This is a genomic window from Streptomyces sp. NPDC001508 (genome assembly GCF_040298665.1).
GTDB lineage: Bacteria > Actinomycetota > Actinomycetes > Streptomycetales > Streptomycetaceae > Streptomyces.
Window position 1 is genome coordinate 1 of sequence record NZ_JBEPAP010000032.1, and the last position, 57671, is coordinate 57671.

Sequence of the window (57671 nt, forward strand, 5' to 3'; positions counted from 1 at the left end):
CACCCGTCGAGTACGAAGCCAATCACTACATGGAATCCGCAAAACCCCAGGTCACAACCATAATCTGAGATCTCTATCGAACCCGGGGCGGTTCAGTACGGGCAGCACCGGGATGGGTGCCAGATGCTCGTTCACCTCGGCGAGTGCTCGGGCTGCCTTGGCTCCGAGCCACGGTACGGGTTCGGGTGTCGGCAGTTCGGCCTGTGTCCTGGAGTGGTGGGCGTTGATTTCGTCGCCGCCGCTGCCGGTGAACATGACCTCGCACCGCCGGGCGGCTGCCTGCTCGCGCACGGCATCGAACGCCTCCTGGTAGAAGGCTCCCGCCGGGTCGTGCGGCTTGCACAGATCGCGCACGCCTCCGGCGCAGAAGGGCGGGTGCTGCATGGCGGGGGTGACCGTGTCTCGGAAGTCGCAGTGCTCCACAAGGGCCCGACGCCGCTCGCTCTGTTGCCTGCCGGTGCTTCCTCCCACCAGCAGGCCGAAGCTGTACACCTCGGGGAAGCGGGCTGCTTTCACGGCCAGGGCGACGTTCCCGGAGTCCGCGCCGCCGGACAGCTCAACACCCACACATCCGGTTGCCGTCGGCGCCTGGCGGATCACGTCGGTCAGCAACTCGTCCAGAGCAGCGAGTGGATCAACGCTGTGCCGCAGCGTACGTGGCTCAAGTACGTGTTCGGCGGGGTCGGGGTAGTGGATGCTGAGTCCCGAAGGGGTGAACGTGGCCGATGCCCGTTCGGTGAGGCGGTAGACGCCTTCGAAGAGCGTCTCCGACGTGTAGCGGTGCTGCCTCGTCAGCGTGCGGGCGACAACGCGCGGCACCAGGTGGTCGGCCTGCATATACGGTCGCAGCAGTGTCAGGTCCCAAGAGGCGCGCAGCTCGCCGGCCTTCTTTGCCAGGTAGAGCGGGGCTGTGCCGAAGACGCCCGCCGCCAGGCGGGCTTGTCCGGGCTCCATGGTGAGTTCGACGAAGTCGGCCTCGTCCCTCTTGCACTCCTTCACGCGGACCCGTACGCGCGGCGCTTGGTCGTCGTTGACCTCCATGACCAGAGTGGACACGTTCGCGGGCTCGATCCAGCTCTCGCCGTTGGTCCAACGGCCGCCGTGTGGTCTCCACTTGGGCTCCTGGAGATCGGCCAGGCGCAGACACATCGACAACATGTAGTCTCCTTCCGATGTCGTGCGGCGGGGCAGGGCCGCGAACGGCCCCGCCCCGCCTGGCGTCAGCCCTGGATCACTTGCTGCAGTGGTCGCCGTTGTTGTCGCCGCCGCCCGGCATCTTGTCGAGCAGCGCGGCCTCGACGGCCGGGACGCCCGTGATCAGGTCGCCGGTGAACAGCTCGTCCACGTTCATCGTTTTCTCCCTTACGGTTTTCAGTGGACTCCGCGGCGGATGCTGCGGAGTTGGGCCCGTCCGGCTGCCGGACCCTTGCGAAGAAGGCAGCCGGACGGGGTGCCCACCGCTTCCGACGGCGGGCCCTCCCTCATCACAGGTGGGGAGCCTGGATGCGTGACGGGGAGGAGTCAGGTGGGTGTAGATGCGGCGGCGGCGCCCAGGACGAAGCCGACCGAGCCCGCGATGGTGATGACCAGGAGTGGTCCGGCGTGGGGGCCTACGGCTGCGGCTAACCAGTTCACAGCCGCTCTCCGCGGCTGCGCTCGTTGGCCTCGCGTACTGCGACGCTCAGCTTCTCCGCGCCGTACTCGGTGGCACTGCCGTGCTGCGGGCAGAGACACGGCGAGAACCGATTCGAACCCGGCGACAGGTCCGCGCCCTCATAGGTGTCGATCCTCAACACCCCGTCCATGCCCCGCTCCTCGGTCATCCGATCCAGACGGGCCCGTGCTTCGCTTCTCATCCCTCAGCCCCTCAGACGACGGCTGCGGCGAGGACTCGCCGTTGCCTGCTGCCTCTACGCAACCGCACGACCACGCTCAGCGGTACCGTTGCCGCAGCACCAGGACTTGAAAGCCTTGAAAGTTCGCAAGATCACGGGGAGTTGAGGGCATGGCCAAGCGTGAACCGAACTTGGCGCTCGGGCGCCTGCTCGCCGAGAGCCGCTGGACTCACCGCCAGTTCACACGGGCGGTGAACCGCGTCGGTACGGAGAGCGGAATCCCTCTGCGTTACGACGAGTCGGCAGTGAGCCACTGGCTCGGAGGCACCCGTCCCTCGCGGCGCGGTGCGCGCATGCATCCTCGAAGCTCTCTCCCGCCGCCTCGGCCGCCCCGTCACCCATACCGAGGCCGGGCTGCCCGTTCCACACGATCGCTCCTCCGCCGCTGCGGATACCGTGGAAGGGGTGATCGACCTGGGGAGGCTGGATATGGACCCGTCCCGCCGCAGCGTCCTGGGTGCCGGCCTGTTCTCCGTGGCCGTCACCATTCCCGGCTGGCCTGATGTAGTCGGGCGTGCCGATGCCGTCCAGTCCGGCCGCACAGCACGCATCGGCATGAACGAAGTGGACATGGTCATCGCCATGACCGAGCGTGTCTCGGAACTGGACGACGAGTTCGGCGGCCGTCACGCACGCCCCATGGCGGCCTCGTTCATGGTCAACACCGTGGCCTCCTACCTGCGCGCCGACGCACCCGAGGACGTACGCAAGGCGATGCTGTCCGCCGCCTCGGACCTGCTCTACCTGACCGGCTACATGGCCGTGGACGAAGGGCTGCACGGTCTCGCACAGCGCTACTACGTCAAGGCGCTGGAGCTGGCGGGCGCTGCCGAGGACCACCTGACGTACTGCACCACCTTGCGGGGCATGAGCGTCCAGGCGGTCGACCTCCGCCACGGGGCGAAGGCCATGGAACTGGCCGACGCCGCTGCCGCCGCCTCCCCGAAAGCCGGACCCCGGATGCTGGCCTTCCTCGTCGGCCAGCAGGCACACGCCGCCGCGCAGACCGGCGACCGTACGGGCGCGCTGCGCCACATCCGGGAGGCCGAGGCGGCCATGGACCGTGCCGAGTCACGCGGAAAGGCGTTCGGCTCGTATGACCCCTCTTCACTCAACTACCACGTCAGCCAGGTCCGTTACGAACTCGGCGACAAGGCCGGAGCCGTCGACGCCATGCAGCAAGCGGACCGGCTCCGCCCCAGCGTGTACCAGCGCACACGAGTACACCGTCGCGGACTGTTGGCAGAGCGGCAGTTGGAACTCGGCCACCTGGAAGCGGCCTGCGCCACCTGGCACCAGGCCCTCGACGACTACCCCAAGGTGCAGTCCGGCCGCGCCGACGAGCGCGTGAAGGCGATGTTCGGTCTCCTGCGCCCTCATCTGAAGAACGCGACGGCCCGCGACCTCTACGACCGAGCACGGACGATCACACCACCGTCGCTGGCCACCTGATCCCGTCACACCTTAAAACTCAGCCACAAAAAGTCAGCCACGCCTCTTCGTTCCGTCACGCCATCCGCCCTGCTCCGGCCTGACCGTTTGGCAGCAGGATGAACTGCTCGATCGGTGGCTTCGCCTGCCACCCGCCCGGCAGCGACGATCGCTGCTTTCGGCTGCCGCCGCCTAACGTGACGCTACGCGGCGTTCAGCGGAGTCTGCCTGGCAGCGCTGCAGTGGGTGGTGAGTTGCTTCCTGGATCGGTTCGGCTCGCTTGCCTGACGGCTGCACGCTGAGCGGGCGGGGGCGTCGCCAGCGGGCGGCAGCAATCGGCTGAGCTGGCTGAACCCCTCAGGGCCAAGTCGCGCGAATCAGCAGCAGCCGATCTCGATGCCGTTCCTTCGGGCGATCTCGCGGATTCCCGCCACGGCGCCCAGCAATGCGCGCTCAAGCGTCTCCGATTTCGGAACCCTCTGCTCGAACCGCGGTTCATAGGCGACGGATTCCCATGCGAGGCGATAGGAATCCTCCAACTCGATAACCGCTTCGACTATGTCGGCGCGCTGGTCGAACGAGAGGCCAGCAACCCCCTGCATCCCCATGCTCAACTGCGCTCGAACCGAAATAAGATCGCCGACATGTCGAATATGAGCGACTCCAACGTCGCGCCGATCCAACTCAATCTCCTACTTCAGAGTTCTCCGGAGAGCGATCATTGCACGCGCACCTTCTGGAATGTCCACCCCGCCAGCCCTGAGGATGGCGACACAATAATTTACACAACTATTGTGAATCCCATCGTAACCACCCAGGTCGGCCCCAATGGTCTCCTGCTGCGCTCTCATTGCAGTACTCGCATCGGGAACTTCAAAGGTCCGTTCGATCGCGTTCGACCCAAGGGGCTCGGCGCGCGCTCCGGTCGTCGGGAGGCTGTGGGGGTTGCCGTCAAACGACTCGGGGCCCTGCTGGAAGTCAGCAGGGCCCCGAGCTTCTTTCACCGCCAGAATGAAAGCGCTCCTTGCGCTCTGGCGCACCGCAAGACGAATTCAGCGGCGCTTCAGAAGTTCGTGTGCGCCTCGTTCCATGCGCGCTCGAACTCTTCCGGAGTAATCGCTTGGGCAGTGAATTCCGGTTGACTGGAAATTTCCTCCAAAGACGGGAAAGGAATTTCCGAGAGGCCGACAGTTGCAGTTTCGAAACTCTCGTCTGCCCATTCGGATCGACCATCCCGATAGAACTGCACCTTCCGAGTTTCATATCCGTCGTCGCCGAGCTCGCTGAGGTAGAGCACAGGATCATCAGCGAAGTCGTGCACCCATGCGACCTTGACGTACCTCACCTCTAGTTCCTTCCGGAGCTAAGGATGCGGCCGGTTAGATCGAGTGGCCCGCTGTTTGGGATCACGAACACTCCTGGTCTTCCTTCCACTACGTCTAACCCTCTGACGTCGATTTCGACGTAGTGAGTGAACTTACGTCCAGCCCATGGGACCCGCAAGAAAGCTGCTGAGAGCTGTCCGAGCGTCTTCGTCCCGGGCTTGATGTCCGTCAGGTACTGGCCATCTCCATAGCGAGCATCCTTCGGATTGTTCGCCTTCAGGGAAGGCCTCATCTCACCACTCGAAATGATTCCGTCGTGCCCCGCTTCATTCGTGTAGTGGTAGAGACTTTGCGGCCCCTCAGAGGCAGCCTCCGCGGCCTCACCACAGTTATGCACAAGTACCGGCGCAGCCCCCGCCAGCACATAGTACGTGTGTGCGCTGCTGACGGTCAGGTTGTGGACCGTCGCAGACAGCGTCGTCCAGCGCTGGAGCGCTGTGATCTGGACCAGGGTTCCGGCCCCCGTGCGGAGCCACTGTCCCGTCTTCAGGTTTGTCGCGTCGATCCACTCGCCGAGTTCCGGGACCCAGAACGGGTGACCGGCCGTTGCCGTCACCTCGGCTGTCCTCGTGCCCTTCGTGCCCTTCTTGTTCGTCTTGGTCTTCTTGCCGGCGGTGTCGATGGTGACCTTGACCAGGTGCTTCACGCCCTGGCCCTTGATCTCCGCGGTGACCGTCTCCGCCCGGGTCTCGCCCGTTTCCGGGTCCGTCGCCAGGACCCGGTCGCCGGCCTTGACGTCCTTGATCGGCTTGGTGGAACCGTCGGCCATCAGAACAAGGGTCTGCGGGACGAAACTGTTCGCCGTGCAGGCATCGGCGCCACCTCCACCACCGTCGCCGCCACCACCGCCGTCGCCGTCGCCTCCGCCGCCCGAGTCCTCCTTGCCCGAACGGCTCCTCGATCCCCCGGACTTGCTCTCCGCCTTGCCGCCGCCGCTGGAACCCTTGTGCTGGGCCTGGGTCCGGGCCTTCACCTGGACCGGGTTGCCCCGGGCCCCCTGGAACCGGCATGGGGGGTCTTCGAAGTTGAGCGGGGTGTGACTGGGGTGGCCTGTCGCATCGTCACGGGCGGTGAGAATCAGGTGAGTTGGGTCCGAGGCCCTGGATGCAGGAAGCCCGTGGTCGGGTGATCATGACTGTTCTCTACGCAGCTTGATCACCTGGACAAACGGGCTTGGACAACAGTACGACGTTGCTGCTCGGCCTGGACGGCCTGGCCGTTGAGAAGGTCGAGCGGCTCGTGGACGGCACCCGGCGGGTGCACCTGACCACCGCGGACGAGTCCGCGCGGGCCTGCCCCTCCTGCGGGGTGTTCACCGTGCACGTCAAGGGCTTCGTCCAGACCCGCCCACGGGATCTGCCCTGCGGCGAGCGGAGGCTTCAGCGGGTGTGGCACAAGCGGCGCTGGTACTGCACCGGGCCGGCCTGCCCGCGCCGGACCTTCACCGAGCAGGTGCGCCAGGTCCCGGCCGGAGCCCGGATCACCGGACGGCTGCGGGACGCGGCCGGGCGGCGGGTGCGCGACGCGGGTTCCACGGTCGTCCAGGCGGCCCGGGACCTGGGCCTGCCCTGGCCCACGGTGATGGATGCCTTCCGCACCGCTGGGCAGGAGGTGACGGCCGCGGCCCTCGAACCGGTCGAGGCACTCGGGATCGACGAGACCCGCCGGGGGCGCATGCAGTGGCGGCAGAACCCGGAAACCGGCCGGTGGGAACCCGTGGCAGACCGCTGGCACACCGGCTTCGTGGACGCCTTCGGCATCCAGGGCCTGCTCGGCCAGGCCGGGGGCCGCGCTCCCCCGGACGTGCTGGTCTGGCCGGCCACCACCCCGCTGCAACGGCGTCGGCAGATCCGCTACGCCGCGATCGACATGTCCCCCGGCTACCGGGCCGCGATCCGCACCGGGCTGCCCCATGCCACCGTGGTCGTCGGCCACTTCCACGTAGTCCAGCTCGCCAACAAGATGATCAACACCGTCCGCAGACGGACCACCGCCGCCCTGCGGGGCCGACGCGGACGCGCCCGCGACCCGGAGTGGAAGGCCAGACGCCGGCTCCTGCCGGGCCGCGAGGATCTCACCGACGCGCAGTTCAGCACGATGTGGAACGCACTGACCGACGCCAAAGCGATCGGGACGACGCTGCTGACCGCCTGGACCGCCAGGGAACGGCTGCGGGACCAGCTCGCCTGCGCCCGCACTGACGCCGACCGCCACCGCATCGGCCACCTGCACTGGAAGCTCCTGACCTGGTGCGCCGACTCCGGGATCCCCGAAGTCCGCACCCTCGTGCGCACCATCGACCGGTGGTGGACCGAGATCGCCGCGTTCATCGCCGCCGGCCACAGCAACGCCAGGAGTGAAGGCATCAACCGCGTGATCAAGCTCGTCGCCCGCGCCGCCCACGGCTTCCGCAACCCCGCCAGTCAACGCCTACGCACACGCTGCGTCACCACCCGCCGAGCCCGCGGACACCCCCACCCCGCCTAAATTCGAAGACCCGCCTAAACGCTTCGCCTCCGCCGCCGCAGGCCCACAAGTCGCCCTGGGAGAAACAGCCGACGACATCGTTCCAGCCGACGAACTCCCTGCAAGGCGGCCAGCCGGTCGCCTTGCAGGACCCCGCCCATGTCGGTGTCACAGTGATGGCGATGCAGGGCCGCCCCGGCTTCACCCCCATCCGCACCCCGTACGTGTCCGACGCCGACGCCGCCCACATCGCGGAAGCCACCTCCCACCTGACCGCCGACCCGGACCTGTGCCTGGATGCCCTTCTCCGCTCAACCGGCCGGACGACATCGCCCCTGCTCCCGCTCACCAAGTAGCCGTGAACGACCAGTACGCCCTGCGACTCGGCGTCCCCCACCCCATCGCGCCGCTGATCGCCCCCATGGTGGACCTGTCCGTCGTCGGACTCCTGGTCGCCCTGCGGTACCTGGCCCTGCGCGGCGTCCCCAAGGCCGAGTTGAAGGCCGGCACCCGGCTGCTGCACCTGTGCGGGCTGCTCACCCTCGCGCTGAACACCGCCGAACCGCGCATCTGGCGGGGCTTCCTTTTCGCTGACGCTATGGGAACTCCTTGGATCTCAACAGCGCCCGGGGCTCCGGCTACCCCAGCATTTGATCTTCGTCAAACCCGAGCTCGTCCTCGACCCCGAGTTCGACAGCCGCATGCCATCGGACAACGTCGGGCCACAACTGGGTCGTCATCCGGCGAAGGCGTTCAAGGGCCTCCGGCGTGCCGATCTCCCCCAGAGAGGAGATGACCTTCTGGCACAGCCAGTACGCCGGAGCGTCCTCGTCCACCGAACCTTCCGCTACCCTGAACAGGCAGGCGACCGCGTCCGTTTCTCGGATCTCGCCGAGGATCTCCACGAGATCCTCTTTGTTGAACCCCACGGCATCCGAATCAAGGATCTCCTGAAGAGCCCCGCCCAGGCCCTGCGCCCGCAAGGGGGCAGCCAGGTTGGCGAACTTGTCGACCCTTGTCCAGTTTCCCGCGTGCGCGGCTTCCCGGATCCAGGAGGCGATGAGCTGAGTGACCTCGGGATGCCTGGCCGCGATGGACCTGGCATCCCGCCCCGTGCCGTCGGCGAGTGCTTCAACCAGATCAGCCTGAGATCTTTCCTCTCCGGGGAACGTCACCAGTCCGCCACTCTTCCGAATCCGACGATTCTCGAATTGAACACTCCGACCGATCCGAGTCTGAGGCCGTACGTGTCGAAGCCACGCTCCGACTTCAGGTGCACGGCATTCACATCCTGACCGATTTCACCCGGCCTTTTACCGGCCGCGATCAATGCGTCGCGGATACCCGGGGACATCTCGAAGCGAACCAGAACAGTGTACTTCTCGGCATTTCTGCCTCCCCTGCGGTGGGTCTGATGCCGCAGACCTTCGAGATACTCACGGTCCTGCGTAACGAAATTCTCGGTACCTCGGACAGTGATCTCGCCGTTGGTTCCCAGCTGGTCGAATTCTTTCTCGCTCATCGCGCGATAGAAGACTTCGTTGCAGTTGTGTACGAGTACCGGCGTGGCGCCCGCCAGCACATAGTACGCGTGCTACGCGGTACTCCTCTACCTGCTTCTTCGCAGGTCAGCACGTGATTTGCGTTCCGCTGGTGTCCGTGGTTGTGCGGGGAAATCCGTGGGTGTTGCCGTCGCTACTGCCGTCAACAGCTCGGGGCATACGATTGCGCTGCCGCTGCCTGGTGTCGGTGCAGCGGGACTCTACTGCCACGCGCCAGGCTCGGCACGGACGAGAGCGCGGACCGTCTGCTCGTAGAGCTCGTGGCCGCTCTGGGCGCAGTGTCCGGCGATCCAACGGGTCAGCTCGTCCGAGGTGTGCAGCGTGCCTGACGTGGCGCCGCAGTTGTGCTCTTCGCCGGTGGCGCAGACCGCCTCGAACGTTGGCAGCGCCACGGAGTCGGGGACGGTGGTCACGTGGTACTCGCGGAAGCGGCAGCGCCCCCGAGAGGAGTTGCGCACTGGTGCGCCGGCGTTCGAAGAGTCAGGCATCCTCGGCCGCCTCTTCCTGATCCGGGATGCGCTGTCCGCGCGAGTCCGCGACCCTGAGCAGCGTCCGCCAGGGCTTCTGCCAACCGGCAGGCCAACCAGCGATATTCGCTCGCCGACAGGGCTTTCGCGCCGGGTGCCGTGGCGTCGCGGGCGTACTCCAACAGTTCCTGGCCCATGCTGAGCTGTACCGTCTCGATGCTGTCGGCAAGGGTGGAGAGGTAACCCCGGCCGTCGCTGCTCAGGTAGCAGGGCTTCCCCTTCGGGCTGGTCCACGGCAGTAAGCGGGGACCTCCCCCGCCCGACGCGACGTCGTACAGCTCTCTGCGACGCATGCGGTCGGCATCGCTCCTGGGCTGGCTCACTGGGCACCCCCGGCCTGGGTCGCTGACGGTGCAGGCACTGACCGTCGGCGCTGACTAACCGTCACCCCGGATGAGGCTCCTGACAGTTCGCGACTCTTGGTTCACGAACTGCCACGCTGTGTGGCAGCTACCCGACAACGCCCAGGTAGTCGGCCATTTCGCGCATCTCGGTCGTGAGGGTGCGCTTGCGCTTGCCCAGGATCTCCTGCATGGTCTCAGCGGCCCCGTTCTGGTGCCGCAGCCACTGCGGGGCGGCTTCCCTGGCACGGGTCAACTCGTCCATGGCGGCCGACAGGTCGCCGGTCCGGGTGTGGGCGCGAGCCACGTCGAGGGTGAAGCGGTTCCCGTCGTTGGTGCTGGGCCTGCCCAGGCGCTTCCATGCCTTGGGCGACAGCTCCTCCTGCTCGCTGGCCTTGCGCACCACTGTGCGGGCGTCGCCAATGACCAGGGAGTCTTCAAGTGCCTTGACCGCGACGGTGACCGGCCCGAAGACGGACCAGTGCCGGGAGACGTTGCGATGCGCTGTCCCGACCGCGGTTGCCGCGACCCGGGCGGCCTGACGGTACTCCTTCGCCTCGTCGGGACGGTTGTTCCTCGCGGCTGCGGCGGCGGCCTCCATCGCCAGGCCGCCCCACACCGCGTAGTGGTCCGGCTCAGCCCCCGTGATCTTCGGCTCCACCGCGTCCATGCTCCGGGCCGCGACCTGTTCCGCCTCGTCCAGCCTTCCCTGCCTCACCAGCAGCCAGCACATGCAGCCGACACCCGAGCCCGCCGCAAGCATGTCTCCGGCCTGACGGGCATCCATGATGGCGCCACGTACAGCGGCATACGCGATGTCGTACTGCCGCACCTGGGTGAGGTAGGTGCCGGCCAGACGCAGCGCCTCGGCGCGGGCCAACAGTGCCTGCCGGTGCTCGTCCCCGCTGTCGTAGTAGGCGACGGGCTGTGCGGCATCACGCAGCAGTCCCGGCAGTTGACCGGCGACGCTCTTGTAGCTGTCGGAGAAGTACAGCACCCGTGCGTCTTGCAGCGTCCGCCGGAAGATGCGCAGGTTCGGTTCCTCGGCCACGGCTTCGGCGTCCTGGTCCACGAGCCCGACGGCCGGGGTGAGGGCGGCGCGGAGCTGGATCAGGTTGACCCGGTTCGGCTCCTCGGCCCGCCCTACGGGCTCCGGTGCATCCGAGGCCATCAGGGCGGCCGTGGTCACCCCCAGCGCGCGGGCAAGCGTGTGCAAGGTCTCCATGCGGATGGTGCCGCCCTGCTCGGCCTTGCGCACGGTGCCCGGCGATACGCCTGCGGCGTGGGCCAGTTCCTCCTGGCTCATCCCCGCGCGACGTCGGTACTTGCGGACGTTGTCAGCCAGCTCCGTGGTCATCAACTCACCACCTCCCACTCCACGGTACGCCCGGCCGACACATCAACCGGGGCGCTCCGGCAGACACCCGCCCACAAAGGTGCCCCACCCCGCGACGGGCCGGGCTCCGGCAGGACCGGGGCCTGAGCGGGAGGGGTCCCTCGTCGGTCGGGCACCTTCGCCGGACCAGGGTTCCCCGGGGGCCGCCAAGGCTCACCCCGTGACGCGTGCGCTCGGCCTTGGCGGCCCCCGGGGGTTCCTGGTACGCCTCCGGTGACCCGACGGCGAGGGACCCCTCCCGCGACCCGCGAACACTCACCCCGACGAAGCCACACCCGAGATTCGGCCCCCTGCCCCTCGAAGGGAGGGCCGGGGTCTGGGGCAGAGACCCAGAAGGCTTCGCTGTGCCGGCTGTTGCGCGCCCGGACCGGCGGGGCCGTCGGCAAGCAGGGCGGAGACAGGAGCGGGCGGCGGCCCCGCAGGGCCGGGGGCGCGCGGGCCGCGCCAGCGGGCCGCCTTGATCAAGTAAAGAAACTCTGAACAGCTCACCCACTGGTCAAGCTGCCCGGCCGATGGTCAGGGTCGCCGCTGCCGACGCTTCTTCGATTCGGCCAGTGCGGTCTTCAGCTTCTCGCTCGGCGATACGTCCGGCTCGGCGTCGTCGTGGAGGGGTGGCAGGAACAGGCCGCGTCGGCTCTTCTCCCGCTTGACCTTCCGGCGCTCACTGTAGAGCCGCTGATGCATCGCAGGGAGCTGGAACGCCGGTTCATCGCCGAAGGGGGCTGCTGATGGCCTCGCCCCCGCCCACTGCCCTCCGCCCGGAGACAGAGCCAGCGCTGGACCTGCTGACGGTCCCCCAAGTCATGGCCCGACTCCAACTCGGCCGCTCCGCCGTCTACGACCTGCTCCGCACCCGCCAGCTCGCCTCGATAACCCTCGGCCGCGCCCGACGCATCCCCGCCGACGCCCTGACCGACTTCATCCGCACCCGCCTCGAACAGGAAGCCGCCCAATGACCACGCCCCGCGACAACTCCGCCTCCCGCCGCGTGCGCGCCAACGGTGACGGGACCGTCTACCAGCGCAAGGACGGCCGCTGGGAAGCCGCCGGATACGTCCTCGCCCCCGGCAACACCCGCAAGCGCATCCGCGTCTACGGCACCACCCGCAAAGACGCCCTGGCCAAGCTCACCGAGAAGATCGCCAACAGCAACCGCGGCCTCCTCGTCCCCTCCGCGCAGGGCAGCGTGGCCGCGTACCTGACCTATTGGCTGGAGAACGTCGCCGTCCACCACCTCCGCGAGAACACCCACACCCGCTACACCGCCTGCATCGACCGGTACCTCATCCCCGGCCTCGGCAAGAAGAAGCTGGCCAAGCTCACTGCCAAGGACGTCCGCACCTGGCTCAACCAGCTCCGCACCACCTGCCAGTGCTGCACGCGCGGCCTCGACGCCCGCCGGGGCCAGCCCCGCTGCTGCGCAGCCGACCAGTGCTGCCACAAGCTGCTCTCCCCGCTGACGCTCACCTACATCCACTCCGTACTCAAGTCCGCCCTGGAACACGCAGTCCGGGAGGAAGAGATCCCGCGCAACGTCGCCCGCAACGTCCGCACCGGCACCCCACGACCCCGGCGCTTCGAACCCCTCACCGCCGACGAAGCCCGCCAGCTCCTCGCGGCCACGCGCGGACACCGGTTGCACGCGCTGTTCAAACTCGCCCTCCACACCGGACTCCGCAAGGGCGAACTTCTCGGCCTGCGCTGGGAAGACCTCGACCTCGACGCGGGCACCGCCGCCATCCGCCGCACACTTCAGCGCACCAGCGCAGGCGGGCTCACCACGCTGCCCACCAAGATTCGGGCCTCCGAGCGCTGCATCGCCCTTTCCAGCCGTTGTCTCCACTCGCTGAAGCTTCACCGCGAGCAGCAGCAGCGCGAACGCGAGGCCGCAGGCACCACCTGGCAGCACGACGGGCACGTGTTCACTACAGTGCAGGGCAAACCGATCGACCCGACCAACATCACCCGCGCCTTCACCACGCTCCTCCGCAAGGCCGGCCTCCGTCGCATCCGCTTCCACGACCTCAGGCACTCGACTGCGACCCTGCTCCTGGAACAGGGCGTCGAACTCGTCGTGATCAAGGAACTCCTCGGCCACGCCCACATCGGCGTCACCGCCACCGTCTACGCCCACGTCCGACTCCGTCTCCAGCGCGACGCCATCGACACACTCAGCACCGCGCTCGTCGGCCGGGAGACCACCGAGACGGCACGCGCCGACAGCGACGAACGGCCACCCTGCGCCTCGCTCGTCCGCTGACGTTGCCGTCAACTACTGCCGTCACCCCACGCAGACGCCTCGCCAGACACCGCCTGACGGGGCGTCAAATTCGCTTGCACACATCGACAAGCAAATGGAAGTTCAACAAACAGCGACATCAACGCGAAATTCGCGCATAACCTCCATGATCGAGTAATAAATACCGTCTCACCGAAAGGGAGATTCCATCTTTCACGAAGCGCCACCGAGAACCTTCATCAGTGCAATGGGTGCCGTGTACCCGAATCTCTGCACCACGGATCCTGACAGTAGGAAGGTGTCACATCCGCCTGTCCATTCAGAGAGTGGTACGCGCCAAAGTCACCACGATCCCAGCAAATCGCCGTAGGCCTCTGACCGCTTTTTAGTTCGCAAAATTCCTCGACGGCCGCACGAATATCAGATACCGGCAGCGTATTGCGGGGCTCGAACAGCCTCCAATCGCCCAAATCAGCAACAACGTTTTGATCCAACACCGGCGGTTCCGGATTCCTAGAGGTCCATACACTCCTCGCAATCTCCCGATCCACTCGAACTACGGAATCCTCGGGAACTTGCCACCTCAATGCGCCATATCCTGTAAGCGGATTTGTCGAGACCTGAAGATAGCTGTCAAAATACCGATCTGATTTCATCGGATCCCTATGTGGCGCCAAGAGCACAAACGTTGCAAGAATGCCACCCTTTGGCTGTCCAACCACATCTGGCCCTCGGTCGGGCCCGCCGGTCACCAACTCGCCAATCAAGCGCCTAAGAATACCTCCCGATGCTGCATGATATGTCGTACCGCCAGTGAAAATAGTCAGAATCATTAATATCCTCCAACGTTCGCAGGTGAGGCGATGCGGAATACCTGAAATTAGACCGGCCCCACCCCGGAGGATTCTACCCCAGGGCAGGGCCGGCCAGATATTACACCTCTTGAGATTAACCGCCGCCCAGCATAGTTACCCCGTGCCAGCCCTCTTCAGTGCGCCAAACGGATGTCAGGCTAGACCCTCTTGGTAGAATTGCAGACACCCCAGTCATGCATGAATAGGGACCAGAACAAACCCCGTCAGAATTGTTGATTACGACTGTCGCCCTCTGAACGCCATTGCTTCTCATAGCCAAAGCGATCTTGGTTTCTACATGAGATGCGGCCGCGAACCCACCTGCAGCGTCGTGAGGCACGCCAGATTTTCTGAGCGCGTCCCTCACTTGCACGAATGAACCATTCTCACCGCTTGATACAGGAGCTCCGACTTTATTTCCAGCATCATCAACGACCTGACCAGTCGTAATCTTGCTGCCTGCCAACTCGTCCGCGATGCCGTCGAGCGGATTGCAGTTGTGTACCAGGACCGGCGTGGCCCCCGCCAGCACATAGTACGTGTGTGCGCTGCTGACGGTCAGGTTGTGGACCGTTGCGGTCAGCGTCGTCCAGCGCTGGAGCGCTGTGATCTGGACCAGGGTTCCGGCCCCCGTGCGGAGCCACTGTCCCGTCTTCAGGTTTGTCGCGTCGATCCACTCGCCGAGTTCCGGGACCCAGAACGGGTGACCGGCCGTTGCCGTGACCTCGGCTGTCCTCGTGCCCTTCGTGCCCTTCTTGTTCGTCTTGGTCTTCTTGCCGGCGGTGTCGATGGTGACCTTGACCAGGTGCTTCACGCCCTGGCCCTTGATCTCCGCGGTGACCGTCTCCGCCCGGGTCTCGCCCGTTTCCGGGTCCGTCGCCAGGACCCGGTCGCCGGCCTTGACGTCCTTGATCGGCTTGGTGGAACCATCGGCCATCAGAACAAGGGTCTGCGGGACGAAACTGTTCACCGTGCAGGCATCGGCGCCACCTCCACCACCGTCGCCGCCACCACCGCCGTCGCCGCCACCACCGCCGTCGCCGTCGCCTCCGCCGCCCGAGTCCTCCTTGCCCGAACGGCTCCTCGATCCCCCGGACTTGCTCTCCGCCTTGCCGCCGCCGCTGGAGCCCTTGTGCTGGGCCTGGGTCCGGGCCTTCACCTGGACCGGGTTGCCCCGGGCCCCCGTGGAGCCGGTATGGGCCTTCTTCCGGGCCGCCGCGGCCGCGGCCTTGGCCGCTTCACGTGCCTTACGCTTCGCCTCCGCCGCGGCCGCTTCCGCCGCCTTCTTCGCCCTGATCAGCGACGCCTTCGCCGCACGGGCCGCCTTGATGCCGGCCTCCGCGGCCCGCTTCGCCGCACGGAACGCCTTCACCGCGCCCATCGTCGCCTCGAAGGCACGCCACATCTTCTTGCCCTTGGAGAAGATGCTCGTCCACGGAATGGCGTCCATCAGCAGACTGCCGCAGGCCCACAAGTCGCCCTGGGAGAAGCAGCCGACGACATCGTTCCAGCCGATGAACTCCTTGAAGACGGCCCACCCGGTCGCCAGGATGACGTCACCGATCGAGCGGTTCAGCGTCTTCTGGTAGTCGGCGATCTTCGCGTCCAGCGCGGCGATCGACGCGTCGAAGCTGGACGCCGACGATGTCAGACCGGACGGGTCCGCATGGGTCACCGGGTTGTTGTTGGCGTAGGAGTAGCCGTTCGCCTGGAGGGGGTCGCTGTCGTCCAGGACCGGGTCCGCCGAGATGAAACGGCCCGTGCCGGGGTCGTACTCGCGGGCGCCCAGGTGGGTCAGGCCGGTGCCGGTGTCGTCGTCGCCGGTGTGGAAGCCGGTGTGCGAGCGGGGCGCGAGGTTCGCCGCGCGGTCCTCGCCCCACGGGTCCTTCTTGGCCACCCGCACGCTCATGTCGCCGTCGAGGCGGACCTCCGCCAGCGGGGTGCCGTTGAGGTCGGTCGCCTGGGCGAAGACCTGTTCCGTGACACCGGATGTGGCGGTGGTGCCCTCCAGGTAGCGCGTCACGGACGGGCCGCCTATGCCCGCGTAGGTGCGCTCCACGTAGCGGACCCTGCCCGCGGTGGTCAGGGAGACCTTTGTGTCCGGCAGGCTGAGCACCGCGCCCGCGCTGGTGCGTTCCAGCAGCCGGTTGCCCATGGCGTCGTAGACGTAGCTCGTCTTCGAGGCGGGAGTCCACAGCTGGGTCGCCGCCGTCGTGTCGCAGGGCGCGAGGGTCAGGTCGGTGCCCGACGTGGCGGCGGGCGCGGACAGGCACAGCTTCGAGGAGTCGTGCTTGATCTGGCCGCTGCTCAGCGTCTCCCAGCGCTGGGACTCCATGCTCTTGTCGCAGGGCTGGATCAGGACGGCGGATCCGATGGCGGTGCTCTTCGGCTGGGCGCACTGTCCGGCGACGACGAGCGAGCCGATGGCTGTGTTGTCGACCGTGCCGTCGTTGTCCTTGTCGGCGGCCTGGACGCGGAAGTTCTGCGCCCTGCTGCCGTTGCAGACGTAGAGCTGGATCGCGGTGCCCTCGGCGGCGGTGCCTCCGGCCAAATCGAGGCACATGGCGCCGGCGCCCACCCAGGCCCCGGAGCCGTCGGCGCCGAAGCCGGTGACGGACTCGGTCCTGCCGTCCCAGGTCCAGGAGATGGCCTGGGCGGTGTCGCCGCCGGTGGAGCGCGACTCCATGCTGCCGGCCGCGTCGTAGTCCTGCGTCGAGCGGGTCTTCACGGTCGCGCCGGCCGCGGTCGTGGAGGTCGTGGTGTACGACGTCAATGTGTGCGGCTGGTCGTTCTTCGCCGTGTCGCTGGTGCCGAAGGCGTAGTCGGTGACCACGTCGTTCCTGGTGTCGGCCTTGCCGTCGGTGACGGTCGGGTCGGCGTGGTGGTCGGTCTTCGCCGTGCGGTTGCCGAGGACGTCGTACTCGTAGGACTGCCAGTAGCCGGAGTTGTTCGAGGAGACGTTGACCTGTCCGTCGGAGTAGACCGGTGCGGCTGTGGTCTTGCCGGTGGCCGTGCAGGCGCCGCCGCCCGGTGTGGTCCACGCCTCCTTGAGCTGACCGATGAAGTCGTAGGTGAAGCACTGCCGGTCGGTGCTCGTGCCCATGCGGTCGGCGACGGACAGGACGTTGCCCGAGGGGTCGTAGGCGTAGGAGCGCTTGCTGACCTCGCTGCCGGGGACCACGGCCGTGTCGGGGTTCTCGGCCTCCCGGACGAGTCTGCTGGTGGCGAGTTCGCCGGTGGACTCGTCGAAGGTGTTCTCCTGCCACAGCCGGTGGCCCGCCTCGCCGACGGTGGCGGTGAGCACCTGGCCGTAGGGCGAGTAGGAGGTCTCGGCCGCGTACCAGTCCTGGCCGGAGACGGAGGTCGGCAGGCCGGCCTCGTTGTACCGGGTGATGACGTCCTCGGCGCTGAGGCCGCCGGCCGCCGGGGCGGTGTACTTCTCCAGTTGGCCGTCGTCGTTGTAGGCGTACCGGTAGCGGTACTGGGTGGAGAAGCCGTCGTCGGTGTGGCCAGGGGTGGAGCCGGGCGGCAGGGCCAGCGTCATCTCGGTGGGCTGGTAGTCGGCCGTGTAGCCGGTGATGGCGGTGGTGTACGGCTTGCCGTCGGTGTACCGGGTGGCCGAGGAGAGCTGCCCCTTGCCGCCGGTCGCGGTGTCGTAGGCGTAGCTCTGGACGAGCGTGGCGGTGGCGGAGTTCGGCGGGGTCGCCTTGACCTCTTCGACGCGGCCCAGACGCTCGTAGGTATAGGAGACGGTCTGGCCGCGGGCGTCGCGTGCCGAGTCCACCCGCCCGTAGGCGTCGTACTCGGTGTGGGTGGCGCCGGTGTCCGGGTCGGTGGTGTCGGTGACCCGGCCGAGTGCGTCGTAGGTCCAGGTGCGGGTGTTGCCGACGTCGTCGGTGGTGGTGACCAGGTCGCCGCGGACGTCGTAGTCGTACGTCGTGGTGACGGCGCCGGACTCGGTCAGGGCGGCGTCGGTGAAGGTGTCCTGACGGACCGTGCGGCCCAGCGCGTCCGTCCACACCCGGGAGGCGGGTGTGCCCTGGGGCTGGCGGATCACCGTGTAGTCGAGGCCGTACTCGTAGCGGGTGCGGCGGTCCGTGGTCGGCACCGGTTTGTCGCCGTTCATGGCGGTCGCGCCGGTCTGCGCGTACGAGTGGTGCACCGGGGTGACGGTGAGGACCCGGCCGAGGCCGTCGTAGGTGTAGGTGGTGGCGTTGGGGATCTCGGACTCGGATGCGGGGACGACGAGTTCGGTGCCGGGTTCGCCCTCCGTGTAGTAGGCGTTGCGCGTGTAGCGCACCTGGCCCGCGTCGTTGTGCAGGGTGTCGGTGACCAGCCGGCCGCCGCCGACCGCCGGGGTCTGGGTCTGCCGCTCGCGGCCGAGGCCGTCGTAGATCGCGGTGGACGCCTGGTAGGTGCCGTCGCCAGCGGCGCGGGTGGGGTTGTCCTTGAGGGACTCGGTGACCACGGAGACCGGCTTGCCGGGGTCGGTGTGGTAGGCGTAGCGGACCGTGGGGTCGTCGGTGGCGTACTGGGTGGCGTCCCAGGCGGCGACGGTGCGGCCGAGCGGGTCGTACTCGTAGGACGCGACGCGGTCGTTGGCGTCGGTGGACTTCAGGGTGACGCCGCGGCCGGGCTCGACGAGGGTGGTTTCCCGGAAGCCGGTCTCTGCGCCGTCGACGATCTTGTGGCCCGTGACCGTCTCTGTCTTGTAGACCTGGCCGTCGGAGGGTATGTACGTCGTGGTGCTCTCGAGGCCGGTCGGGTCGGTGGCCTTCACAACCCGGCCGGTGGTGTCGTACTCGGTGCGCGACTCGGGGTTCGTGGTCTGCCAGCCGGTGCCCGCGCCGGTCGGGGCGACGGTCTTGGTGACCAGGCCCTTGGTGGGGGTGGCGGTGTGCGAACTCGCGCCGTCGTAGAACATGCGCGAGCCGCTGACCACGGTCTTGGCGGTGGCGCTGGAGAGGTCGGTGGAGCAGGTGCTGGTACCAGTGGTGGTGACGGTCTGGGCGACCAGGCCGACGAGGTAGTTGGTCCCAGAGGTGTTGTGCACATATGAGGTCGCCGTGCAGGAGTTGTCCTTGGGATCGGCCTCGTCGCCCAACTCCCTGACGAGGGTGGGCAGTCCATAGGTGGCGTCGTACTCGGTCCTGGTGGTGACCGTGCGCAGGGTGGAGCCGTCCGCGCCCTTGCCGGAGGCCTTGGTGATCGTCCTGGTCTCGCCGAGGGTGACGCGCTCCGCGGTGACGTCGGGGCCGTCGGTGCGCTCGCGGGTGGCGAGGCGGACCGGGGCGTCGGGGATGTTGACGGAGCGGGATATCCATCCGGATGCGGTGGCCGCCCGGTCGTCGGGGTAGGTCAGCGACTCGGCGACCATGCCGGCGTACGCCTTGCGGTCGGTGGCGAGGACCGCGCCGGTGACGTCCCTCGTCGTGGAGCCGCGTTTGACGTCGTCGGACGAGTTCTCGGGTGTGTCGTCGGCGAGGACGTCGTCGGCCATGCCCCGGAAGTAGCGGGTGACCGACTTGGCGCCGGTGGTGCCTTCGGCCTGGTCCGTGGCCGAGGTGACGGTGGTGACGACGGGATAGCCGCGCCAGTCGTCCCAGGTGCGCTTCTTGGGCCGGGTGAACTCGCCCTGGTTCTTGGCCCACAGCGCGCTGTCGACGGCGTCGCCGACGGTGGCGTACGTGTACGTCGTGGTGATGTCCTTGGACTCCTCGGCCCCCGCGAGACGCGGGTGCTCGGTGATCTTCTCGACGACATACTTGTGGAACCAGGAGATCCGCTTGTCCTCCAGCTCGCCGTCGGCGTGCCAGTACACGGGATAGCAGAGCTGGTCGTTCCTGTCCTTGGCCGGACGGCTGGAGCCGGTGAGGCACTTGTCGGTGGGCGCCTTGTACAGGACCTCGGTGCGGCCGCCGTACTCGGAGACGACGTCCTGGATGCGCAGCCGGTCGAAGAGCGGGTCGGTGTCGGAGGGGCCGTTCTTGACCCGGTTGGGCAGCGGGGGGCCGTTGTGGCCGAAGGTGACCGGGTTGAGGCGCTGGGTGGAGCCGTCGACCGCGTAACCGGTGCGGGAGACGGACTCCAGCCACAGCGCGGTGTACTCGCCGGTCAGGTTCCACGGGAACGACTGCTTCAGGCCCCAGGAGTCGACCTTGGACAGCAGCGTCGTGGTGGCCGAGTCGCCGGACAGGCCGCAGGCGTTGCGGCTGCCGGTCTCGTTGCCGTCGGCGTCGACGCTGTACTCGGTCAGCCGGACGCCCTGCTCGCGCTGGGCGCACGCGTCGACGGAGGCGAGGCGCTTGCGCGACCAGAAGGTGGGGGCGTACGTCGTGCACTTCTTGCCGCTCGTGCAGGCGAGGTCGGCGGGGGTGTCGAACCAGGGGCGGGTGCGGTCGGAGCGTTTGGAGGCGAAGTTGGCCTCGGAGCACTCCACCTTGAGGGAGTTGTCCTCGAAGCATCGTTCCTTGGCGGTGAACAGCATCCGGCCGAGCGGCTCGGCGCTGTAGAGGGTGCCTTCGCGCTGCCCGTAGTCGATGTGGGAGAGGTAGCCGGCGCGGTCGTAGGCGACGGCCTTGGCCTCCTTCATGTCCTGTGCGTAGGCGTTCTTCTCCTTCTCCCACCACAGGGTCATCGCGTTGCCGCTGGTGTCGAGGACGTAGTCGAGCTGGAAGCGCCAGCCCTGGTCGCAGAAGGAGTCCTTGAACGCCGGCTTGTGGCAGGGGTCCTCGGTATGGTTGCCGGCGACGGGGACGCTGAGCACGGAGTTGGTCTCGGGCTTGCCCGAACTCCAGCCAGGCAGCCGGTTCATGCCGAAGTAGTACTGGGTGCCGTCGCTGGTGGTGACCCGCCAGAACTCGCCGTTGTCATCCCCGTTGCCGGAGCCGTCGATGCCCGTCAGGGTCTTGTAGTCGGCGGCGTCGAGCAGTTCCACCCGCAGGTTGTCGCCGCGGGCGCTCTTCCACTCCTTGCTGGTGTCGTCGCGGACCAGCTCGGTGGTGGTGCCGTTGAGGGAGAGGACCGCGTTGTACGAGCCCCAGCACTGGTCGCCGGTGAAGTGGCCCTTGTTGTTGGCGTTCGCGGTGTCGGCGGCGCAGCCCACGAACGTGCGGGTGATGGAGCCGGGGTTGTAGTCCCAGCCCTCACCGGCCCAGGAGACCTGGTTGTTGGTGGCGGACGTACGGCCGTCGGAGGTCTGCGAGTTGTAGCTGAGGGTGACATTGGGCGACGGTCCCGACGGGACCTGCGGGGCGGCCATCGTGTAGGAGTAGGTGAACGCGCCGGAGGAGCCGCCGGCCGTCCAGGACCCGGCCGAGACGATCGGGCTCGCGCCGAAGTCGCCGCCGGAGCCGGAGCCGTAGGAGCCGCCCACCAGCAGAGCGCCGCTCGCGGAGTCGGCGATGCGCCGTACGACGTCGGCGGTCCTGCCGCCGCGCCACACGGCGGAGTCGGCGGCCGCCTTGTCGCCGGTGCTCGCCGCGGTGTCCGCGGTGTTGGCGGTGGACGTACCCGCCGCGACGGTCTTCAGATCGGCGGTGTCCAGGGTGACGTTGACGAAAGTCTCGGGGACCTCGGCGGTGGTGGCGCCGGGCTCCGCCGGATCGTCGCCCGCGCCGTCCTCGCCCGGGTCCGGCTCGGAGCCGGAGGGGTCCCCCGGGTCGAGCGGGACGGTGACGGTCGAGCCGGTGCGCTCGACGGCCGTGGTCACCGGGATACCGGTGGAGCACTCCTCCGCCTCGGGCGTCGTGGTGTAGCAGGCCGGCATCAGGCTGAAGGAGAGCCGATCGAGCCACTGGGCGCTGTAGGTCTCGGCGAGCCTGCTGGCGTCGATGGAGACGACGGCGTCACCGGTGGCGGTGGCGGGGGCGTCGACGGCGAGCAGGAAGCCCTGGGCGCCGCCCGCCACCGCGTCGCCCTCGGACGCGGCGGCCACGCTCCAGGCGCCCTTGAGTGCCTCGGCGTCGGCGTCGGAGGCGCCCTCAGGTGCGCCGACACCGATGGTCATGGTGCCGTCGGCCGACTTGGCGACCTCGGTGGTGGCACCCACGGCCGGGTGGTCGAGGGTCTTGGTGCCGGACGCGGCAGGCACCTCGGCCACGGCGGACGGGTCGTACGCCCGCACGCCCTTGATGGTCGTCCCGGCGAGTTCCTCCAGCTCGCCGCTCTTCTTCTCGTCGATCTCGACGGGATCCGTCCGCTGCTCCTCGGCGAGGTCGACGGCGGTGCGGGAGTCGGCGGGGCCGACGGCCACGGCACCGGGCAGCAGGGTGACGTTGAGGGCGAGGAACAGACCGGCGACGACACCGATTCGTGCTCTGCGCCGGATCTGGCGTTCGCGCGGCGATCTCGCCCGCGAACCCCGACCGCACCAGGACAGCACCGTACGCACGGCCAGGCCGACCTTTCCTCCGTCACCACGGTCGAAGGTCACCACGATCGAACGCGGTCGCTCCGATGGCACATGGTGAGCAATGGCTTACAGACTGAGCATGAAGATACGGAGGTTGTGAAGATCTTCGTCAAGCTGTGCTGATTCTGTGTCAGGTATGTCACGTTCCAAAAACAGACAAAGAACAGCAAAGAAAGACTCCTTCGCCCTTTGCCCGGACGTTGACAAGTCACCGCGGACAAAGGGGTGTTGATCTCTCCCGGGTGACCTGGCCATACTCCAACCGCCCACTCCGGCATGTCCTGCAACCGTCACGAGCAGTCACCACGCCCCAGGGCACCTGAAACGAGCACGCCGCCGCGGTGACCGCCGTGTCGCGTCCCAGCCTGTTGGAGAAGGGCCCTTGAGCGACCTCGACAGCGCCATCAAAACGAGCGCCCCGGCGCCGTCGCCCGAGCCGACTCCCCCTGGCCGACGACGCGTTCGGCGCGCCCTGGCGGCGGCCCTCGCGCTCGCCGTACTGGCCGGTGGCGCCGTCGTGCTGGCCCTTGGGGACCAGGACGACGGCGGATCGGCCGCGAAGTCACCGCGCACCGCGCGGCTGGTGGCCGAGGACGAGGCGCAACGCCGGGCGCGTAAGTTCGACCGTAGGGTCGAAGTCACGGCGCTGACCGATGAGTTCTCCACGACCTACGCGAACCCGGACGGGACGTTCACATACCGGGCGTCCCTCGCTCCGCTCCGCGCGCGCACCGAAGAGGGTGCGTGGGCCCCGGTCGACACCAGGCTGGAGCGGGACGGAAAGAACGGCTGGCGCACCGTCAACTCCCCTTATCCGGTGACCTTTTCGCCCGGTGGCGGCACCGGGGCGAACCGGGCGGGCGCGCGCACGTCCGGTACGTCGGTCCGGTCCGCCGTGTTCCGCGCCGACGCCGTCGACGCCGTCGATGCGGCCGACGGGGACACCTGGTCGCCGCTGCTGACGATGACCGCCGAGGGCCACGAGGTCATGTTCGCGTGGCCGGGCCCGCTGCCCGAGCCGGTCGTCGAGAACAACAGGGCGCTGTACGAAGGCGTGTTGCCGGGCGTGGATCTGATGCTGTCGGCGCGCGACACCGGGTTCACCCATGTCCTGGTGGTCCACTCGGCCGAGGCCGCCGCCGCGTTGGCCGCCGATCCGCCGCGCTACCGGGTCACCTCGCCGACCCTCGCCTTCACACTCGATCCGGCCACCGACGTGCTCACGGCGAAGAACGAAACCGGCCAGGAGATCGTGGTCTCCCCGACACCGTTCCTGTGGGACTCGGCGGGCACCCATGACACGGACGAGCCGGCCGCCGACCCGGACGCCGCGGCCGGCACCAACGAGAGCCCCGAGCGGGTGGAAAAAGGTCCGTCCCGTACGCCCGAGGTCCCCGAGACCGAGGGGAGCCGGGACGAGGACCCCGACGAGTACGCCGTGGAGAACGACCCGGACGCGCAGGCCGACCCTGTCGCGTTCACCGCGGGCAACGCGCTCGCCCTGCCCGCGGCGGGCGGTCCCGGTGAGGGCGCCCACGCCTCCACGGCGGGCGCGGCCTTCGCCGGTGACGTCCTGACGATCACCCCGCCGAAGGACTATCTCTTTGAGACCGAGGGGCTGACCTACCCGCTGTTCCTCGACCCCTCCACCGTCGGCATCCGCTCCAACTGGACGACGGTGTACAAGAAATACCCCGGCTCCAGCTTCTACGACGGGGCGAACTACAACGAGGACACCAAGGAGGCCCGGGTCGGCTTCGAGCGGCAGACCTGGGGCACGGCCCGCTCGTTCTTCAAGCTGAAGCTGAAGAAGTCCATCAAGGGCGCGGACGTCTCCAGCGCCACCCTGAAGGTCCTGGAGACGCACTCCTGGTCGTGCAGCAAACGCACCGTCCAGCTGTGGCGCACCGACGCCTTCAACACCAGGACCACCTGGAACCGCCAGCCCGCATGGAAACGGAAGATCACCTCGAAGTCGTTCGCCTACGGCTGGAAGTCCAACAGCGCCTGCCCGGACACGAACGTCAACTTCACCGTCACGACGCTGGCCCAGGAAGCCGCCGACAGCGGTTGGACGGACTTCAACGTGGGCATGGTGGCGTCGACCTCCTCGTCCGCGCCGACGGGTTCGGCGAGCAGCCTGGAGACGGACACGTACTCCTGGAAGAAGTTCCAGGCGGAGGGCAGCGGTTCGCCCTCCATGACCATCAACTACAACCGCAGGCCCAACACCCCGACATCGGTGACGATGAGCCCTGGCAGCTGCGACACCAGCACCTACCCGTACGTCAAGGTCGGAAAGTCCGAGACCCTCGCGATCAGCGCCAAGGCGACCGACCCGGACGGAGACCTCGCCAAGCTGGAGTACGAACTCTGGGAGACGGGCAAGCAGGACACCACCACGCGCAAGCTCACCAAGAACGTGGACGACGGGGAGACCGGCGCCGTCGCGATCAAGTCGTATCTGACCAACGGGAAGACCTACTCATGGCGGGTACGCGGCTGGGACGCCAAGGTGAACGGCAGTTGGGCACCCACCGGGGGTGACGGCGTCTGCCGGTTCACGTACGACACCACCCTGCCCGACTCCCCCGCGCCGGTGATCTCGACGGACTTCCCGAGCGACAAGGACGACGAGATCGAGGGGAACGACGAGGACGGCGTTCCCGACGTCTGGTCGAAGGAGCCCTTCGGCAAACCCGGAAGTTTCACCTTCGAGGTCCCGAAGCCGATCGACCCGGCGAAGGACCCGAACGCGGACATCGTCAAGTTCGTCTACTCCATCAACAACACCACCTACGCCGGGTGGGCCTGCGCGAACGGCGCCCAGGGCACCACGGGCGGCCTCACCAAGTCCTGCACGACCCCCGTCAAGACGGCCACCGTCACCGGCGTCAAGCCACCGGCCGCCGGACCGAACACCCTGTACGTCAAGGCCGTCGACGCGGCCGGCAACATCTCGCCCAGCCCCACCAAACACGTCTTCAACGTCAGGCCCCGCCCCAAGCCGGACGGTCCGGGCGACCTGAACGGCGACGGAACCGCCGACCTCGGCCATGTCACCCTCGCGGGCAACCTCTGGATCGGCGCGGTCTCGCAGAACGGCGCCTACCAGGTCAACACCTACGGCACGCACGACAAGGGGACCTCGCTCAAGGGCGGCGACACCGCCCCGCACATCTGGGACGGCGACGGCACCTACTCCCTCACCACCCACAACGGCGACTTCGCGCCGGGAGACGGCGTCACGGACTGGGTGGTCCGCACCCCGGAGGGCCGCCTGTTCGTCTACCCCGGCGACGGCTACGGCTCGATCGATGTGAGCAGGCGCATCGCGGTGCGGCTGCCCGCCAACGCCCCCGATCCGTCGACGTTCTCGGAGATCAAGGCGGCGGGCGACATCACCGGCGACGGTCAGCCGGAGCTGTTCGTGGCAGGCGGCGCGGGCGGCGCCGAACTGTGGGTGTTCAGCGGATACAGCGGCGGCACGTTCGCCGAGGCGATCCAGATGACGACGAGCGCGTGGGGTGACGCCGAACGGGACTTCGTCGCCGTCGGCGACTACAACGGCGACGGCGCGGCCGATCTGACCTTCCGCACCGCGGCCGGCAACATCATCCTGCGCAAGGGCATCCTCGACAGCGGCGGCAAGGGCACGGTCCTCAAGAGCCTCGGCCAGTCCGGCTGGAGCCTGGACGGCGACAAGGTCTACGCCGCGTCCTCCTTCACCCGGGCCGCTTTCCCGCTGGTGTACGGCACCCCCGACGTCACCGGCGACGGCATCCCCGACCTGTGGACCACCAACACGGCCGGTGCCCTGCTCCTCTACAAGGGCGAGGCGGGGAGCCTGGGTTCGTCGATCACGGTCCGAAGCAGCGGCTGGGGAGCGACGGTGGTGCAGCAACTGGGCTGATCCACAAGGGAGTTCACGGCATGACGGAGGGCCGGACGACAGCGTCCGGCCCTCCGCGCGTCGCCAGATCGCACCGCAGGTTTCCCGTCCGCTCACTCGCGCCGGTTCAGCTCCAGCTGGGCCTCGGACCATGTCCGGGCGAGGAGTCCCGGACGACCTCACCGAGATCGGCATGGGGTGCGGTGAGGACCGTGTTCCTGGACGATGTGACGACGCCCACTGCGCCGTACGGACGACGACCTGGGACGTCTCGTGCGCCGTACGGACGACGGCCTGGAACGTCTCGGCCACGCCCGCAGGCGAGCCGGGCGGGTCCTTGCCCGGTCCCCGAAAATGATCAAGGGGTGGCCCCGGATTCCTCCGAAACCACCCCTGAACTGCGACTTCGCACGTCGGGACGACAGGATTTGAACCTGCGACCCCTTGACCCCCAGTCAAGTGCGCTACCAAGCTGCGCCACGTCCCGGTGCGGTGTCACGCGATGGGTTCCGCGTGATCGCGCAGGTCAACCCTACCGCACGCGGACGGGTGCCGGTGCCGGGCGTTCGGTGGCCGGCTCGGTGGGGCGGCCGGCCGGGCGGGACGGTACGAGGAGCGCGGCGCCTGCGGCGCCCAGGCAGAGCAGCGCCAGCAGGGCGAAGGCGTGCGTGTACCCGGCGGCCTCGGGCAGGCCGGAGGGCTGGAGCCTGCCGGTGACCAGGACGCTGGTCAGCGCGGCCCCGATGGAGCCGCCGATGGTGCGGATGTTGGCGTTCATGCCGGTGGCGGCGCCGGTCTCGGCGGGCGGCACGCTGCCCACGATGAGGTTGGCCATCGAGGCGAAGGCCAGCCCGATGCCGAGACCGAACACGCCCGAGACCAAGCCGATCTGCCACTGCCGGTCGTGCCACAGCGCGAGGAAGCCGCAGGCGAACGCGCCGAGCGCGGCGCCGGTGGTGAGCTGCGTCCGGGCGCTGAGGACCGGCGCGAGCCGGCCGCCGAGCAGGCCGGAGAGGAACATGGCGAGGAGCATCGGCAGCATGAGCAGCCCGGACGCGGTGACACCGGCGCCGAAGCCGTATCCGGCCGTGCGGGGCGTCTGGACGAAGGCGGGCAGGAAGGACCAGATCGCGTACATGCCGGCGCCGAACAGCAGGGCGGCGGTGTTGGTGGTCCACACGGCGGGCAGTCGCATGACGCGCAGGTCGATGAGCGGGTTGCGGGAGCGGGCCTCGGCGCCCAGCCACAGCGCGAACAGGATCACGGCGGCGGCGAACAGCCCGATCACCCTGGCCGAGCCCCAGCCCCAGCGCACCGCCTGGCTCAGCGGCAGCAGCAGCGCCACCAGCCAGCCGGAGAGCAATGCGGCGCCCAGCCAACTGACGCTTCCCTCGGACCTGTTGGGTGATTCGGGGACATAGCGCAGGGCGATCAGCGTGGTCGCGGCGACGACGGCGACCGGTATCCAGAACAGCCAGCGGTAGTCCAGGGCGGAGACGATGGGGCCCGCGGCCACGATGCCGACGCCGCCGCCTGCCGCGATCACCGCGGACAGGTTGCTGATGCTGCGGCTCACCTGCGCCGGGGCGAACTCGTCGCGGATGATGCCGAAGGACAGCGGGAACAGGGCACCGCCGGCGCCCTGGACGACCCGGGCGACGATCAGCACGCCGACGGTGGGTGCGAGCGCCGCGAGCAGACAGCCGGCCAGCACGGCGAGGAGGACCGCGACAAGGGTGCGTTTTCTGCCGATGAGGTCGCCGACGCGGCCGAGGATGGGGGTGAAGACCGAGGCGGACAGCAGATACGCGGTCATCACCCAGGTCGCGGTGGACTGTGAGGTGTGCAGTGCGTGTTGGACGGTCGGCAGGGCCGGGGCGATCAGTGACTGCAGCATGGAGAACACGCCCGCACCGGTCGCGAGGACCGCGAAGGTGAGGCGGGTGGACTTCCGGGGCATGACAGGGCCTCTTTGAAGGAGAGCGCGGCAGGAAGGGGACGCGAGAGGAAGGAGTCGGTGAGGTGCCGTCGCGGCGCGGGCACGTCTGCCCACGGCGGATCCACTCCGCACTGCTAAAGTGGAGGCACTCCTCCACTGTACCGGAGGTATTCCTCCGCTTCAATCCGGCCGGCCCCGGGAGGCAGCAGTGACCGCCCCGCAGTTCCCCGTCAGCGAGATCGTCGCGTCCCGGCGTCCGCACCGTAAGGACGCCGCCCGCAACTACGACGCCCTGCTCGCCGCCGCGCGCGACGCGTTCGCGGAGCACGGCGCCGAGGCATCCCTGGAGGACATCGCCCGCCGCGCGGGCGTCGGCATCGGCACGCTGTACCGGAACTTCCCCACCCGCCGTGATCTGTTCGAGAGCGTCTACGCGGACGATGTCAACGCCCTGTGCCGGGCCGCCGCCGAGGTCGCCGCGCTGGAGCCGTGGGAGGCGCTGGTCGCCTGGCTCGACCGGTTCGCGGGCTACATGGTCACCAAGCGCGCGGTGCGCGAGGCACTGGACGACGAGTCGGAGATCTTCCAGGCCTGCCTCGGCTCGATGTACGCCGCCGGCGGCCCGCTGCTGGAGCGGGCGCAGCGGGCCGGGGTGGCGCGCGCGGACATGGAGTTCGGCGATCTGCTGCGGATGGTCGCCGGGATCACGGCGACGGCCTTCGAGGACGACGCGCAACGCGACCGGGTGCTGGCCATCGCCCTGGACGGAGTCCGCACGCCCCGCTGACACCACGGCGAGAACCACCCGTCCCGGGACACCGCCGACATGACGACGAACACGCACCACACCTCCGGACACCCCCGGCACGGAGGCAAACACGCCTCCGGACACCGCCGGCAGAGCGACAAACGCACCCCCGGGACACCGCCGGCACGGCGGGCGGACCGGGAGGTCGGGCCGTACGGGGAGAGCACGGCGAGCATCGAGCCGGCCGGTAGGGCGCTGTGGACCCCGCCGAACAGGGCGGCCTCCCGGATGCCGTGCCGGTGCGCCGCGGCGCGGGCCGCCGTGGAGTCGGGCATGCCTCCCACGATCACCCGCGCCAGGGCCGGGCGCCACCGCGCGGCACCCGACGAAGTGTCCGCCCACCAGGCCCGATGCCGCACACCCTGTCCACGGCCGGTGGTCGCACGGGCTCGCTAGGGTCACCCCATGACGCACAGCTTCGCTCTCCATGTCCCGGACGCCGACCTCGAACCCGAGCCCCTGGATGCGGCGCAGATCGTCTCCGGCACGCCGGAGGTGACCGGGAAGGTGGTCTGGGAGTCACCGGACGGCCGGCAACTGCGGGGCATCTGGCAGATCACCCCGGGTGTCGTCACCGACACCGAGGCCGACGAACTGTTCACGGTGGTCCGTGGCCGCGCGACGATCGAGGTCGAGGGCGGGCCCACACTACGGGTCGGGCCCGGTGACCTGGTCGTGCTGCGCGCGGGCGACCGTACGACATGGACGGTGCACGAGACGCTGCGCAAGGTGTACGCGATCAACCTGTGAGGTCGTGCGGCGCCGCCGTGGTACCCCGGATCCGCAGCGTCGGCGTGGCCAGGTGCAGCCGCCCGGGGCCGCCGGGCCGCTCGAAGCGGTCGAGGAGGAAGCGGGCGGCCCGGTGGCCTACCTCGTGCGGAGCTGTGTCGACGGTGGTGAGCCAGACATGGCGCAGCCGGGCGATGCTCGTGTTGTCGTACCCGGCCACCGAGAGGTCCCCGGGGATCCGCAGGCCCAGTTCGCCGGCCGCCGACAGTACGCCGACGGAGGCGATGTCGTTGACCGCGAAGACGGCGGTGGGCCGGTCCGGGCGGCCCAGCAGCCGCACGGCGCCGCGGTATCCGCCCTCCTCCGTCATGTCGCCGGGCTCGACGAGCGCCTGGTCCGCGAGGCCGTGCGCGCGCATCGTCGCCTCGAAGCCGCGCCGCCGCAGCTCGCCGACGGCTCCGTGGCCCGCGAGATAAGCGATGCGCCGGTGGCCGAGCCCGATGAGGTGCTCGGTGGCGAGGCGCGCGCCCGCCTCGTCGTCGCCCGCCACGAGGTCCACGCCCGCGGGCGTCGGCTCCCGGGCACCCGCGACGACCACCGGGAGCCGCTGCGCGAGCGTGTCGAGGACCGTCGGATCGGGCAGTGTGCCGACCACCACCAGGCCGTCCACCCCGAGGTCGAGGAAGGGGCCGGTGAGCCGGCCGCCGGTGCGGCTGCTCAGACGGGCGTCGGCCAGCAGCATGTGCAGACCGCCCGCGTGCAGCAGGGAGTTCAGACCGTCGAGCAGGTCGACGAACCAGGGGTTGCGCAGATCGTTGAGGAGCACGCCCACGGTGCGCGAGCGCTGCTCGCTGAGGCTGCGCGCGGCGGCGTTCGGCCGGTAGCCGAGTTCCCGTACGGCCCGCAGCACGGCCTCCCGCTTCTCGGGGCGCACCTGACCGGAGCCGCGCAGCACCAGGGAGACCAGCGACTTGGAGACGCCCGCCCGGCCGGCCACATCGCGAATCGTCGGAGGTCTCATGCCATGGACCGTTCCATGAGGTCGGCGCGCTTGTCAAAGGGCTTGACACGGGCTGTTTCGCCTCCGAGGGTGGGCTGGACAGGATGTGGACCGTTCCAAAGAGGGGCTGTCATGGTGGATGCGCTCGGTGTCGCCGTCGTCGGGTTCGGCTGGATGGGCCGGGTGCACACCCAGGCGTACGCCCGGGTCCCGCACCACTATCCGCACCTGGGTCTGCGGCCCCGGCTGGTCACCGTCGCCGAGGAGGTGCCGGGCAGGGCCGAGGAGGCGGCCCGGCAGTTCGGGTTCGCCTCGACCACCCGCGACTGGCGCGAGGTGGCGGCCGACCCCCGGGTGCGGGCGGTCAGCATCACCGCGCCCAACTTCCTGCACCGCCAGATCGGTGTCGCGATGGCCGAGGCGGGCAAGCACATCTGGATCGAGAAGCCGGTGGGGCTGACCGCCGATGACGCGCGGGCGGTGGCGGACGCCGTGGCCGAGGCCGGGGTGCAGGGCGCGGTCGGCTTCAACTACCGCAACGCGCCTGCCGTGGAGAGCGCCCGCGAACTGATCGCCGCCGGCGAGATCGGCGCCGTCACCCATGTCCGCATCCGTCTGTTCAGCGACTACGCCGCCCACCCGGACGGCGCCCTGACCTGGCGCTACGAGCGTGAACGCGGCGGCAGCGGGGTGCTCGGCGACCTCGCCTCGCACGGCGCCGACCTGGCCCGCTTCCTGCTCGGCGACATCGCGTCGCTGACCGCCGACACCGCGATCTTCGTCCCCGAGCGGGCCCGCCCCACGGGTGCGACCGCGGGCCACGCGCTGGCCTCCGGAGGCGCGTTGGGCCCGGTAGAGAACGAGGACTACGTCAGCTGTCTGCTGCGCTTCGCCTCCGGTGCCCGGGGCGTCCTGGAGGCCTGCCGGGTCTCGGTCGGCGAGCAGAACAACTACGGCTTCGAGGTGCACGGCACCAGGGGCGCGGTGTCCTGGGACTTCCGCCGGATGAACGAACTCGCGGTCAGCCGCGGCACCACGTACCAGGACCAGCCGGTCAGCACGGTGTACGTCGGCCCCGGCCAGGGCGAGTTCGGCGCCTTCCAGCCCGGGGCGGCCAACGCCATGGGCTACGACGACCTCAAGGTCATCGAGGCGTACCGGTTCCTGCGCTCGATCGCCGAGGGCACACCGCACGGCACCACCCTCGCGGACGCCGTGCACAGCGCCGTCGTGCTGGACGCGATGACCCGGTCCGCGGCCACCGGGTCCTGGGTCGACCTACCGGTGTCGTAGGCATGCTCACCTCGCGCGGCACCCCGCTGGACACCACGCCCGATCTGTTCGACGCACATATCGCGATCAACCTCAAGGGGCCGTTCTTCGCCATGCAGGCGGCGGTCGCCGACACGGTGGCGCGCGAGGCGCCCGGCACGATCGTCGACATCATCACGTCCTCGTCGCACGGCGGTCAGCCGTTCCGGCGCCCCGTGCGTCGCCGCCAAGGCGGGCCTGGTCGGTCCGACCCGCAACGCGGCGCACGCCCACCGCTGGGACCGGATCCGGATCGACGGCCTGACCATCGGCTGGACGGCCGCCGAGGGCGGGGACGCGACGCAGCGGGCCTTTCACGGCGCCGGGGACGACTGGCGCGAGCAGGCCGCGGCCCGGCTGCCGATGGGCAAGCTCGGCCGGCCGGACGAGATCGCCGGCTTCGTGGTGTTCCCGCTGTCCGAGTGGTCCGGCGTGGTGACCGGTTCCGTGATCGACTGGGACCAGAACGTGCTGGGCGGCCTCGACCAGGCGCTCCGCTGGTTTGGCCGTTATACGCGCGCCGTCTGTCGTCTGCCGTCGGTCGGGTGCGGCAGGCATTGTGGCTGGTCGCGCCCGCGCGGCGGAGCCGCATAGTGATACAGCCCCGCGCCCCTTCGGGGCGCTCTGTAGCAAGGAGTTGCAAGTTCATGCGAATCGGAGTTCTTGGGCTTGGTCGTATCGGCGCCTTTCATGCCGAGTCCCTGTCCGCGCTGGAGGCGGTCGAGTCCCTTGTCGTCGCCGATCCGTTCGCGGACGCGGCCAAGGCCGCCGCGGAGCGGTTCGGGGCCGAGGTCGCGGACTCGCCCGAGGCGGTGCTGGCCGCCGGCGTGGACGGCCTTGTCGTGGCGGCGGCGACCGACGCCCATCCGGCGCTGATCCTGGCCGGTGTCGAGGCGGGGGTTCCCGTCTTCTGCGAGAAGCCCGTCGCCCGCACGATGGCGGAGGGCGTGGCGGTGCTCAAGTCCGTGGCGGACAGCGACGTACCCGTCCAGATCGGCTACAACCGGCGCTTCGACGCGGGCTTCGTCGCCGCGCGGGCCGCGGTGCGGGGCGGTGAGCTGGGCACACTGCACACGATCCGCTCGACCACGCTGGACCCGGCTCCGCCGCCGGCCGCGTACATCGCGGCATCCGGCGGCATCTTCCGCGACTGCGGCGTGCACGACTTCGACATCATCCGCTGGGTGACCGGCCGCGAGGTGACCGAGGTGTACGCGGTGGGCGGCAACCGGGGCGCCGACTACATCAAGGAGGCGGGCGACGCCGACACGACGGGTGCGATCCTGACGCTGGACGACGGCAGCATCGCGGTGGTCTCCAACAGCCGCCACAACGCCCGGGGTTACGACGTCCGCATGGAACTGCACGGCTTCCGGGACTCCATCGCCGTCGGCCTGGAGGACAAGCTCCCGCTGCGCTCCGTCGAGCCGGGGGTGACCTTCCCGGCCGGCACCCCGCACGACTTCTTCATGGACCGCTTCACCGACGCCTACCGCGCCGAACTGACCGCGTTCACCGAGGTCGTGGCGGGCCACCGGCCCTCTCCGTGCACGATCGCGGACGCCCTGGAGGCCGGCTGGATCGCGGAGGCCTGCACGCTGTCCCTGCACGAGCACCGCCCGGTGACGGTCGAGGAGGTCCGCACGGCCTGATACGGACCGCACCGCCCCGGCGACGGGCCACCGACCGCCACCGACCGTGCCCGACGTGGCTCGCAGACAGGAGCGGACCGGCCAGTCGCCGGGGCGGCGGGTGTCCGGGGCCGGGTCCCGGGGCCTGGGCCCGGTTCTGCTCCCCTGTGTCCCATGGGTGGACCCGCTGACGGCAGCGCGCCGCCTTCGACCGTGTGAGCGCGTGTGCGGCGGGCCGCGGGTCACCGCCGGGAGCCCGAAGCCGGTCCGGAAGGCCGGCGCCGAGGCCGGACCCGCAAGCGCGCCCGCGGGCTCACGCCCCGCACAAGCACAGCAACCGACGCGCGCGCCCGACGATGGGCAGCGGCTCCGACTCCCTTACTGAGGTGGGCGGTTCGCACAGCACTCCGCACCGCGCGGAGCGGGCGGCGGCGCGCAGGGCGGCGGCGTCGACGTGGCGCTGTCCGCCCGGCGCCCGTCGGCGAACCGCCCACGGGGCCGGGGCCCCGGGAGGCGGCCACATCGTCGCGGTGGAAGGGACGCCGTGCAGCCCGGTGAAGACCCTGTCCGTAGGGAGCCGGACCCGTCAGGGGTCAGGAGCCCCGGACCGGTTGTGGGCGAGGGCGTTCGTCCTGGTCAGGGTGTCCCTTCGGGGGAGTTCGCGGCCGTGGCGGTGAGATCGTCCGCCTCGGGAAGCTCCTCCACGTCGACACCGCGCACCTGCGCCAGTTCGTGTTTGAGGGCCGCGAGTTCGGCGCCGCCCGCCATGTGGTTGGTCAGTTCCTCCAGGGTGATCTTCGAGCGCTCGGCGCTGAGTTCGAGGGTGCCGAGGCGCAGCACGTCGAAGTGGTCGCCGACCATGTAGGCGTGGTGCGGGTTGTGGGTGATGAAGATGACGCCGAGGCCGCGGTCGCGGGCGGCGGCGATGTACTTCAGGACGACACCGGACTGCTTCACGCCGAGCGCGGCGGTCGGCTCGTCCAGGATCAGGACGCGGGCGCCGAAGTAGACGGCGCGGGCGATGGCGACGCACTGGCGCTGGCCGCCGGAGAGCGTGCCGATGGGCTGCTCCAGGTCGTCCAGGACGATGCCCATGTTGCGCAGTTCCCGGTCGGCGGTCCGCTTCATACGGGCGATGTCCAGGCGGCGGACCGGCCAGGGGCCCTTGGTCATCTCGGAGCCGAGGAAGAAGTTCCGCCACACCGGCATCAGGGGGACGGTCGCCAGGTCCTGGTAGACGGTGGCGATGCCCAGGTCGAGGGCTTCGCGCGGGGTGCCGAAGCGCACCGGCCGCCCGTCGACGAGGAAGTCGCCCTCGGTGTGCTGGTGCAGCCCCGAGATGATCTTGATGAGGGTGGATTTGCCGGCGCCGTTGTCGCCGAGGACGCAGGTCACCCGGCTCGGGTACACCGTGAGGTCGACGCCGTGCAGGGCGCGGATGTTCCCGTAGGACTTGCCCGCGCCGCGCAGTTCGACGAGCGGTGCGTGCTCGTCGGGCGCGTCCTGCATGACGGCGCCGTGGGTTCCGGTCGTGTCGCTGGTCATCGGGTCACCTCCGGGTCGCCGTGCGCTGGACCCACAGATTGATGAGGACGGCGCCGAGCAGCATGACGCCGAGGAATGCCTTGAACCAGTCGGGGTTCCAGCCGGCGTAGACGATGCCCTGGTTCACCATGCCGAACATGAAGGCGCCGAAGACCGGGCCGATCGCGGAGCCGTAGCCGCCGGTGAGCAGGCAGCCGCCGATCACCGCCGCGGCGATGTAGATCAGCTCCTGGCCGACGCCCTCGCCGGACTGCACGGTGTTGAAGGCGAAGAGCTGGTGCATGCCGATGAACCAGGCGCCGAAGCCCACCGCCATGAACAGCGTGATCTTGGTGAAGTTCACGGGGACGCCGACCGCGCGGGCGCTGTCCTTGCTGCCGCCGACGGCGAAGATCCAGTTGCCGTACTTGGTGCGCAGCAGCACCCAGGTGGCCAGGGCGGCGAAGACCAGCCACCACACCACGGTGATCTTCACCTCGACGCCGCCGATGTCGAAGGAGGACGCGAAGATCTTCTTCGCCTGGTCGAAGCCGTCCATGTCGCTGATGTCGTCGGTGGCGACATTGCCGGTGACCAGCTTGGTCACGGCGAGGTTGAGGCCCTGGAGGATCAGAAAGGTGCCGAGGGTGACCAGGAAGCTGGGCAGTCCGGTCCTGACCACCATCCAGCCGTTGAACGCGCCGATCGCGAGGGAGACGATCAGGGCGACGATCACGCCCGTCCACACGTTCAGCGTCAGTTGGTAGCTGAGCATGCTCGCGGTCAGCGCCGAGGAGACCACGGCGACGCCGGAGGAGAGGTCGAACTCGCCGCCGATCATCAGCAGGGCCACGGGCAGGGCCATGATGCCGATGGTCGAGGACTGGTAGAGGACGGTGGCCATCGAGCCGCCCTGGCGGACCGCGGGCGCCGCGACGAGGAAGAAGACGAGGACGGCCAGCGCGCCGAGGAAGACACCCACCTCCGGGCGGGCCAGCATGCGCGGCACCAGGGGGCGTGCGGCGGTGCGGCCGTCGCCCTCCTTGGGGCCGGGGCCCGGCGGTGTGCCGACCGCCGGCTCAGCCTGTCGGGTCATACGCATCACCGGGTGCCCTTCGCGGCGAACTGGGCGACCCTGTCGACGTTCGACTTGTCGACGAAGGCGGGCCCGGTCAGCACCGGCTGCTCACCGCCGCCGCTGTAGTTGCCGTTGTTCTTGTACAGCCACAGGGAGTCGACCGCCAGGTAGCCCTGGAGATACGGCTGCTGGTCCACCGCGAACTGGATCGTCCCCTTGGAGATCGCGCCGGTCAGGTCCTTGTTCAGGTCGAAGGTGGCGATCTTCACCTTGCTGCCCGCGTCGCCGGCGGACTGGACCGCGGCCAGGGCGTAGGGGGCGCCGAGGGCGACGACGTAGTCGATGCCGCTGTCCTGCTTCAGCTTGGCGGTGATCGTCGACTGTACGGACGGCATGTCGGTGCCGTTCACATACAGCGTCTCAGTGGTGCCGGAGAACGTCTTCTTCACGCCGTCGCAGCGCTGGGTGAGGCCGACGTTGCCCTGCTCCTGGATCACGCACACGGCCTTCTCGGCGCCCTCCTCGTTCAGCCGCTTGCCGAGCGCCTCGCCGGCCACGCTCTCGTCCTGGCCGAAGAACTCCAGCAGCCCGAGCTTCTTCCAGTCGCTCACACCGGAGTTGAGGCCGACGACGGGGATGTCCGCGGCCTTCGCCTTGGCGATGACGTCCTTCATGGCGTCCGGCTTGGCGAGGGTCACGGCGATGCCGTCGACATGCTGGTCGACGGCGTTCTGCACCAGGTTGGCCTGGGTTCCGGCGTTCGGGTCGTGTGCGTAGACGAGCTTGATGTTGTCCTTGGCCGCCGCCGCCTCGGCACCCTTGCGCACAATGTCCCAGAAGGTGTCGCCCGGGGCCTGGTGGGTGACCAGGGCGACCGTCATCCTGGGCGTGGTGGCCTTGCCCGCGGAGGCGCCCGACCCTGACTCGTCGGCCTTCTTTCCACCGGAGCTGCTCGAACAGCCGGCGAGAGCCAGCGCGGCCGCTGCGGCGACGGCCACGACGGGGGCCAGTCCGCAGGAGCGGGAGCGAGAAGAGCGGTCCATCTTTCCTGCACCTCACTGTGCTACCAGGGGAAAGGGAGAAGATCCGCGAGGATCCGGGTCCCTGAACCGGGGCGGTGTCCGGGTCGTTGTGCTGTGTGTGCTGGGACGGGATCCAAGTGCCTGGCGCGCCTGCTGTCAATGGTTTGTTAAGACATCATTTCACGATCAGGTCCGAATGTAAGTACAAAAAGTGGGACAATGCGACCCGCCGGGTCCGCCATCGGAAAGGCGTCGGGCCCCGGCCCGGAGGACAGCCTAGGGAGCGTCTGGCCCGGCCGAGTCGGTCACGCCCTACGATCTGATCACGATGGGCTGTGCCCCGATCACGGCCGGCCGCAGCCGGGCGCCCGCCAGGGGCTGACGGCGGCGCAGGGCCCGTCGGGCTCGGGCTGACGGCCCTGCGGCGGCCCCTCGCGGACGGGCGTCAGGTCGTCCTCGGTGAGGCCGAGCGAGGCGGGTGTCTGCCACGGCCGCACCGTGCCGCGCGCGGCGCCGCGGGTCACGGCGTCCCGGTCCCGGGGCTCGCTCACGAAAGGCTCCCGCCGAGCGGGGCGCGGGAGGCCGGCCGGGGGCCGCGGCGGGCGACGCGCAGCCACAGCAGCTGGCAGATGAGCCAGCGTCGCATCGCGCCGAGATGGGCGGGTGAGCCGTGCACGTCGTCGAACGTCCTGAACCGGACGTCGTGGAGCGTGTCGCGCAGCAGCGTCCGCTCGGTGTCCGGGATGATCTCGTCGCGGCTGCTGGCGACGTACCGGACGGGGATGCGCAGCTGCCCGAGCTGCTGCGGTGTGAGGGCGAACTTCGGCAGCAGGGCGCGGAGTTCGGTGAGGTCGCCGCTGCCGGTGAGCCGGCGCAGGGTGTCGGCGGTGATGCCGGGCACCCGCGGCCACCACGTCTCGTCGGCGAAGAAGCCGGCGACGGGCGCGCCCACGGTGAGGACGCGGCGGATGCGCGGGTCCTCGGCGGCGGCGCGCAGGGCGAGGTGGCCGCTGAAGCTGAGGGCGAGCATCGAGGTGTCGTGGACCCGGGCGCGGTCGGCGAGCTTGTCGAGCAGCAGGCCGAGGGTGCGCCAGGAGTCGGGGCCGTAGGTGACGGTGTTCTCGCCGACGCCCGGCAGTTCGGTGACGACGGCGGCGTAGCCGAGTCTGCGCAGCAGGGGCAGCAGCGGCGCCCACTGTTCCTTGACGCTGACGATGCCGCCCATGACGACCAGCAGCGGGCGGGAGCCGCCGAGTCCGGCGGCCCAGCAGGCGACGGCCTCGCCGCCGTGGTGGAACTCCAGGCGTTCGATGCCGTCCTGGCCGCGGCGCCACTGGTCGAAGGTGTCGACGCAGAGCCGCTGGGCCGCGCGGCGGTCGGGGTCGCCGTGGTACGGGAAGCGGGCGAGCGCGTAGTGCCGGCAGGCGTCGAGCAGGTCGCCGCGGTCGGCGGCGGCCCGGCTTTCGGCGGTCCACACCGCGGCCCAGGAGGCTGGGTCCCCGGAGGTGTCGTTGGTGATCCGGGCGAGCACACGCGTGGCGTGCTCGGCCGTCATGCCCTGGCCGCGTGCGTGCAGGCGGGCGAATTCCTTGAGTTCTTCGAGGTGGTCCATGGAGGTCGGTCACCGTCCCCGGTCGGTGCAGGGCGCCGTCGGTGCGGCGCGGACCGTGGCCGTGGGCCCGGTCGACTGCGATGTGCGGCAGCGTGCGGCCGGCCCCGGGCATCGCCGGGGCGGCCAGGTCCTGAGGCCGCACCGGTGTCGTACGGCCTGTGAGCGGGGCCGTACGACACCGGTGCGGCCGCCCGCGGCACGGGGTCGTGCCGCGGCGTCGGCGGTCAGCCCAGCCGGGCGAGGTGATGTTCGACGGCGTCGGCCGCGACGGCCGGACCGTCCACGGACCGCATGCGCTCGCGCATGGCGCGCACCCGGTCGGTCACGGACGCGTCGCCCGTCACCTGGGCCGCGGTCTCGCGCAGGCTCCGCACCGTGACGTCCTCCTTGGCCAGCCGGCGGCCGAGGCCCAGCTCCGCCACGCGCTGGGCGTTCGCCCGCTGCTCGCTGGTCTGCGGCACGACCACCATGGGCACGCCGTTGTCCAGCGACTCCATGGTGCTGTTCATCCCGCCGTGGGTGATGAACAGCCGGGCGTGGCGCAGCACGTCGAGCTGCGGCGCGTACCGCCGTACGTCGACGTTCTCGGGCAGCGGTCCGAGGCCGTCCGGGTCGGTGTGCTCGCCGACGGTGATCAGGACGTCCCACGCGGAGTCGCCGAAGGCTTCGATGGCCATCGTGAAGAACTCCGGCCAGCCCCTGGCCGAGGTGCCGAGCGAGATCAGCAGCACGGGCCGGTCCGCGCAGGCCGGCTGCCAGCTGCCCTGGTAGGGGCGTTCGGCGATGCAGGGACCGGTGAAGACGAACCGTTCGTCGAAGGTCTCGCCCGCGTACTGGAATTCACGCGGGAGGAAGACGATGCCGAGCTTCTCGACCGACGCGAGGAAACCCATCGGGTCGGCGGGCAGGCCGAAGCGGGGCAGCACGCCGGCGAGCTTGTGCACCGCCTCCATGATCTGCGGGTCGTTCAGCTCCGCGACCGGGAACTTCTCACGGAGGGAGAAGTGTTCGTTCGCGCCGAACACCGGATAGGTGCGGATCAGCGGAATGTCGTTCTTGGCGGCGAGGAAACGTGCTCCCCAGGCCATGAAGTCGTGGACGATCGCATCCGGCCGGTTCTCCTCGTAGAACGGCGCGACCTGCTCCACGAGCGTGGTGCTCTCGTCCAGGCACCGCAGCCCCTCACCCGCGTTCTCCTCGGCGGTCAGCGGGGCCCGGTAGAAGTCGCCGAAGACCGAGTCGTACCGGACCGGTTCGGCGCCCGCGGCCTTCACGATGGGCGCGAAGTGGTCCGTCACGGTGCAGGTGACGCGGTGGCCGCGCCTCACCAGTTCCTCGACCACGCCGATCGTGGGATTGACATGGCCTACGGCCGGAAAGTTGAAGAATGCGATGTGGTGTTGCACGAGTGTGTCTCCTTCCATGCGCTGCCGGTGTCCTTCGGCCGGTCGTCGCCGAAGCGTCCGGTCAGCGGCCGCTCATCCAGTTGCGTCGGGGTGTTCGCGCGAGGCGGACCGGTCTATCTCGTCGAGGAGTTCGGCCTGCCGCAGGGTGGCGCCGTCGTCCGGCGGGGCTCCGGTGCGCACCGCGGCGGCGAAGGCCGCGACGGTGGCCGCCACCTGGTCGTGCGGTGCGAGCCGGATCTTTTCGGCCGTTCGGCCGCGGCGCAGGCCGATCACGGGGACGTGGTCGGCGGGCGGGGTGAACGCCCGGTCGACGGTGATGCTGCCCTCGCTGCCCCACAGTTCGTACGACGAGCGGTAGGCGTGCTCCATGCCGAAGGTGAGCTGGGCCGTGACGGTGCCCGGGGTGCTCAGCAGGGCGGCGCCGGCGGTCTCGACCCGTCGTTTCGCGCCCCGGGTGAGGCGGGCGCCGACGACGTCGAGCCGGTTGCCCAGGAAGTGCAGCGCGGCCCGCAACGGGTAGACGCCGACGTCGGCCAGCGCCCCGCCGCCGAGTCCCGGGTCGTAGCGGATGTCCGTGTCCGCCAGCGGTGGGATGGTGAACGCCGCGTGGAACGCGCGCAGTTCACCGATCGCGCCGTCGGCGACCAGGCGCCGCACCGCCTCGTGCCGGTGGTGGTGCACGAACATGACGTTCTCCATGAGCACCAGGCCCCGGCCGGCCGCCAGTTCGAGCAGTTCCGCGGTGCGCCGGGGGTCGGTGGTCAGGGGCTTCTCGGCGAGGACGGGCCGGCCCGTGCGCAGCGCCGCCTCGGTCCACCGGGCGTGCAGGGCCGCGGGCAGCGGCACGTAGACGGCCTGGATGTCGTCCTGTTCGAGGAGTTCGGCATAGCCGTGCACGGCACGGCAGCCGAAGCGTTCCGCGACCTGTCGTGCCTTGGCCGGGTCACGGCTGGCGACGGCCGCGATCTCGATGTCGGGGCAGGCGGCGAAGGCGGGGAGCATACGGCGCACCGCGATGCCCGCGCATCCGATCACTCCCATCCGCAAGGGCTGCGTCACCGGTCCTGCTCCGCGATCGCGTTGAGGCAGGCGAGCATGGTGCGGGCCTGGACGTTGAGGTAGTGGCCGTGCCGGACCAGGGATGTGAGCTGGCCGGGGGTGACCCAGGCGTAGCCGGGCGGCGGGGAGTTCGGCGCGTCGCTCTCGTCGGCCCGGACGACGAGGAAGCGGCTCTCGGCGTTGAGGAAGCGGCCGCCCTCCTCGGAGTGCACGACCTCGTAACGGATGCGGTCAGGACCCGCGCCCAGCACCGTGTCCAGGAATCTGGGGCGGTCCTTCTCAGGCAGGTGGGCGTAGTTGTCCGGGGTGCACTGCACGGTCGGTCCCAGTTCGACGGTGTCGAGGAAGCCGCCCTCGACCCGGGCGTGCACCAGCACATGCGCAACGCCGTCGAACTCGCGGGTGAGGAAGGCGGTGACGCCCAGGCCGACCGGCTCGAACAGGGGCTGGGTCCAGCCCGTCACCTCACGGTTCTCCGCCCGCACGGACACGGCCACGACCTTGAAGTAGCGGCCTTCGCCGTGCTCGATGGCGCTCTCGCCGCGCTTCCAGCCGGGAATGGAGTCCAGCGGGACGCGCTCGGCCCGCACGCTGTGCCGGGTGCGCTCGCCCGTGATCCACGAGTGCAGTTCGGTGTCGGCGAGCAGCGCGCCGTGCGACGTGTCCGCGACGGGCAGGCAGGACAGCACGGTACGGGAGTCCATGTTGACCACGTTGTCCCGGTGCAGCAGGGCGTGGATCTGGCCGAGGGTGAGCCAGCAGAAGTCGTCGTGCAGCGGCACATCGCCGACGGCCTCCACCACCATGTTCCGGTTGGCCTTGCGGTAGAACCACGAGCCGTGCTCGGACTGGAGCACGTCCGCGACGATCCGGCCGCGGTCAGGACCGACGAAGTACTCGATGTACTTGACGTCCGCGCCCTGGTGGGCCTTGGTGTAGTTGCTGCGGGTCGCCTGGACCGTGGGCGAGAGCTGGAGCAGGTTCGGGTTGCCGGGCTCCATCTTGGCCTGCATCAGCAAGTGCAGCACCCCGTCGAACTCCTTGACGAGGATGCCGAGTACACCCACCTCGGGCTGTTTGATGATGGGCTGGTACCAGTCGGCGTACGGGCCGTCGCCGTGCGGTTCCCCCTGCTCCGTGACGTGCAGGCCCTCGACGGTGAAGAACCGGCCGCTGCGGTGCACGAGGTTGCCGGTGGACTCCTGGAAGGACCAGCCGTCCAGCTCCGCGAACGGTATCCGCTCCACTCGGAAGGTGTGGGCCCGGCCCCGTTCGGCCAGCCAGTCGCCGAAGTGCTCGGTGCGCAGGTGCGCGCCCTCGGTGGCGGCGGCCGACAGCGCGATGCGGGCGGGCAGGCTGTTGTTCTCACGCGTCTGGAGGATGGGGGTCGGCATCGGAGGGACTCCCCGCCTTTCTCGTGATGCGTACGCGGCCCGGTCAGGCATGTTCGGCCGCGAGGAAGTCGTTGAGGACGAGGCGGTAGTAGTCGGGGCCGAAGCCCATGTCCGCCACCTGAGGGACCAGGGCGCGCAGCTTCTCGGTGGAGATGGCGTACTGGACGCCGGTGTCCACGTACTCCTTGCGCGGCGTGAGCCCCAGCGCGCCGGCGAGGTGGTCGACGATGTCCTCCACCGGGACGGCGTGTCCGGAGGCCACGTTGACCGTGTCGGCCCGCAGACCGGCGGCGAGCAGCCGGTCGATGATCGTGATCGCGTCGCCGACCCGGATCAGGTCCCGGGAGGCGCCCCGGTGCATGGCCACCGCCCCTTCGCGGACCTGCCTGAACAGCGTGGGTATGAGCTGGTGGTACCGGCCGTGCGGACCCACGAGGTGCGCCAGCCGGAGGATCAGGTGATCGACCCCGAAGTCGCGCAGTTGCTCCTCAAGGGCGAGTTTGTGTGCGCCGTAGGGGGTGTAGGGGGTCACCGGGGTGTCCTCCCTGCCGGGTCCCTCGGCGAACCCGTACATTCCCGTCGCGGCCGTCGAGAAGAACACCAGCCGCTGTCCGCCGGCCGCGCACTGCTTGGCGACATCGCGCAGCAGTGCGGCCTCCCGGGCGAAGTCCGCGTCCGAGGCGCCGCTCGTCCTGGACTCCCCCGCCGCGAGGGCCACGGTGCCCGGATGCCGGCCGGCCAGCGGACGCAGGCTCCGCGCCAGGAATCCGGTTCCCACTATCTCCATCGTCGTCGTCCTGATCTCTGGGTGGGAGGCGGTCCGTCGGGCTCAGCCGCGCTGGGCCACGAATTCCTTGATCGTGGCGGTCGTGTAGTCGAGCATTTCGTCGGTGAGTCCCGGGTAGACGCCGATCCAGAAGGTGTGCTCGGTGATGACGTCGCTGTGGGTGAGGTCGCCGACGACGCGGTGCGGGCGGCCGATGTAGGCCGGCTGGCGGGTGAGGTTGCCGGCGAACAGCCGACGGGTGCCGATCTTCCGCTCCTCCAGGTGGCCGACCAGTTCGGCGCGGGTGAAGGGGGCCTCGGGGGCGACGGTGATGACGAAACCGAACCAGCTCGGTTCGGACCGCGGGGTCGGCTCGGGCAGCAGCAGGCCCGGCACGCCGTCCAGGCCCTCGCGCAGCCGGCGCCAGTTGCGTCGCCGTGCCTCGATGAAGCCGTCCAGCTTGTCGAGCTGCGCGAGGCCGAGGGCGGCCTGGATGTCGGTTCCCTTCAGGTTGTAACCGACGTGGGAGAAGATGTACTTGTGGTCGTATCCGGCGGGCAGGTCGCCCATCTGGTACTCGAACCGCTTGAAGCAGGTGTTGTTCTTGCCCGGTTCGCACCAGCAGTCCCGCCCCCAGTCACGCAGCGACTCCACGATGCGGGCGAGGACCAGGTTCGAGGTGAGGACGCAGCCGCCCTCGCCCATGGTGAGGTGGTGCGCGGGGTAGAAGCTGACCGTGGTCAGGTCGCCGAAGCTGCCGGTGAGCTGTCCGTCGTAGGTGGAGCCGACCGCGTCGCAGTTGTCCTCGATGAGGAAGAGGTCGTGTTCCTTGGCGAGTTGGGCCACCTCAGCGACCTCGAAGGGGTTGCCGAGGGCGTGCGCGATGATGATCGCCCGGGTCTTCGGGCCGATGGCCCGCGCCACCCGGTCGGCGGTGGTGTTGTACGTGGCCAGGTCGACGTCCACGAAGACCGGCAGCAGGCCGTTCTGCAGGATCGGGTTGACGGTGGTGGGGAAGCCGGCCGCGACGGTGATCACTTCGTCGCCGGGCCGCAGCCGCCGGTCACCGAGCTGGTGCGAGGTGAGGGCCGTGACGGCGAGGAGGTTCGCCGACGAGCCGGAGTTGGTCAGATGGGCCTTGCGGCGCCCGAGGCGCTTGGCGAACGCGGACTCGAACGTCCTGGAGCTGGGTCCGGCGGCGATACGCATGGTCAGCGCGGCCTCGACGAGGGCGACCCGGTCCGCTTCGTCCAGGACGGCGCCGGAGGGCCAGATCTCGGTGACGCCGGGCACGAACTCCCGGCCGGGCGCGGTCTTTCGGTGATAGCCGCGGACCGCGTCCAGCACCCGTTCCTTGATGTCGGTGTCGCTGTGGTGGCTGTTGCCGCTCATTGTCATTCATGTCCTTCCGTTGACGGGCGTGGGCACCGTGGCCGAGAGCAGGTCGCGCAGCGAGGCGTCGAGGGTGCGCCGCGGCCGCCATCCCAGGACCCGCAGCGCCCGTGAGACGTCCAGTTGCTGCCACTGCGCGTCGGTGCGCGAGGGCTGGTCGGAGGCGGTCTCGACCACCGGGAGGCGCACGCCGCTGAGTTCGACCATGCGGTGGACCAGCGCGTCCATCGGGACCGCCGCGCCGCGGCCGACGTTGACCACCCGGCCGCTCAGTCCGGGGCCGGGCGCGGTGGCGGCGGCCCGTACGGCGTCGACGGCGTCGCGCACGTCGACGACATCGCGGTGGGCGCGCAGCGGCGGCAGCCTCAGTTCCTCCGGTTCCTGGCCCAGGCGCTGGGCGCGGGCGGCCTCGGCGAGGTGCGCGGCGATGCGGCCGAAGAGGCTGCCGGCCGGCACCCCTGCGCCGATCACGTTGGCGAGGCGGAGCACCACGCCGTCCAGGCCGTACTCGGCGGCGGCCCGCAGGACGGCCCGGGTGCCGAGCAGTTTGGTACGCCCGTACGGTGTGACGGGGGCGGGCTGCTGATCCTCGCGGATGCCGACGCCCGGTGTGCCGGCGCCGTACTCGTGGACGGTGCCGAGCTGGATCAGCCGCGGCGGGCGGGGCAGCGGGGTGAGCGCCTCGGTGACCCGGGCGACCAGGTCGGCGTTGCCCGCGGTCATCTCGTCCTCGTCGCCCCGCCAGACCAGGCCGGCGGCGTTGACCACCACGTCGGGGCGTACCGAGCCGAAGAATCCGGCGAGTTCGCGTGTGTCCGCGGCCAGCAGGTCCAGGCGGACGCGGTGCTCGCCCGCCGGGCCGCCTCGGTCGTCCGGGCCGCGGGACACCAGGTGCACCTGGGCGCCGTCGGCGCGGAACGCCTCGCCGATACGGCGGCCCAGGTAGCCGGTGCCGCCGAGCACCACGACACGGAGCCCGGCCGCTTTGCCGCTGTCAGCCGTCCGCACGTTCGGCCCCGTACTTGACGGTCTTCCACCAGTCGGGGTTGTCCCGGTACCAGGCCACCGTGGCGGCCAGGCCCTCGTCGAACCCGGTCAGCGGCGCGTAGCCGAGTTCTTCCCGGATCTTGGACTCGTCGATGGAGTACCGCAGGTCGTGCGCCTTGCGGTCGGCGACATGGCGGATCATCTCCGGGCCCGAGCCGGTCAGTTCGAGCAGCCGCTCGGTGATGGCGCGGTTGGTCCGCTCGTTGCCGCCGCCGATGTTGTAGACCTCGCCGGCCCGGCCGCCCCGCAGCACCAGGTGGATGCCGCGGCAGTGGTCGTCCACATGCAGCCATTCGCGGATGTTGCGTCCGTCGCCGTACAGCGGCACCTGCCGCCCCTCCAGGAGGTTGGTGACGAACAGCGGGATGAGCTTCTCCGGGTGCTGGTACGGCCCGAAGTTGTTGGAGCAGCGGGTGATGGACAGGTTCACCCCGTGAGTGCGCCAGTAGGTGCGGGCGACCAGGTCGGAGCATGCCTTGGAGGCCGCGTAGGGGGTGTTGGGCAGCAGCGGCCAGTCCTCGCTCCAGGAGCCCTCGGCGATCGAGCCGTACACCTCGTCGGTGGAGACGTGCACGACCCGTTCGACCCCGCTGTGCAGCACGGCGTCGAGGAGCGTCTGGGTGCCCAGCACATTGGTGCGGAAGAACTCTCCGGCGCCCTCCAGCGAGCGGTCCACATGGGACTCCGCGGCGAAGTGCACCACGGCGTCGTGTCCGGGCAGCAGTTCGCGCAGCAGGCCCGCGTCGCAGATGTCGCCCCGGACGAACTCGAGGCGCGGGTGCGAGGCCGGCAGATTGGCGCGGTTGCCGGCGTAGGTGAGCTTGTCCAGGGCGGTGACCTGGGCGCCTTCCCAGCCCGCGTAGGTGTCCGCGAGCAGGTTGCGGACGAAGTTGGAGCCGATGAAACCGGCCGCGCCGGTGATGAGGATCCTCATGCCGCGACCTCCACTCGGGTGTGGTCTCCGACGACCAGGCGGTAACCGTCCGTGCTCTGCTCGCTGGTGCCGACGCGGGCGGAGCGGCCGATGACGGAACTGCGCAGGCCCTGGACGCCGGTGACCGACGCCCCGTCCAGGGCGATGGAGTACTCCAGCCGGCTTCCGCTGACGGTGCAGCCGCGCCCGATGGAGGTGTGCGGGCCGATGTGGCTGTCCTCCACGAGGGTGCCGGCGCCGATGATCACCGGTCCCTCGACGCGGGAGCGCACGATGCGCGCGCCCTCCTCCACGACGACCGGCCCCGCCAGCACGCTGGCGTCGTCGACGGCGCCGGCCATGTGGGGCCGCAGGCGCTCCAGGATGTGCCGGTTGCACTCCAGGACGTCCTCGACGTTCCCGGTGTCCTTCCAGTAGCCCTCGTACTGCCCTGCCCGTACGTCCGCGCCGGCCGACACCAGCCACTGGACGGCGTCGGTGATCTCCAACTCGCCGCGGGCGCTGGGCTCGATGGCCCGCACCGCCTCGTGGATGGCGGCGGTGAAGAAGTACACGCCCATCAGGGCCAGGTCGCTGCGCGGCTGCTGCGGCTTCTCCACCAGGCGCAGCACCTCGCCGCCCGGGCCGAGTTCGGCCACGCCGAAGGCGCGCGGGTCCGGGACCTTGTACACCACGACATGGGCGGCCGGGCGGTGCGCGGCGAACTCCTCGGCGATGCCGGCGATGCCCTCGGGCAGCATGTTGTCGCCGAGATACATCACGAAGTCGTCGTCGCCGAGGAAGTCCCGGGCGATGGCGACGGTGTGGGCGAGGCCGAGCGGTGCGTCCTGCTGGATGTAGGTCAGCCGGGCCCCGAACCGCGATCCGTCTCCGAGTGCCTGGCGGATCTCGGGGCCGCGGTCGCCGACGATGACCCCGATCTCGGTCACGCCCAGGTCGAGGATGTTCCTCAGGACGTATTCCAGGACGGGTGTGTTGGCGATGGGGATGAGCTGTTTGGGCATCGAGTAGCTGAAGGGCCGTAGGCGGGTACCCGATCCGCCGGACAGCACCAGAGCCTTCATGGCAGGTCCTCTCGATTCATGTGTGGTGCCTCTTCGGTCTGGTGCGCGTCTCGCGGCCGTTCGGCCGTGCACCTGTGGTCCCGGTGCGCGGGCGGCCGGCAGGACAGGGGGTGATGCCGCGTCAGGCGGCGTGATGGCCGGACAGCGTGCCCGCCGCCAGGGCCTCGGCCAGCGTGGGTGCCTTCGCGTCCTTGTCGGAGAGCAGCGGGGTACCGGCGCAGTCCCAGGGCAGGTCCAGGTCGGGGTCGAGCGGGTTGATGTCGATCTGGGTGCCGGGGACGTAGGTGCTGGAGACGACGTAGCAGATGCAGGCGTCGTCGGTGAGTGCGAGGAAGCCGTGGCCGACGCCCTCCGGGACGTACACGGACCGGCCCGAGGCGGCGTCGAGTTCGTTCACCTGGTGCCGGCCGAAGGCGGGCGAGCCGACCCTGAGGTCGACGACGATGTCCCGCAGCGCGCCCCGGACACAGGTGACGAACTTGGCCTGCCCCGGGGGGATGGTCACGCTGTGGATGCCGCGCAGGGTGTGCCGCCTGGACACCGAGTAGTTGATCTGCCGGGGCTGGAAGACGATTCCCGCGGACCGCTCCAGTGCGTCGGACCGCATCGACTCGTAGAACACGCCCCGGTCGTCGGATATCTGGTCCGGCTCGATCAGGAACGTGCCGGGGATGGTGGTTTCCTCGATGCGCACGGCTCGCTCGCCTTCCCGTCCTGGATTCGACTCGTGCGGTGCGGGCCTCAGCCGCGGTGTTCCGCGGTCAGCCGCTCCAGGACGGGGACCACGTCCTTGGGTGCCGGGGCGGCCAGCATGTCGTCGTACAGACCGCGGGCCCCGAGCCGGAAGGACGGCTCCTCAAGGAGCCGGACGAGGTCCTTGTGCAGGTCGGCGACGTCGATCGCCGCGGGGTCTGCGGCCAGTCCCGCGCCCCGGCGCACGACGTAGCGCGCGGTGACCATCTCGTCCCACATCGGCAGCGGCACGACGAGCTGGGGCACCTGGAAGGCCACGGCCGCGGCGAACGTTCCGCCGCCGCCGTGGTGGATGATCGCCGAGCTGGTGGGCAGCAGCTGGTTGAGCGGTACGTACTCGATGGCGCGTACGTTGTCCGGGAGGGTGCCGACGGCGCTCAGCTGCTCGCCGTTGAGTGTCGCGACGAGTTCCAGGTCCAGGCCGGACACGGAGTCGAAGAACTCCCGCATCGGGAAGCCGCTGTGCTGACCGGCGAGCAGCCGGCGGCTCACCCCGAGGGTGAGCACCGCGCGGGGCCGCTCGGGGCGCGAGTGCAGCCACGGGGGCAGCGTGGCGGCCCCGTTGTAGGGGACCCGGCGGACCGGGACGTACGTCAGGTCCAGCGGGGTGCGCATCCGGGACTGGGTGAGGTCCAGGGTCCACTGGCCGACCAGCGTCTCCTCGGTGAAGTCGAGGCCGTAGCGTTCCAGCGCCGGGCCCAGCCACCACATCCACGGGTCCTCGGCCGGCTCCGCGGACGGATCGGCCAGCTCCTGCCGCGTCCTGGCCCGGATCAGGCCGATGTTGTCCATGCCGAACAGCAGCCGTGCGTGGGCGGCGCCGCAGGCGCGCGCGGCCACCGCCCCGGTCGGCGCCAGCGGGTCCCACAGCACCAGGTCCGGGCGCCAGTTGCGGGCGAACTCCACCAGGTCGTCGAGGACCGGCCGCCGCCCGCCCTCGGCCGGCTCGGGCGGGTAGTACGCGTGGAACATGCCCGCGAGGACGGCCCTGGTGGTGCGCCAGGCGTTCTCGTCGTCGGGGTCGAGGGCCAGGGTGGGCCGGTCGGGTCCCGCGGCGGCGATGAGCGGCGCCAGCGAGGCGGTGAGTTCCTCCTTGCCGCCCAGCGACACGGCGGTCAGGCCGGCCGCGGTGATGTTCGGGATCACCTTCGGGTCGACCACGCCCTCCGGGCTCGCCAGGACGACCTCGTGGCCGGCACTCTGCAACGCCCAGGCCAGCGGGATGGCCGGATACAGGTGTGCCGATGTCGGAAAGATGGTGAATAGAACGCGCATCGCTGACCTCTCCGAGACTGCCGGCCCGACGCCGACGCGTGCTGGTCGCTGGGAATCCTGCGAGGGGGCTCTAAAGAGCCGCTTGTGCAGGGCGCGCGGCGGGCGACTGCCGGGTGCCGGGCCGCGCGGCGCGTGCCGGGGCAGCGGACGCGGCCCGGCATCCGGTGACCGAAATGGTTCCTCCCGGATGCGGGAGTTCCGGATGTGCTTGCGTTCGGATCGCTTTTTCGACTACCCGTATCTCTTAGCGAGAAGCGACCGGTTCGCCCGTGCGGAAAAGGTGAATCCGTTTCAACTCTTCACCGCAGGACCGTTGGTTCCGCAGAATTGAACTCGTAAGACCCTGATTGCTGCACAGTATTTACGACGGTGACTTATCATCCCCCGCAGGCAGGATGGCGCACATAGTTGCGGGAGGCCGTGCGAATGACGGACAGTCACGACCGTTCCGACAGTGCGGACGAGTCGAGGGGCAGCAGACCCGGGGCGGTGGCCCCGCCCGGATGCGTCCCTCACCTCCCCGCACCCCGGATCGCCCGCACCGTCCTCATCACCGCGCTGCTGGGCCACGCGCTCCTGACCGCGACCAGCGTCCTCGCCTCCGGCGGGTCCCCCGCGGCCGAGGCGACGGGCCTGGTCCTGCTTCCGGCGCTGCTCGCGCTGCAACTCCTGCACTGCGCACCGTCCGGCAACCGGGCGCCCCTGAAGCGCAGATGCCTGACCCTGGCCCTGCAAGCGCTCCTGGCCTATCTGCCGTTCATGGTCTTCCAGGTCCTGTGGGCGACCATGGCCGGCTATCTCGCCGCCTCGCTCCTGCTCCTGCTGCCCCACCGCGCGGCCTGGCCCCTGTACGCGGCCGTGGGGCTCAGCGTCCTCGTCCCGGCCCTCCTCCAGGGCCGGGGCCTGCTGCACAGCGTCCACCTCACCCAGACCACCCTGCTCACCGGACTCGTGCTGTACGGACTCGCCCACCTCACCGGGCTCATCACCCACCTGCACACCACCCGGGGTGAACTGGCCCGCCAGGCGGTCACCGGCGAACGGCTCCGCTTCGCCCGCGACCTGCACGACCTCCTCGGTTTCAGCCTCTCCGCCATCACGCTCAAGACCGAACTCGTCCACCAGCTCATCGAGACCCAGCCCGCCCGCGCCATGAAGGAGATCGACGAGGTCCTGGCCATCGCGGGCCAGTCCCTCACCGATGTCCGCAAGGCCGCCAGCGGTTACCGCGCCCTCTCGCTCCAGCAGGAGATCAGGGCGGCGCAGTCCATGCTGCACGCCGCCGGCGTCCAGGTACGCGCGGAAGGCGAACCCGGCGCGCTCTCCCCGCATCTCGACACCGCGCTCGCCGCCACCCTGCGCGAAGCGGTCACCAACCTGCTGCGGCACAGCAACGCCGCGCACTGCCGTATCAGCGTCGCCCGACAAGACGGTGCGGTAAGGCTCCTGGTGGAAAACGACGGTGTCGATCCCGCCTACCACAACCCGGCGCCGCACAGCGGCAACGGACTCGGCAACCTGCGCACCCGTATGACCGCAATAGGCGGGCGCCTCGAATCGGGTATCGGAAAGGACGGCACATTCCGCCTCGTCGCGGAAGCTCCGGTCAGAAAACCATCGGAAAACTCCGCGGAACCACGGGACTTCATGGTCCCGCGCAACGGATCGGCCGCATGATCACATGCCTTTGCGGCAACAGTACGGATTACTACACCTCGCCACGATCCGGCCGCTCACGGACCGCAGACGGGAGCTCAGTGATACGGATACTGCTCGCCGAGGACATGAACATGGTCCGCGGCGCCCTGGTCGCTCTGCTGAATCTCCAGGACGATCTCGAAGTGGTCTGCGAGGTCGAACGCGGGGACCAGATCGTCGACATGGCGCTCAAGCACCGGCCGGATGTCGCCATCATCGACATCGACCTGCCCGGTGTCGACGGTCTGTCGGCCGCCACCCGGCTGCGGGAACGGCTTCCCCAGTGCCGCACCCTCATCCTGACCAGCCTCGGCCGCCCCGGTACCCTGCGCCGGGCCCTGGAGGCACGGGTCTCCGGCTATCTCCTCAAGGACGCACCGTCCGGCGAACTCGCCCTGGCCGTACGGCGGGTGGCGGCCGGTCACCGTGCCGTGGACCCGGAACTCGCGCTGGCCGCCTGGGGCGAGTTCGAGAGCCCGCTGACCGACCGGGAGACCCAGGTGCTGCGGCTCGCGGCGGAGGGGGCGGAGGCCCGGGAGATCGCCTCCATGCTGCGGTTGTCGGCGGGCACGGTGCGCAACTACCTGACCACCATCGTCAGCAAACTCAACGCGCGCAACCGGGTCGACGCGATCCGCATCGCCCGGGACGCGGACTGGCTCCCTTGACAGCGGCGCCACCCTCATAGCCACAACCCAGCCCACACCCACGGCCCTCGCGGCGCGGCCCGTGGCCGGGGCGGGCGGCAGGCCGCCGACGGTCACCCGGGTGTCACCTCCACCGTGCCGACCGTCGACCGAACACCCACAGCGGTGGCCGCGCCAACGGGCGCCCCGGGGCGGCCGGCAGGCCGCCGACGGTCACCCGCGGGCGCGCCCACCATGCCGACCGCCGACCAGGCACCCACGGCAGCGGCCGAGCCGAGGCCCTTCCGGCACGCCGAACCGGGCCGTCCCCGTGGCCGTGGCCCTGGTCGCGTCCGTGGTCCTCGCGGGGCGTGCCGTGCCCGGGGCGGGCGGCAGGCAGCCGGCGGGCGGGTGCCAGGTCCACCGTGGCGGCCATCGACCGACCGCCCACGGCGGTGGCCGAGCCGACGGGTGCCCCCGGGACGGTGGCAGGCCGTCGGTCGCGTGGGGGTCAGGTCCACCAGCCGGCCGCCGACCAGGCACCCACGGCAGCGGCCGAGCCGACGGGCTTCCGGTGTGTTGGAGCCTGCTCGTGGCGGGTGTCGGGCGTTCCGCGCCGTTCCCGGGTTGATGCGTCGCGGGCGCGGACGTGTTCGGCGTCGCGGAGGCTTTGGCCGGTCGCAAGGGGCGCTCACTAGCGTGCGGCGGCAGGCAGCCAGCTGCGTCGACGGGAAGGAGCGGCCGGTGGCCGTGGAGACGATTGATACCAGTGGCACGAGTGACATGAGCGGCGGCCCCGAGATCAGGGACGGGACCGCCGGGACGGGCCATGAGATCCGCCGCCTGGACCGGGTGATCATCCGGTTCGCGGGGGACTCCGGCGACGGGATGCAGCTCACCGGTGACCGCTTCACCTCGCAGACGGCGTCCTTCGGCAACGACCTGGCGACGCTGCCGAGCTTCCCCGCCGAGATCCGGGCGCCCGCCGGCACCCTGCCGGGCGTGTCCTCCTTCCAGTTGCAGTTCGCCGACCACGACGTCCTCACCCCCGGCGACGCGCCGGACGTGCTGGTGGCGATGAACCCGGCCGCCCTGCGGGCGAACCTCGGCGATCTGCCGCGCGGCGCCGAGATCGTCGTCGACTCCGACGAGTTCACCGGGCGCGCGCTGACCAGAGCCGGCTGGGCCGCCTCCCCGCTGGAGGACGGCTCCCTGGACGCCTACACGCTGCATCCGGTGCCGCTGACCACGCTGACGGTGCAGGCGCTGAAGGGCTTCGGTCTGCCCCGCAAGGAGGCCGAGCGGAGCAAGAACATGTTCGCGCTGGGCCTGCTGTCATGGATGTACCACCGGCCGACCGAGGGCACCGAGGCGTTCCTGCGGCGGAAGTTCGGCGGGAAGCCACGGATCGCCGAGGCGAACGTCGCCGCGTTCCGGGCCGGCTGGAACTTCGGCGAGACCACCGAGGACTTCGCGGTCTCCTACGAGGTGGCGCCCGCCGCCGACGCGTTCCCCGCCGGCACGTACCGCAACATCTCCGGGAACCTGGCGCTGTCCTACGGGCTGATCGCCGCGTCCCGGCAGGCGGACCTGCCGCTGTACCTGGGTTCGTATCCGATTACCCCGGCCTCGGACATCCTGCACGAGCTGTCCCGGCACAAGAACTTCGGCGTACGGACCTTCCAGGCCGAGGACGAGATCGCCGCCGTCGGCGCCGCGCTCGGGGCCGCGTTCGGCGGGGCCCTCGCCGTGACCACCACCTCAGGCCCGGGTGTGGCGCTGAAGTCGGAGACCATCGGGCTCGCGGTGTCCCTTGAACTGCCGCTGCTGGTCGTGGACATCCAGCGCGGCGGGCCCTCCACCGGCCTGCCCACCAAGACGGAACAGGCCGATCTGCTCCAGGCCATGTACGGCCGCAACGGCGAGGCCCCCGTGCCCGTCGTCGCGCCGCGGACCCCCGCCGACTGCTTCGACGCCGCCCTCGACGCCGCCCGGATCGCGCTGACCTACCGCACCCCGGTGCTGCTGCTCTCCGACGGCTACCTCGCGGGCGGCTCCGAGCCGTGGCGCATCCCCGCACTCGACGAACTGCCCGATCTGCGCGTGCGGTTCGCCACCGGACCGAACCACACGCTGGACGACGGCACCGAGGTGTTCCGGCCCTACAAACGCGACCCCGAGACGCTGGCCCGTCCCTGGGCCGTGCCCGGCACACCGGGTCTGGAGCACCGCATCGGCGGCATCGAGAAGCAGGACGGCACGGGGAACATCTCCTACGACCCGGCCAACCACGACCTCATGGTCCGCACCCGCCAGGCCAAGATCGACAACATCGCCGTGCCCGATCTCGCGGTCGACGACCCGCACCGCGCGCGCACGCTCGTCCTCGGCTGGGGTTCCACCTACGGACCCATCACCGCCGCTGTCCGCGGGCTGCGCGCGGCGGGCGAGCCGATCGCCCAGGCCCATCTGCGCCACGTCAACCCGTTCCCCGCCAACCTCGGGGCGGTGCTGGCGCGTTACGACAAGGTCGTCGTCCCCGAGATGAACCTCGGCCAGCTCGCCGCCCTGCTGCGGGCCAGGTACCTGGTCGACGCGGACTCGTACAGCCAGGTCGACGGAACGCCGTTCAGGGTCGAGCGGCTCGTCACCGTTCTCAAGGAGGCCGTCCATGCCCGTTGAGGCCCTGTCGCCGGTGCCGAAGGCGGACGTTCCGCTCTCGGCACGGGACTTCAAGTCCGACCAGGAGGTGCGCTGGTGCCCCGGCTGCGGCGACTACGCGATCCTGGCGGCCGTACAGGGCTTCATGCCCGAACTCGGCCTGGCCCGGGAGAACATCGTCTTCGTCTCCGGCATCGGCTGCTCCTCCCGGTTCCCGTACTACATGAACACCTACGGGATGCACTCGATCCACGGCCGCGCACCCGCGATCGCCACCGGTCTCGCCACCTCGCGCCGCGACCTGTCCGTCTGGGTCGTCACCGGTGACGGCGACGCCCTGTCCATCGGCGGCAACCACCTCATCCACGCGCTGCGCCGCAATGTCGACCTGAAGATCCTCCTCTTCAACAACCGCATCTACGGCCTCACCAAGGGCCAGTACTCCCCCACCTCCGAGGTCGGCAAGATCACCAAATCGACCCCGATGGGCTCGCTCGACGCGCCCTTCAACCCGGTGTCCCTGGCCATCGGCGCCGAGGCGTCCTTCGTGGCCCGCACCGTCGACTCCGACCGCGCCCACCTCACCGAGGTGCTGCGGCAGGCCGCCGCCCACCCCGGCACCGCCCTGGTCGAGATCTACCAGAACTGCAACATCTTCAACGACGGCGCCTTCGACGCCGTCAGGGACCGCCAGCGGGCCGAGGAGGCCGTGATCCGCCTGGAGCACGGCCGGCCGATCCGCTTCGGCGCCGAGCGCGCCCAGGGCGTCGTACGCGACCCGCGCACCGGCGATCTGCGGGTGGTCACGGTCACCCCGGACAACGAGTCACAGGTCCTCGTCCACGACGCCCACGGCACCAACCCCACCGCGGCGTTCGCCCTGTCCCGTCTCGCCGACCCCGACACCCTGCACCGCACACCCATCGGCGTCTTCCGGTCCGTGGCCCGGCCGGTCTACGACGCCCGGATGTCCGAACAACTGGAAACCGCCGTCGAGCGGCACGGCAAGGGCGACCTCGCCGCCCTCCTCGCCGGCAGCGACACCTGGACCGTGGAGAGCCCGTGACGTACGTCATCGCCCAGCCCTGCGTGGACCTCAAGGACATGGCCTGCGTCGAGGAGTGCCCCGTCGACTGCATCTACGAAGGCCCCCGCAAGATGTACATCAACCCCGACGAATGCGTCGACTGCGGCGCCTGCGAGCCCGTCTGCCCGGTCGAGGCGATCTTCTACGAGGACGCCCTGCCCGACGAGTGGTCCGGCTATCTCACCGCCGAACGGGAGGTCTTCACGACGGCCGGAACCGGCGCGTCCGGCGGTGCGAGCGGGGCGGAACCCCTGCCCCGGGACCACCCGGTCGTGGCGCGAGAACCCGTCCGGGCGGACTGAGCCGGCCAGGTCAGGGGGGCCTTGGCCCCAGGGCTTCAGTGCGGCTTCCCCGGTCCTTCAGCGGAGTCGGGCAACGTGCACCCCGTCAAGCGCACGTGCCCAGCAAGCGTTCCGCAGAGCCGCCGGACACCGCCGCAGAGGAATCCCATGGACACCCACACCGCACCGTCCCCCTCCCTCCTCGGAGCGCACCATCTGGTCCACAGGCCGGCCAGCCCCGAGGCCTTTCTGCTGAAGGCGACCGCGCCGGTACGGCAGAACTTCGCGTTCTCTGCAGAACTCTCCGAAGCCCACCCGCTGTTCGGCGACTGCGCGACGCGGTTCCACGATCTGCTGTTCCCCGTGGAGTCGCTGCGCCAGACCATGCTGTTCGCGGCGCGCCGGTACTTCAGAGTGCCGCCCGGCTGGCATCCCGTGGTGGCCTCGGGCGGCGCCGCGATCACCCGTCTGGACGCCTGGCGCCGCGGCGGCCCGCCGGCCGGGATCGCCCTGGAACTCGGCATGACGCCGCTCGACGTCGTGGCCGGCGTGCCGCGCGGCCTGGAGTGCGAGGCCGCCGTGTCCATCGACGGCGAGCGCTGCGGCACCGCCTCGGCCCGGCTGGTCTTCCTCACCGAGGGCGTCTACCGCAGCCACCGCGACCTCGGACGGCGGCAGAGCCAGAACCCCATGGCGGGCTGGGACGAGGACCGGCGGCCCGCGGGCGTGCCGCTGCCCGAGCAGGTGGGGCACCGGGACGTCCGCAACGTCCTGGTCGGGCTGCCCGAGCACACCGGGGCGGCCGGCCACGAGGAACTGGACTTCCCCATCGACGCGAGGGCGGCGGCCGGGCTGCGCCTCGCGGCCGACGCGCCGAACGAGGTGCCGCCGCTGCTGTTCCTCGAGGTGTCCCGTCAGGTGGGCCTGCTCGCCACCGCCGAACTGCGCGGCTTTGTGCCCTCGTACGCCGTGCTGTCCCGTTGGCAGGCGGCGTTCCGGGGTTTCGCCGAGCCGGGACTGCCGTTGCGCTGCACGGTGCGCGAGGGCGCGCGCCGCGCGGACGGGCGGGTGAGCCGGGACTCGGCGGGCCGGCCGGTGGTCGAGTTGCGGCTCTCGTTCCTCCAGGGCAGCCGGGTCGTGGCCCGGATCTCGGCGTCCGTGCTGCAGGACTGC

General features: G+C 69.9%; 43 protein-coding genes, 1 tRNA gene and 4 pseudogenes (1 of these 48 running past the window's edge). 18 read left to right on the forward strand and 30 right to left on the reverse strand.

The features are described from left to right. Positions 1 to 51 precede the first annotated feature (51 nt). On the reverse strand, positions 52 to 1158 hold the full coding sequence (locus tag ABT245_RS26000; protein ID WP_351737506.1) for an asparagine synthase-related protein: 1107 nt from the start codon (positions 1156 to 1158) through the stop codon (positions 52 to 54). Positions 1159 to 1631: 473 nt separating this feature from the next. Continuing rightward, on the reverse strand, positions 1632 to 1856 hold the full coding sequence (locus ABT245_RS26005) for a hypothetical protein (RefSeq protein ID WP_351737507.1): 225 nt from the start codon (positions 1854 to 1856) through the stop codon (positions 1632 to 1634). Positions 1857 to 2005: 149 nt separating this feature from the next. Here ABT245_RS26005 and ABT245_RS26010 point away from each other — a divergent pair. Beyond that, positions 2006 to 3347 (forward strand): annotated as a pseudogene (locus tag ABT245_RS26010) (tetratricopeptide repeat protein). A 356-nt stretch (positions 3348 to 3703) separates the two neighbouring features. On the opposite strand, the gene ABT245_RS26015 reads toward ABT245_RS26010, so the two are convergent. The 3 genes and pseudogenes from ABT245_RS26015 to ABT245_RS26025 all read right to left on the reverse strand — a co-directional run. Beyond that, positions 3704 to 4009, reverse strand: coding sequence for a hypothetical protein (locus ABT245_RS26015; RefSeq protein ID WP_351737509.1), 306 nt, complete (start codon positions 4007 to 4009; stop codon positions 3704 to 3706). Between the two features lie 380 nt (positions 4010 to 4389). Beyond that, the gene (locus ABT245_RS26020; protein WP_351737511.1) at positions 4390 to 4671 is read right to left on the reverse strand and encodes a DUF6881 domain-containing protein; all 282 of its coding nucleotides are present in this window, start codon (positions 4669 to 4671) and stop codon (positions 4390 to 4392) included. A 2-nt stretch (positions 4672 to 4673) separates the two neighbouring features. After that, positions 4674 to 5699, reverse strand: a pseudogene (locus ABT245_RS26025) (HYD1 signature containing ADP-ribosyltransferase family protein); the annotation flags it as partial. 185 nt (positions 5700 to 5884) lie between these two features. Between ABT245_RS26025 and ABT245_RS26030 the strand changes: the two are divergent. The 3 genes and pseudogenes from ABT245_RS26030 to ABT245_RS26040 all read left to right on the forward strand — a co-directional run. Beyond that, entirely contained in the window at positions 5885 to 7198 is a 1314-nt protein-coding gene (locus ABT245_RS26030; RefSeq protein ID WP_351737515.1) for an ISL3 family transposase, read from the forward strand. Between the two features lie 161 nt (positions 7199 to 7359). Further along, entirely contained in the window at positions 7360 to 7533 is a 174-nt protein-coding gene (locus ABT245_RS26035; protein WP_351737517.1) for a hypothetical protein, read from the forward strand. Continuing rightward, a pseudogene (locus ABT245_RS26040) lies at positions 7506 to 7742 on the forward strand (hypothetical protein); the annotation flags it as partial. The gene ABT245_RS26035 and the pseudogene ABT245_RS26040, both read left to right, overlap by 28 nt. Before the next feature lie 73 nt (positions 7743 to 7815). Here ABT245_RS26040 and ABT245_RS26045 read toward each other — a convergent pair. The 5 genes from ABT245_RS26045 to ABT245_RS26070 all read right to left on the reverse strand — a co-directional run bounded on the left by ABT245_RS26045 (position 7816) and on the right by ABT245_RS26070 (position 11687). Next, the gene (locus tag ABT245_RS26045) at positions 7816 to 8352 is read right to left on the reverse strand and encodes a HEAT repeat domain-containing protein (RefSeq protein WP_351737519.1); all 537 of its coding nucleotides are present in this window, start codon (positions 8350 to 8352) and stop codon (positions 7816 to 7818) included. Next, positions 8349 to 8699 (reverse strand): hypothetical protein, encoded by a 351-nt coding sequence (locus tag ABT245_RS26050; protein WP_351737521.1) that lies wholly within the window; start codon positions 8697 to 8699, stop codon positions 8349 to 8351. Before ABT245_RS26050 ends, ABT245_RS26045 begins: the two co-directional genes overlap by 4 nt. 240 nt (positions 8700 to 8939) lie before the next feature. Continuing rightward, positions 8940 to 9227 (reverse strand): DUF7848 domain-containing protein, encoded by a 288-nt coding sequence (locus ABT245_RS26055; RefSeq protein WP_351737523.1) that lies wholly within the window; start codon positions 9225 to 9227, stop codon positions 8940 to 8942. 489 nt (positions 9228 to 9716) lie between these two features. Next, on the reverse strand, positions 9717 to 10964 hold the full coding sequence (locus tag ABT245_RS26065) for a helix-turn-helix domain-containing protein (RefSeq protein ID WP_351737525.1): 1248 nt from the start codon (positions 10962 to 10964) through the stop codon (positions 9717 to 9719). 555 nt (positions 10965 to 11519) lie between these two features. Next, a complete protein-coding gene (locus ABT245_RS26070; RefSeq protein WP_351737527.1) occupies positions 11520 to 11687 on the reverse strand; it encodes a hypothetical protein in 168 nt (55 codons plus the stop codon). A 44-nt stretch (positions 11688 to 11731) separates the two neighbouring features. Here ABT245_RS26070 and ABT245_RS26075 point away from each other — a divergent pair, with 44 nt between their 5' ends. Both ABT245_RS26075 and ABT245_RS26080 read left to right on the forward strand, forming a co-directional pair. Then, the gene (locus ABT245_RS26075; protein WP_351737529.1) at positions 11732 to 11959 is read left to right on the forward strand and encodes a helix-turn-helix domain-containing protein; all 228 of its coding nucleotides are present in this window, start codon (positions 11732 to 11734) and stop codon (positions 11957 to 11959) included. After that, a complete protein-coding gene (locus ABT245_RS26080; protein ID WP_351737531.1) occupies positions 11956 to 13263 on the forward strand; it encodes a tyrosine-type recombinase/integrase in 1308 nt (435 codons plus the stop codon). Before ABT245_RS26075 ends, ABT245_RS26080 begins: the two co-directional genes overlap by 4 nt. A 218-nt stretch (positions 13264 to 13481) precedes the next feature. On the opposite strand, the gene ABT245_RS26085 is transcribed toward ABT245_RS26080, so the two are convergent. Both ABT245_RS26085 and ABT245_RS26090 read right to left on the reverse strand, forming a co-directional pair. Further along, positions 13482 to 14075 carry an Imm1 family immunity protein gene (locus ABT245_RS26085; RefSeq protein ID WP_351737533.1) on the reverse strand — a complete coding sequence of 198 codons (594 nt, stop codon included), beginning with the start codon at positions 14073 to 14075 and terminating at the stop codon, positions 13482 to 13484. 115 nt (positions 14076 to 14190) lie between these two features. Then, a complete protein-coding gene (locus tag ABT245_RS26090) occupies positions 14191 to 22533 on the reverse strand; it encodes a DddA-like double-stranded DNA deaminase toxin (RefSeq protein WP_351737535.1) in 8343 nt (2780 codons plus the stop codon). Positions 22534 to 22891: 358 nt separating this feature from the next. Between ABT245_RS26090 and ABT245_RS26095 the strand changes: the two genes are divergently transcribed. Beyond that, on the forward strand, positions 22892 to 26422 hold the full coding sequence (locus tag ABT245_RS26095) for an FG-GAP-like repeat-containing protein (protein ID WP_351737537.1): 3531 nt from the start codon (positions 22892 to 22894) through the stop codon (positions 26420 to 26422). Between the two features lie 392 nt (positions 26423 to 26814). On the opposite strand, the gene ABT245_RS26100 is transcribed toward ABT245_RS26095, so the two are convergent. Further along, a tRNA-Pro gene (locus ABT245_RS26100) sits at positions 26815 to 26888 on the reverse strand. A gap of 45 nt (positions 26889 to 26933) precedes the next feature. Next, positions 26934 to 28361 (reverse strand): MFS transporter, encoded by a 1428-nt coding sequence (locus ABT245_RS26105; protein WP_351737539.1) that lies wholly within the window; start codon positions 28359 to 28361, stop codon positions 26934 to 26936. Positions 28362 to 28548: 187 nt separating this feature from the next. Between ABT245_RS26105 and ABT245_RS26110 the strand changes: the two genes are divergently transcribed. Further along, the gene (locus tag ABT245_RS26110) at positions 28549 to 29127 is read left to right on the forward strand and encodes a TetR/AcrR family transcriptional regulator (protein WP_351737541.1); all 579 of its coding nucleotides are present in this window, start codon (positions 28549 to 28551) and stop codon (positions 29125 to 29127) included. 426 nt (positions 29128 to 29553) lie between these two features. After that, positions 29554 to 29898, forward strand: a complete 345-nt coding sequence (locus tag ABT245_RS26115; RefSeq protein ID WP_351737543.1) for a cupin domain-containing protein — start codon at positions 29554 to 29556, stop codon at positions 29896 to 29898. Here the strand turns inward: ABT245_RS26115 and ABT245_RS26120 are convergent. Next, positions 29888 to 30898, reverse strand: coding sequence for a LacI family DNA-binding transcriptional regulator (locus ABT245_RS26120; RefSeq protein ID WP_351737545.1), 1011 nt, complete (start codon positions 30896 to 30898; stop codon positions 29888 to 29890). The genes ABT245_RS26115 and ABT245_RS26120 overlap by 11 nt on opposite strands. 111 nt (positions 30899 to 31009) lie before the next feature. On the opposite strand from ABT245_RS26120, the gene ABT245_RS26125 reads away from it, so the two are divergent. From ABT245_RS26125 to ABT245_RS26135, 3 genes and pseudogenes are all read left to right on the forward strand, one after another. Next, entirely contained in the window at positions 31010 to 32170 is a 1161-nt protein-coding gene (locus ABT245_RS26125; protein WP_351737547.1) for a Gfo/Idh/MocA family protein, read from the forward strand. Positions 32171 to 32175: 5 nt separating this feature from the next. Next, positions 32176 to 32674 (forward strand): annotated as a pseudogene (locus ABT245_RS26130) (SDR family oxidoreductase); the annotation flags it as partial. Between the two features lie 161 nt (positions 32675 to 32835). After that, positions 32836 to 33840 (forward strand): Gfo/Idh/MocA family protein, encoded by a 1005-nt coding sequence (locus tag ABT245_RS26135; RefSeq protein WP_351737549.1) that lies wholly within the window; start codon positions 32836 to 32838, stop codon positions 33838 to 33840. 615 nt (positions 33841 to 34455) lie between these two features. On the opposite strand, the gene ABT245_RS26140 is transcribed toward ABT245_RS26135, so the two are convergent. The 15 genes from ABT245_RS26140 to ABT245_RS26210 form a co-directional block, all read right to left on the reverse strand. Then, complete coding sequence (locus ABT245_RS26140) at positions 34456 to 35364, reverse strand: ATP-binding cassette domain-containing protein (RefSeq protein ID WP_351737551.1); 909 nt, start codon at positions 35362 to 35364, stop codon at positions 34456 to 34458. Between the two features lie 4 nt (positions 35365 to 35368). Beyond that, a complete protein-coding gene (locus ABT245_RS26145) occupies positions 35369 to 36445 on the reverse strand; it encodes an ABC transporter permease (RefSeq protein ID WP_351737553.1) in 1077 nt (358 codons plus the stop codon). Next, a complete protein-coding gene (locus ABT245_RS26150; protein ID WP_351737555.1) occupies positions 36445 to 37464 on the reverse strand; it encodes a sugar ABC transporter substrate-binding protein in 1020 nt (339 codons plus the stop codon). Before ABT245_RS26150 ends, ABT245_RS26145 begins: the two co-directional genes overlap by 1 nt. A 323-nt stretch (positions 37465 to 37787) precedes the next feature. Next, positions 37788 to 37994, reverse strand: a complete 207-nt coding sequence (locus ABT245_RS26155; protein ID WP_351737557.1) for a hypothetical protein — start codon at positions 37992 to 37994, stop codon at positions 37788 to 37790. Beyond that, on the reverse strand, positions 37991 to 39055 hold the full coding sequence (locus ABT245_RS26160) for an alpha/beta fold hydrolase (protein ID WP_351737559.1): 1065 nt from the start codon (positions 39053 to 39055) through the stop codon (positions 37991 to 37993). The genes ABT245_RS26155 and ABT245_RS26160 overlap by 4 nt, the downstream gene beginning before the upstream one ends. 224 nt (positions 39056 to 39279) lie before the next feature. Next, positions 39280 to 40461 (reverse strand): macrolide family glycosyltransferase, encoded by a 1182-nt coding sequence (locus ABT245_RS26165; RefSeq protein ID WP_351737561.1) that lies wholly within the window; start codon positions 40459 to 40461, stop codon positions 39280 to 39282. A 72-nt stretch (positions 40462 to 40533) separates the two neighbouring features. Continuing rightward, the gene (locus ABT245_RS26170) at positions 40534 to 41502 is read right to left on the reverse strand and encodes a Gfo/Idh/MocA family protein (RefSeq protein ID WP_351737641.1); all 969 of its coding nucleotides are present in this window, start codon (positions 41500 to 41502) and stop codon (positions 40534 to 40536) included. 14 nt (positions 41503 to 41516) lie between these two features. Next, a complete protein-coding gene (locus tag ABT245_RS26175) occupies positions 41517 to 42914 on the reverse strand; it encodes an NDP-hexose 2,3-dehydratase family protein (protein WP_351737563.1) in 1398 nt (465 codons plus the stop codon). 43 nt (positions 42915 to 42957) lie between these two features. Next, positions 42958 to 43701: an NAD-dependent epimerase/dehydratase family protein gene (locus tag ABT245_RS26180; RefSeq protein WP_351737565.1), complete on the reverse strand. Its 744-nt coding sequence runs from the start codon at positions 43699 to 43701 to the stop codon at positions 42958 to 42960. Between the two features lie 42 nt (positions 43702 to 43743). Further along, positions 43744 to 45072 (reverse strand): lipopolysaccharide biosynthesis protein RfbH, encoded by a 1329-nt coding sequence (rfbH, locus tag ABT245_RS26185; protein WP_351737567.1) that lies wholly within the window; start codon positions 45070 to 45072, stop codon positions 43744 to 43746. 6 nt (positions 45073 to 45078) lie between these two features. After that, positions 45079 to 46080, reverse strand: a complete 1002-nt coding sequence (locus tag ABT245_RS26190) for an NAD-dependent epimerase/dehydratase family protein (RefSeq protein ID WP_351737569.1) — start codon at positions 46078 to 46080, stop codon at positions 45079 to 45081. Continuing rightward, positions 46067 to 47053: a dTDP-glucose 4,6-dehydratase gene (gene rfbB / locus ABT245_RS26195; protein WP_351737571.1), complete on the reverse strand. Its 987-nt coding sequence runs from the start codon at positions 47051 to 47053 to the stop codon at positions 46067 to 46069. Before rfbB ends, ABT245_RS26190 begins: the two co-directional genes overlap by 14 nt. Further along, a complete protein-coding gene (locus tag ABT245_RS26200; RefSeq protein ID WP_351737573.1) occupies positions 47050 to 48117 on the reverse strand; it encodes a glucose-1-phosphate thymidylyltransferase in 1068 nt (355 codons plus the stop codon). The genes rfbB and ABT245_RS26200 overlap by 4 nt, the downstream gene beginning before the upstream one ends. 121 nt (positions 48118 to 48238) lie before the next feature. Continuing rightward, positions 48239 to 48811, reverse strand: a complete 573-nt coding sequence (locus ABT245_RS26205) for a dTDP-4-dehydrorhamnose 3,5-epimerase family protein (protein WP_351737575.1) — start codon at positions 48809 to 48811, stop codon at positions 48239 to 48241. 47 nt (positions 48812 to 48858) lie between these two features. Further along, positions 48859 to 50145, reverse strand: a complete 1287-nt coding sequence (locus ABT245_RS26210; protein ID WP_351737577.1) for an activator-dependent family glycosyltransferase — start codon at positions 50143 to 50145, stop codon at positions 48859 to 48861. A gap of 426 nt (positions 50146 to 50571) precedes the next feature. On the opposite strand from ABT245_RS26210, the gene ABT245_RS26215 reads away from it, so the two are divergent. The 6 genes from ABT245_RS26215 to ABT245_RS26240 form a co-directional block, all read left to right on the forward strand. Beyond that, complete coding sequence (locus tag ABT245_RS26215) at positions 50572 to 51822, forward strand: sensor histidine kinase (RefSeq protein WP_351737579.1); 1251 nt, start codon at positions 50572 to 50574, stop codon at positions 51820 to 51822. 80 nt (positions 51823 to 51902) lie between these two features. Next, positions 51903 to 52511: a response regulator transcription factor gene (locus tag ABT245_RS26220; protein WP_351737581.1), complete on the forward strand. Its 609-nt coding sequence runs from the start codon at positions 51903 to 51905 to the stop codon at positions 52509 to 52511. 741 nt (positions 52512 to 53252) lie between these two features. Then, positions 53253 to 55151, forward strand: coding sequence for a 2-oxoacid:acceptor oxidoreductase subunit alpha (locus ABT245_RS26225; protein WP_502982194.1), 1899 nt, complete (start codon positions 53253 to 53255; stop codon positions 55149 to 55151). Next, the gene (locus ABT245_RS26230; RefSeq protein ID WP_351737583.1) at positions 55141 to 56196 is read left to right on the forward strand and encodes a 2-oxoacid:ferredoxin oxidoreductase subunit beta; all 1056 of its coding nucleotides are present in this window, start codon (positions 55141 to 55143) and stop codon (positions 56194 to 56196) included. Before ABT245_RS26225 ends, ABT245_RS26230 begins: the two co-directional genes overlap by 11 nt. Next, complete coding sequence (gene fdxA, locus ABT245_RS26235) at positions 56193 to 56519, forward strand: ferredoxin (protein WP_351737585.1); 327 nt, start codon at positions 56193 to 56195, stop codon at positions 56517 to 56519. The genes ABT245_RS26230 and fdxA overlap by 4 nt, the downstream gene beginning before the upstream one ends. Positions 56520 to 56666: 147 nt before the next feature. Beyond that, on the forward strand, positions 56667 to 57671 hold the 5' portion of the coding sequence (locus ABT245_RS26240) for an AfsA-related hotdog domain-containing protein (RefSeq protein WP_351737587.1). The gene runs 3 nt beyond the window's last position; only the first 1005 of its 1008 coding nucleotides appear in the window; its start codon is at positions 56667 to 56669; its stop codon lies beyond the right edge, outside the window.

What these genes read in the sequence shown, in the direction of transcription:
- ABT245_RS26000 (WP_351737506.1), bottom strand. Translation starts at nt 1,158, where the DNA reads ATGTTGTCGATGTGTCTGCGCCTGGCCGATCTCCAGGAGCCCAAGTGG.
- ABT245_RS26005 (WP_351737507.1), bottom strand. Translation starts at nt 1,856, where the DNA reads ATGAGAAGCGAAGCACGGGCCCGTCTGGATCGGATGACCGAGGAGCGG.
- ABT245_RS26035 (WP_351737517.1), top strand. Translation starts at nt 7,360, where the DNA reads ATGCAGGGCCGCCCCGGCTTCACCCCCATCCGCACCCCGTACGTGTCC.
- ABT245_RS26050 (WP_351737521.1), bottom strand. Translation starts at nt 8,699, where the DNA reads ATGAGCGAGAAAGAATTCGACCAGCTGGGAACCAACGGCGAGATCACT.
- ABT245_RS26055 (WP_351737523.1), bottom strand. Translation starts at nt 9,227, where the DNA reads ATGCCTGACTCTTCGAACGCCGGCGCACCAGTGCGCAACTCCTCTCGG.
- ABT245_RS26065 (WP_351737525.1), bottom strand. Translation starts at nt 10,964, where the DNA reads ATGACCACGGAGCTGGCTGACAACGTCCGCAAGTACCGACGTCGCGCG.
- ABT245_RS26070 (WP_351737527.1), bottom strand. Translation starts at nt 11,687, where the DNA reads ATGCATCAGCGGCTCTACAGTGAGCGCCGGAAGGTCAAGCGGGAGAAG.
- ABT245_RS26075 (WP_351737529.1), top strand. Translation starts at nt 11,732, where the DNA reads ATGGCCTCGCCCCCGCCCACTGCCCTCCGCCCGGAGACAGAGCCAGCG.
- ABT245_RS26080 (WP_351737531.1), top strand. Translation starts at nt 11,956, where the DNA reads ATGACCACGCCCCGCGACAACTCCGCCTCCCGCCGCGTGCGCGCCAAC.
- ABT245_RS26085 (WP_351737533.1), bottom strand. Translation starts at nt 14,075, where the DNA reads ATGATTCTGACTATTTTCACTGGCGGTACGACATATCATGCAGCATCG.
- ABT245_RS26105 (WP_351737539.1), bottom strand. Translation starts at nt 28,361, where the DNA reads ATGCCCCGGAAGTCCACCCGCCTCACCTTCGCGGTCCTCGCGACCGGT.
- ABT245_RS26115 (WP_351737543.1), top strand. Translation starts at nt 29,554, where the DNA reads ATGACGCACAGCTTCGCTCTCCATGTCCCGGACGCCGACCTCGAACCC.
- ABT245_RS26120 (WP_351737545.1), bottom strand. Translation starts at nt 30,898, where the DNA reads ATGAGACCTCCGACGATTCGCGATGTGGCCGGCCGGGCGGGCGTCTCC.
- ABT245_RS26125 (WP_351737547.1), top strand. Translation starts at nt 31,010, where the DNA reads ATGGTGGATGCGCTCGGTGTCGCCGTCGTCGGGTTCGGCTGGATGGGC.
- ABT245_RS26135 (WP_351737549.1), top strand. Translation starts at nt 32,836, where the DNA reads ATGCGAATCGGAGTTCTTGGGCTTGGTCGTATCGGCGCCTTTCATGCC.
- ABT245_RS26140 (WP_351737551.1), bottom strand. Translation starts at nt 35,364, where the DNA reads ATGACCAGCGACACGACCGGAACCCACGGCGCCGTCATGCAGGACGCG.
- ABT245_RS26145 (WP_351737553.1), bottom strand. Translation starts at nt 36,445, where the DNA reads ATGCGTATGACCCGACAGGCTGAGCCGGCGGTCGGCACACCGCCGGGC.
- ABT245_RS26150 (WP_351737555.1), bottom strand. Translation starts at nt 37,464, where the DNA reads ATGGACCGCTCTTCTCGCTCCCGCTCCTGCGGACTGGCCCCCGTCGTG.
- ABT245_RS26160 (WP_351737559.1), bottom strand. Translation starts at nt 39,055, where the DNA reads ATGGACCACCTCGAAGAACTCAAGGAATTCGCCCGCCTGCACGCACGC.
- ABT245_RS26170 (WP_351737641.1), bottom strand. Translation starts at nt 41,502, where the DNA reads ATGGGAGTGATCGGATGCGCGGGCATCGCGGTGCGCCGTATGCTCCCC.
- ABT245_RS26175 (WP_351737563.1), bottom strand. Translation starts at nt 42,914, where the DNA reads ATGCCGACCCCCATCCTCCAGACGCGTGAGAACAACAGCCTGCCCGCC.
- ABT245_RS26180 (WP_351737565.1), bottom strand. Translation starts at nt 43,701, where the DNA reads ATGGAGATAGTGGGAACCGGATTCCTGGCGCGGAGCCTGCGTCCGCTG.
- rfbH (WP_351737567.1), bottom strand. Translation starts at nt 45,072, where the DNA reads ATGAGCGGCAACAGCCACCACAGCGACACCGACATCAAGGAACGGGTG.
- rfbB (WP_351737571.1), bottom strand. Translation starts at nt 47,053, where the DNA reads ATGAGGATCCTCATCACCGGCGCGGCCGGTTTCATCGGCTCCAACTTC.
- ABT245_RS26200 (WP_351737573.1), bottom strand. Translation starts at nt 48,117, where the DNA reads ATGAAGGCTCTGGTGCTGTCCGGCGGATCGGGTACCCGCCTACGGCCC.
- ABT245_RS26210 (WP_351737577.1), bottom strand. Translation starts at nt 50,145, where the DNA reads ATGCGCGTTCTATTCACCATCTTTCCGACATCGGCACACCTGTATCCG.
- ABT245_RS26215 (WP_351737579.1), top strand. Translation starts at nt 50,572, where the DNA reads ATGACGGACAGTCACGACCGTTCCGACAGTGCGGACGAGTCGAGGGGC.
- ABT245_RS26225 (WP_502982194.1), top strand. Translation starts at nt 53,253, where the DNA reads ATGAGCGGCGGCCCCGAGATCAGGGACGGGACCGCCGGGACGGGCCAT.
- ABT245_RS26230 (WP_351737583.1), top strand. Translation starts at nt 55,141, where the DNA reads ATGCCCGTTGAGGCCCTGTCGCCGGTGCCGAAGGCGGACGTTCCGCTC.